57 protein-coding genes, 2 pseudogenes and 1 other annotated feature (1 of these 60 only partly in view) are annotated in these 56,436 nt (G+C 57.0%); of the genes and pseudogenes, 21 read left to right on the forward strand and 38 right to left on the reverse strand.

Annotated features, from left to right (window positions below; translation table 11 throughout):
• Together EV102420_RS15540 and EV102420_RS15545 are read left to right on the forward strand one after the other, a co-directional pair.
• A partial coding sequence (locus tag EV102420_RS15540; protein WP_042393420.1) for a cytochrome ubiquinol oxidase subunit I occupies nt 1-684 on the forward strand: 684 nt, incomplete at its 5' end.
• A complete protein-coding gene (locus EV102420_RS15545) occupies nt 677-1,708 on the forward strand; it encodes a cytochrome d ubiquinol oxidase subunit II (protein WP_042393422.1) in 1,032 nt (343 codons plus the stop codon). The genes EV102420_RS15540 and EV102420_RS15545, both read left to right, overlap by 8 nt.
• On the opposite strand, the gene EV102420_RS15550 is transcribed toward EV102420_RS15545, so the two are convergent.
• Together EV102420_RS15550 and EV102420_RS15555 are read right to left on the reverse strand one after the other, a co-directional pair.
• The gene (locus tag EV102420_RS15550) at nt 1,676-2,587 is read right to left on the reverse strand and encodes a LysR family transcriptional regulator (protein WP_042393425.1); all 912 of its coding nucleotides are present in this window, start codon (nt 2,585-2,587) and stop codon (nt 1,676-1,678) included. The two genes, EV102420_RS15545 and EV102420_RS15550, sit on opposite strands and share 33 nt — an antisense overlap.
• A gap of 99 nt (nt 2,588-2,686) precedes the next feature.
• Complete coding sequence (locus tag EV102420_RS15555; RefSeq protein WP_042393426.1) at nt 2,687-3,643, reverse strand: LacI family DNA-binding transcriptional regulator; 957 nt, start codon at nt 3,641-3,643, stop codon at nt 2,687-2,689.
• A 292-nt stretch (nt 3,644-3,935) separates the two neighbouring features.
• On the opposite strand from EV102420_RS15555, the gene EV102420_RS15560 reads away from it, so the two are divergent.
• The 5 genes from EV102420_RS15560 to EV102420_RS15580 all read left to right on the forward strand — a co-directional run bounded on the left by EV102420_RS15560 (nt 3,936) and on the right by EV102420_RS15580 (nt 8,815).
• On the forward strand, nt 3,936-4,250 hold the full coding sequence (locus EV102420_RS15560; RefSeq protein ID WP_042393560.1) for a PTS sugar transporter subunit IIB: 315 nt from the start codon (nt 3,936-3,938) through the stop codon (nt 4,248-4,250).
• Nucleotides 4,251-4,262: 12 nt separating this feature from the next.
• Complete coding sequence (locus EV102420_RS15565) at nt 4,263-5,588, forward strand: PTS sugar transporter subunit IIC (protein ID WP_042393428.1); 1,326 nt, start codon at nt 4,263-4,265, stop codon at nt 5,586-5,588.
• Between the two features lie 19 nt (nt 5,589-5,607).
• Entirely contained in the window at nt 5,608-6,999 is a 1,392-nt protein-coding gene (gene gmuD / locus EV102420_RS15570) for a 6-phospho-beta-glucosidase GmuD (protein ID WP_042393430.1), read from the forward strand.
• 1 nt (nt 7,000) lies between these two features.
• On the forward strand, nt 7,001-7,303 hold the full coding sequence (locus EV102420_RS15575) for a PTS lactose/cellobiose transporter subunit IIA (protein ID WP_042393431.1): 303 nt from the start codon (nt 7,001-7,003) through the stop codon (nt 7,301-7,303).
• Between the two features lie 132 nt (nt 7,304-7,435).
• A complete protein-coding gene (locus tag EV102420_RS15580) occupies nt 7,436-8,815 on the forward strand; it encodes a carbohydrate porin (RefSeq protein ID WP_042393433.1) in 1,380 nt (459 codons plus the stop codon).
• Nucleotides 8,816-8,867: 52 nt separating this feature from the next.
• Here EV102420_RS15580 and nepI read toward each other — a convergent pair whose 3' ends face one another.
• The 3 genes and pseudogenes from nepI to tnpA form a co-directional block, all read right to left on the reverse strand.
• Nucleotides 8,868-10,052 carry a purine ribonucleoside efflux pump NepI gene (nepI, locus tag EV102420_RS15585; RefSeq protein WP_042393435.1) on the reverse strand — a complete coding sequence of 395 codons (1,185 nt, stop codon included), beginning with the start codon at nt 10,050-10,052 and terminating at the stop codon, nt 8,868-8,870.
• 149 nt (nt 10,053-10,201) lie between these two features.
• A pseudogene (locus tag EV102420_RS15590) lies at nt 10,202-10,663 on the reverse strand (DUF1198 domain-containing protein); the annotation flags it as partial.
• A gap of 108 nt (nt 10,664-10,771) precedes the next feature.
• Nucleotides 10,772-11,197, reverse strand: coding sequence for an IS200/IS605 family transposase (gene tnpA / locus EV102420_RS15595; RefSeq protein ID WP_042393440.1), 426 nt, complete (start codon nt 11,195-11,197; stop codon nt 10,772-10,774).
• 57 nt (nt 11,198-11,254) lie between these two features.
• On the opposite strand from tnpA, the gene EV102420_RS15600 reads away from it, so the two are divergent.
• Both EV102420_RS15600 and EV102420_RS21540 read left to right on the forward strand, forming a co-directional pair.
• Nucleotides 11,255-12,421 carry an RNA-guided endonuclease TnpB family protein gene (locus EV102420_RS15600; protein WP_042393442.1) on the forward strand — a complete coding sequence of 389 codons (1,167 nt, stop codon included), beginning with the start codon at nt 11,255-11,257 and terminating at the stop codon, nt 12,419-12,421.
• Between the two features lie 90 nt (nt 12,422-12,511).
• Nucleotides 12,512-12,625, forward strand: a pseudogene (locus EV102420_RS21540) (DeoR family transcriptional regulator); the annotation flags it as partial.
• 1 nt (nt 12,626) lies between these two features.
• Here EV102420_RS21540 and ilvN read toward each other — a convergent pair.
• The 3 genes from ilvN to ivbL all read right to left on the reverse strand — a co-directional run bounded on the left by ilvN (nt 12,627) and on the right by ivbL (nt 14,808).
• Nucleotides 12,627-12,917 (reverse strand): acetolactate synthase small subunit, encoded by a 291-nt coding sequence (gene ilvN, locus EV102420_RS15605; protein ID WP_042393444.1) that lies wholly within the window; start codon nt 12,915-12,917, stop codon nt 12,627-12,629.
• A gap of 3 nt (nt 12,918-12,920) precedes the next feature.
• Nucleotides 12,921-14,609: an acetolactate synthase large subunit gene (gene ilvB, locus EV102420_RS15610; RefSeq protein WP_042393446.1), complete on the reverse strand. Its 1,689-nt coding sequence runs from the start codon at nt 14,607-14,609 to the stop codon at nt 12,921-12,923.
• Between the two features lie 100 nt (nt 14,610-14,709).
• Nucleotides 14,710-14,808: an ilvB operon leader peptide IvbL gene (gene ivbL, locus EV102420_RS21545; RefSeq protein WP_072015280.1), complete on the reverse strand. Its 99-nt coding sequence runs from the start codon at nt 14,806-14,808 to the stop codon at nt 14,710-14,712.
• A 195-nt stretch (nt 14,809-15,003) separates the two neighbouring features.
• On the opposite strand from ivbL, the gene EV102420_RS15615 reads away from it, so the two are divergent.
• Both EV102420_RS15615 and emrD read left to right on the forward strand, forming a co-directional pair.
• The gene (locus tag EV102420_RS15615) at nt 15,004-15,837 is read left to right on the forward strand and encodes an EamA family transporter (protein ID WP_042393448.1); all 834 of its coding nucleotides are present in this window, start codon (nt 15,004-15,006) and stop codon (nt 15,835-15,837) included.
• 174 nt (nt 15,838-16,011) lie between these two features.
• Entirely contained in the window at nt 16,012-17,196 is a 1,185-nt protein-coding gene (emrD, locus tag EV102420_RS15620) for a multidrug efflux MFS transporter EmrD (RefSeq protein ID WP_042393563.1), read from the forward strand.
• On the opposite strand, the gene EV102420_RS15625 is transcribed toward emrD, so the two are convergent.
• The 5 genes from EV102420_RS15625 to ibpA all read right to left on the reverse strand — a co-directional run bounded on the left by EV102420_RS15625 (nt 17,099) and on the right by ibpA (nt 20,055).
• Nucleotides 17,099-18,184: a cellulase family glycosylhydrolase gene (locus tag EV102420_RS15625; protein WP_042393449.1), complete on the reverse strand. Its 1,086-nt coding sequence runs from the start codon at nt 18,182-18,184 to the stop codon at nt 17,099-17,101. The genes emrD and EV102420_RS15625 overlap by 98 nt on opposite strands.
• Before the next feature lie 51 nt (nt 18,185-18,235).
• Entirely contained in the window at nt 18,236-18,607 is a 372-nt protein-coding gene (locus tag EV102420_RS15630; RefSeq protein WP_042393450.1) for a DUF202 domain-containing protein, read from the reverse strand.
• Complete coding sequence (locus EV102420_RS15635) at nt 18,597-18,944, reverse strand: YidH family protein (protein WP_042393566.1); 348 nt, start codon at nt 18,942-18,944, stop codon at nt 18,597-18,599. The genes EV102420_RS15630 and EV102420_RS15635 overlap by 11 nt, the downstream gene beginning before the upstream one ends.
• Nucleotides 18,945-19,103: 159 nt before the next feature.
• On the reverse strand, nt 19,104-19,532 hold the full coding sequence (ibpB, locus tag EV102420_RS15640) for a small heat shock chaperone IbpB (RefSeq protein ID WP_042393451.1): 429 nt from the start codon (nt 19,530-19,532) through the stop codon (nt 19,104-19,106).
• A gap of 109 nt (nt 19,533-19,641) precedes the next feature.
• Nucleotides 19,642-20,055, reverse strand: a complete 414-nt coding sequence (ibpA, locus tag EV102420_RS15645; RefSeq protein WP_042393452.1) for a small heat shock chaperone IbpA — start codon at nt 20,053-20,055, stop codon at nt 19,642-19,644.
• Nucleotides 20,049-20,123, reverse strand: a sequence feature (ROSE (Repression Of Heat Shock gene Expression) occurs in the 5'-region of heat shock genes and acts as an RNA thermometer to modulate expression.). It overlaps the preceding gene by 7 nt.
• A 231-nt stretch (nt 20,124-20,354) precedes the next feature.
• Here ibpA and EV102420_RS15650 point away from each other — a divergent pair.
• Entirely contained in the window at nt 20,355-20,684 is a 330-nt protein-coding gene (locus EV102420_RS15650; RefSeq protein WP_042393568.1) for a YceK/YidQ family lipoprotein, read from the forward strand.
• 15 nt (nt 20,685-20,699) lie between these two features.
• On the opposite strand, the gene EV102420_RS15655 is transcribed toward EV102420_RS15650, so the two are convergent.
• The 12 genes from EV102420_RS15655 to dnaA all read right to left on the reverse strand — a co-directional run bounded on the left by EV102420_RS15655 (nt 20,700) and on the right by dnaA (nt 34,881).
• Nucleotides 20,700-21,929, reverse strand: coding sequence for a YidR family protein (locus EV102420_RS15655; protein WP_042393453.1), 1,230 nt, complete (start codon nt 21,927-21,929; stop codon nt 20,700-20,702).
• A gap of 59 nt (nt 21,930-21,988) precedes the next feature.
• Complete coding sequence (locus EV102420_RS15660; protein WP_042393454.1) at nt 21,989-22,921, reverse strand: 2-hydroxyacid dehydrogenase; 933 nt, start codon at nt 22,919-22,921, stop codon at nt 21,989-21,991.
• Nucleotides 22,922-22,933: 12 nt separating this feature from the next.
• A complete protein-coding gene (locus tag EV102420_RS15665; RefSeq protein ID WP_042393455.1) occupies nt 22,934-24,244 on the reverse strand; it encodes an MFS transporter in 1,311 nt (436 codons plus the stop codon).
• A gap of 91 nt (nt 24,245-24,335) precedes the next feature.
• The gene (dgoD, locus tag EV102420_RS15670; RefSeq protein ID WP_042393456.1) at nt 24,336-25,484 is read right to left on the reverse strand and encodes a galactonate dehydratase; all 1,149 of its coding nucleotides are present in this window, start codon (nt 25,482-25,484) and stop codon (nt 24,336-24,338) included.
• On the reverse strand, nt 25,481-26,098 hold the full coding sequence (locus tag EV102420_RS15675; RefSeq protein WP_042393457.1) for a 2-dehydro-3-deoxy-6-phosphogalactonate aldolase: 618 nt from the start codon (nt 26,096-26,098) through the stop codon (nt 25,481-25,483). Before EV102420_RS15675 ends, dgoD begins: the two co-directional genes overlap by 4 nt.
• Nucleotides 26,082-26,960, reverse strand: coding sequence for a 2-dehydro-3-deoxygalactonokinase (locus EV102420_RS15680; protein ID WP_042393458.1), 879 nt, complete (start codon nt 26,958-26,960; stop codon nt 26,082-26,084). The genes EV102420_RS15675 and EV102420_RS15680 overlap by 17 nt, the downstream gene beginning before the upstream one ends.
• Complete coding sequence (gene dgoR, locus EV102420_RS15685; RefSeq protein WP_042393459.1) at nt 26,957-27,646, reverse strand: D-galactonate utilization transcriptional regulator DgoR; 690 nt, start codon at nt 27,644-27,646, stop codon at nt 26,957-26,959. The genes EV102420_RS15680 and dgoR overlap by 4 nt, the downstream gene beginning before the upstream one ends.
• A gap of 243 nt (nt 27,647-27,889) precedes the next feature.
• On the reverse strand, nt 27,890-28,702 hold the full coding sequence (gene yidA, locus EV102420_RS15690; RefSeq protein ID WP_042393461.1) for a sugar-phosphatase: 813 nt from the start codon (nt 28,700-28,702) through the stop codon (nt 27,890-27,892).
• A gap of 160 nt (nt 28,703-28,862) precedes the next feature.
• On the reverse strand, nt 28,863-31,277 hold the full coding sequence (gyrB, locus tag EV102420_RS15695) for a DNA topoisomerase (ATP-hydrolyzing) subunit B (RefSeq protein WP_042393462.1): 2,415 nt from the start codon (nt 31,275-31,277) through the stop codon (nt 28,863-28,865).
• A gap of 28 nt (nt 31,278-31,305) precedes the next feature.
• Nucleotides 31,306-32,379: a DNA replication/repair protein RecF gene (recF, locus tag EV102420_RS15700; protein ID WP_042393463.1), complete on the reverse strand. Its 1,074-nt coding sequence runs from the start codon at nt 32,377-32,379 to the stop codon at nt 31,306-31,308.
• The gene (gene dnaN, locus EV102420_RS15705) at nt 32,379-33,479 is read right to left on the reverse strand and encodes a DNA polymerase III subunit beta (protein WP_042393465.1); all 1,101 of its coding nucleotides are present in this window, start codon (nt 33,477-33,479) and stop codon (nt 32,379-32,381) included. The genes recF and dnaN overlap by 1 nt, the downstream gene beginning before the upstream one ends.
• Before the next feature lie 4 nt (nt 33,480-33,483).
• The gene (gene dnaA / locus EV102420_RS15710; RefSeq protein ID WP_042393469.1) at nt 33,484-34,881 is read right to left on the reverse strand and encodes a chromosomal replication initiator protein DnaA; all 1,398 of its coding nucleotides are present in this window, start codon (nt 34,879-34,881) and stop codon (nt 33,484-33,486) included.
• 298 nt (nt 34,882-35,179) lie between these two features.
• Between dnaA and EV102420_RS22980 the strand changes: the two genes are divergently transcribed.
• The 6 genes from EV102420_RS22980 (at nt 35,180) to mnmE (ending at nt 39,308) form a co-directional block, all read left to right on the forward strand.
• Complete coding sequence (locus EV102420_RS22980; RefSeq protein WP_419721326.1) at nt 35,180-35,260, forward strand: hypothetical protein; 81 nt, start codon at nt 35,180-35,182, stop codon at nt 35,258-35,260.
• A 228-nt stretch (nt 35,261-35,488) separates the two neighbouring features.
• Nucleotides 35,489-35,629 (forward strand): 50S ribosomal protein L34, encoded by a 141-nt coding sequence (gene rpmH, locus EV102420_RS21550; RefSeq protein WP_003849659.1) that lies wholly within the window; start codon nt 35,489-35,491, stop codon nt 35,627-35,629.
• A 15-nt stretch (nt 35,630-35,644) separates the two neighbouring features.
• Nucleotides 35,645-36,004, forward strand: coding sequence for a ribonuclease P protein component (gene rnpA, locus EV102420_RS15715; protein WP_042393473.1), 360 nt, complete (start codon nt 35,645-35,647; stop codon nt 36,002-36,004).
• A complete protein-coding gene (gene yidD, locus EV102420_RS21555; protein ID WP_015966614.1) occupies nt 35,968-36,225 on the forward strand; it encodes a membrane protein insertion efficiency factor YidD in 258 nt (85 codons plus the stop codon). Before rnpA ends, yidD begins: the two co-directional genes overlap by 37 nt.
• A 2-nt stretch (nt 36,226-36,227) precedes the next feature.
• On the forward strand, nt 36,228-37,874 hold the full coding sequence (gene yidC, locus EV102420_RS15720; protein ID WP_042393475.1) for a membrane protein insertase YidC: 1,647 nt from the start codon (nt 36,228-36,230) through the stop codon (nt 37,872-37,874).
• Between the two features lie 69 nt (nt 37,875-37,943).
• A complete protein-coding gene (gene mnmE, locus EV102420_RS15725) occupies nt 37,944-39,308 on the forward strand; it encodes a tRNA uridine-5-carboxymethylaminomethyl(34) synthesis GTPase MnmE (protein ID WP_042393570.1) in 1,365 nt (454 codons plus the stop codon).
• A 107-nt stretch (nt 39,309-39,415) separates the two neighbouring features.
• Here the strand turns inward: mnmE and EV102420_RS15730 are convergent, their stop codons facing one another.
• A complete protein-coding gene (locus EV102420_RS15730; protein WP_042393478.1) occupies nt 39,416-39,838 on the reverse strand; it encodes a hypothetical protein in 423 nt (140 codons plus the stop codon).
• A gap of 271 nt (nt 39,839-40,109) precedes the next feature.
• On the opposite strand from EV102420_RS15730, the gene EV102420_RS15735 reads away from it, so the two are divergent.
• Complete coding sequence (locus EV102420_RS15735) at nt 40,110-40,835, forward strand: 4'-phosphopantetheinyl transferase family protein (protein WP_042393480.1); 726 nt, start codon at nt 40,110-40,112, stop codon at nt 40,833-40,835.
• Between the two features lie 34 nt (nt 40,836-40,869).
• Nucleotides 40,870-41,436 (forward strand): NADPH-dependent FMN reductase, encoded by a 567-nt coding sequence (locus EV102420_RS15740; RefSeq protein ID WP_042393482.1) that lies wholly within the window; start codon nt 40,870-40,872, stop codon nt 41,434-41,436.
• A 44-nt stretch (nt 41,437-41,480) separates the two neighbouring features.
• On the opposite strand, the gene EV102420_RS15745 is transcribed toward EV102420_RS15740, so the two are convergent.
• A complete protein-coding gene (locus tag EV102420_RS15745) occupies nt 41,481-42,818 on the reverse strand; it encodes an NCS2 family permease (RefSeq protein ID WP_042393484.1) in 1,338 nt (445 codons plus the stop codon).
• Nucleotides 42,819-42,987: 169 nt separating this feature from the next.
• Between EV102420_RS15745 and yieH the strand changes: the two genes are divergently transcribed.
• A complete protein-coding gene (gene yieH / locus EV102420_RS15750; protein ID WP_042393486.1) occupies nt 42,988-43,656 on the forward strand; it encodes a 6-phosphogluconate phosphatase in 669 nt (222 codons plus the stop codon).
• Between the two features lie 92 nt (nt 43,657-43,748).
• Here the strand turns inward: yieH and phoU are convergent, their stop codons facing one another.
• The 11 genes from phoU to atpA all read right to left on the reverse strand — a co-directional run.
• Nucleotides 43,749-44,474 carry a phosphate signaling complex protein PhoU gene (phoU, locus tag EV102420_RS15755; RefSeq protein ID WP_042393573.1) on the reverse strand — a complete coding sequence of 242 codons (726 nt, stop codon included), beginning with the start codon at nt 44,472-44,474 and terminating at the stop codon, nt 43,749-43,751.
• A 13-nt stretch (nt 44,475-44,487) separates the two neighbouring features.
• Nucleotides 44,488-45,261 (reverse strand): phosphate ABC transporter ATP-binding protein PstB, encoded by a 774-nt coding sequence (gene pstB, locus EV102420_RS15760; protein ID WP_042393488.1) that lies wholly within the window; start codon nt 45,259-45,261, stop codon nt 44,488-44,490.
• A gap of 47 nt (nt 45,262-45,308) precedes the next feature.
• Nucleotides 45,309-46,196 carry a phosphate ABC transporter permease PstA gene (gene pstA / locus EV102420_RS15765; protein ID WP_042393489.1) on the reverse strand — a complete coding sequence of 296 codons (888 nt, stop codon included), beginning with the start codon at nt 46,194-46,196 and terminating at the stop codon, nt 45,309-45,311.
• The gene (gene pstC / locus EV102420_RS15770; RefSeq protein WP_042393492.1) at nt 46,196-47,155 is read right to left on the reverse strand and encodes a phosphate ABC transporter permease PstC; all 960 of its coding nucleotides are present in this window, start codon (nt 47,153-47,155) and stop codon (nt 46,196-46,198) included. The genes pstA and pstC overlap by 1 nt, the downstream gene beginning before the upstream one ends.
• Before the next feature lie 126 nt (nt 47,156-47,281).
• Nucleotides 47,282-48,322 carry a phosphate ABC transporter substrate-binding protein PstS gene (pstS, locus tag EV102420_RS15775; RefSeq protein ID WP_042393495.1) on the reverse strand — a complete coding sequence of 347 codons (1,041 nt, stop codon included), beginning with the start codon at nt 48,320-48,322 and terminating at the stop codon, nt 47,282-47,284.
• 198 nt (nt 48,323-48,520) lie between these two features.
• Nucleotides 48,521-50,350, reverse strand: coding sequence for a glutamine--fructose-6-phosphate transaminase (isomerizing) (gene glmS, locus EV102420_RS15780; protein ID WP_042393498.1), 1,830 nt, complete (start codon nt 50,348-50,350; stop codon nt 48,521-48,523).
• Nucleotides 50,351-50,542: 192 nt separating this feature from the next.
• Nucleotides 50,543-51,913: a bifunctional UDP-N-acetylglucosamine diphosphorylase/glucosamine-1-phosphate N-acetyltransferase GlmU gene (gene glmU / locus EV102420_RS15785; protein WP_042393500.1), complete on the reverse strand. Its 1,371-nt coding sequence runs from the start codon at nt 51,911-51,913 to the stop codon at nt 50,543-50,545.
• A gap of 703 nt (nt 51,914-52,616) precedes the next feature.
• Nucleotides 52,617-53,036, reverse strand: coding sequence for a F0F1 ATP synthase subunit epsilon (locus EV102420_RS15790; RefSeq protein ID WP_042393503.1), 420 nt, complete (start codon nt 53,034-53,036; stop codon nt 52,617-52,619).
• Between the two features lie 20 nt (nt 53,037-53,056).
• Nucleotides 53,057-54,439 carry a F0F1 ATP synthase subunit beta gene (gene atpD / locus EV102420_RS15795; protein ID WP_042393505.1) on the reverse strand — a complete coding sequence of 461 codons (1,383 nt, stop codon included), beginning with the start codon at nt 54,437-54,439 and terminating at the stop codon, nt 53,057-53,059.
• Between the two features lie 31 nt (nt 54,440-54,470).
• Complete coding sequence (atpG, locus tag EV102420_RS15800) at nt 54,471-55,334, reverse strand: F0F1 ATP synthase subunit gamma (RefSeq protein WP_042393507.1); 864 nt, start codon at nt 55,332-55,334, stop codon at nt 54,471-54,473.
• A 50-nt stretch (nt 55,335-55,384) separates the two neighbouring features.
• Nucleotides 55,385-56,436: the 3' portion of a F0F1 ATP synthase subunit alpha gene (atpA, locus tag EV102420_RS15805; protein ID WP_042393509.1), read on the reverse strand. It continues 490 nt past the right edge of the window; only the last 1,052 of its 1,542 coding nucleotides appear in the window; its start codon lies off the right edge, out of view; it ends in the stop codon at nt 55,385-55,387.

Here is a 56,436-nt window from a genome sequence, read left to right on the forward strand (position 1 = left end):
GGGGAAAACACACGCGACCATCAGCCGGTGAAGCTGGCGGCGATGGAAGGCAGCTGGAACCCGCCGCCGCCCGGTGAAGGCGAGCCGCTGCGGCTTTTCGCCATTCCGGATATGCAGGCACAGCGTAACCATTTTGAACTGGCCATTCCGAATATTGGCTCGCTCTATCTGCGCCATAACCTCACCGGCACCATTCACAGCCTGAACCAGTATCCGCGTGATGAACTCCCTTGGGTGCCCGGCGTGTTCTTCGCGTTTCGCGCCATGGTGGGGCTTGGGCTGCTGATGCTCTTTTTCGGCGCCGCCGGGCTGGTTGTACGCCTGCGCGGCAGGCTATGGACGTCCCGCAGGCTGCAGCGCGGCATGGTATGGATGGCACCCGCGGGCTTTTTCGCCATGCTCGCCGGGTGGTTTGTGACCGAGACCGGACGCCAGCCCTGGACGGTTTACGGCGTGCTGCGCACCGCGCACAGCGTTTCTCCCGTGGCCCCCTCGCTGGTGCTGACCTCGTTTTTTGCCATCCTGATCGTGTATCTGCTTATCTTCGCCATCGGGCTGTGGTTTTTGCTGCGCCTGCTTGGCAGGCCGCCGTCACACAATGAAAGAGAGCCGAATGCGGAAGTGGCGGAGCAGACCGGACGCGGCATTACGCCGCAGAGCATAAGGGGGCGCTACGATGCTTGAGGCTATCCTTTCTATGCCCCCGTTAACGCTGCTTAGCGCCATCGCCCTCGCCTTCGGCGTGCTGGTTTACGTGGTGCTGGACGGGACCGATCTCGGCATCGGCCTCCTCGCGCCGTTTCAGCCGCCGCAGGCGCGCCAGCAGATGAACATCTCTCTTCTGCCGGTATGGGACGGGAACGAAACCTGGCTGGTGCTGACCGCAGGGGCGATGCTGGCGCTTTTTCCGGTCGCCTTCAGCATCCTTTACAGCGCCCTCTATCTGCCGGTCTATATCATGCTGCTGGCGCTGATCGTGCGCGGCATGGCGATAGAGTTTCGTCATCAGCATCCGGCGCTGTTTGACGCGCTGTTTATCGGCGGATCCTGGATGGTATCGCTAAGCCAGGGTGCGACGATGGGCGCATGGATTGAGGGAATAGCGCATAACGGCGAACAGTTTACCGGCGGCCCTCTGGGTTGGCTTTCACCGTTTTCACTCTACTGCGCGGTTTCACTTACCGTGGGGTATGCGCTGCTCGGTGCCTGCTGGCTGGTGTGGCGCTGCGAAGGGGATCTGGCCGTTTGGGGCCGACGCCAGGCGCTACGGCTTGCGCTGATTACCGCCGCGCTGCTGGCTGGGCTGGTTATCTGGACCATGCAGCTGCATGAGAATTATCGTCTGCATTTGCTGGCGTGGCGCTACAGCGGGCCGCTGGCGCTCATCGCACTGCTGGCGCTGGCGGGGCTTATCGTCACGCTGCGCCGCAAAAGCCAATTCTTGCCGCTGGCCATGGCGCTGACGCTCTTTTGCGCCGCGTTTGGCGGCATGCTGCTGGCAGTGTTTCCGTTCATTCTGCCGCCCGGCCTGCTGCTGACCCAGGCCGCCGCCCCGCCCGCTACGCAAAAGCTGATGCTTATCGCCTTCGGCACATTTGTACCGATTACGCTTCTCTATAACAGCTGGGGTTTCTGGATCTTCCGCGGCAAAATTCACGCAGCGTCTGCGTCATTATCAACAGGGAAGCAGGTCGACGATCGCCGTTAAATGCTCTCGCAGCGTGCTATGCAGCTGACGAATAGCCGGAGAGAACTGCTTGCGGTGCGGGCAGATGAGATTGAGCGGTGCGGCTTCCCCTGGGTGCTCAGGGAGCAGCATCTCTAGTCGTCCGGCCTGCACGTCGGCGCTGATGTCGATCCACGACTTATAGACGATGCCCATGCCCTCGACGGCCCAGCGTCGCGCCACGTCAGCATCGTCACAGAGCAGGCGGCTTTTGACCGTCAGCTGGCGGCGGGTGCCGTTCTCAGGGAAACTCCACTTGTCGTAGACGTGGCTATTCATGGTAAACAGCAGGCAGTGGTGCTGTGTCACCTCGTCAAGACTGGTGGGTCGACCGTGCTTTTCAAAGTAGGCCGGGGAGGCGGCCAGCACGCGGCGGTTGTTTTCCGCCAGCGGCAGCGCCACGTAGCTGCTGTTATCCAGCACGCCGTAGCGAATGGCAACGTCTATCGGATCGCGAAAGACGTCGCTGACCTGATCGGAGAGCGAGAGCCGCAGCGTGATTTTTGGGTGCTGGTCGCAGAAGCGGGTAATCAGCGGCAGCAGAACGTTGCGCCCGATATCCGACGGCATCGCGACCTTCAGCTCGCCCTGTAGCTCGTCATTGCCGCTGTGCAGACTCTCCTCACCGGCCTGCACCACGGCCAGCAGCTCCTGGGCAAACGGCAGATACTTCTCCCCCTCCGCCGTCAGCCGCAGGCTGCGGGTCGAGCGCGCGAAGAGACGCTTATCGAGATCGCGCTCCAGCCGGTGAACGGCAGCGCTCACCTGACCCGGGAGCAGATCGGCCTCCCGTGCGGCGTTAGAGAAGCTTCCCAGCGCCGCGGCGCGCACAAACAGCGTCACATCTTCAAGGCGAATCATGCTCTTATTCTCTTTCGCCACAGCATGACTATGCTGAGGCTGTCATGCCGGGCGGCACTGCGTTTGCCCGGCCTACGGTGAGCTACAGACGTAATCAAATCAGCGCTGGCGCATATCCGGGATAATGAGATCCCCGCGCAGTACGCATGCGCCCAGCACGTCCTGAGTTTTTTCGCTCAGCCAGCTGACGATGCGGGCCGCCATCGCGTCCATGGAGTATTCAATAGCCGGGATGGTTGGGATCCCCGGCAGGTGCACGGAGCCAGCGAGGCTGAAGACCATGATGTCACCCGGCACCGATTTATTAAACGCCTGTAGCTGGGTGATCACCCGCTGCGCCTCCTGCTCGTCGGCGACCAGCAGGGCATTAAAGTTCAGCGTGCTGGCGTTGTTAAGCAGCACCTGGAGCGCAACCGATGCCGAGGTGGCATCCATAAACACCAGGTTACGGTTAAAGGGCAGGAAGTTGTTTTCCAGCGCGTGCTTGTAGCCCAGCAGCACTCGCTCAGCGGAGCCGCTCACGTCCGGGTGGATCAGCGCTATCTGGCGTCGACCCTGACTAATCAAATAGTTGCAGGCCGTTTCCGCCGCGAAGGCGTGATCGAACTGAATGCTGTTCGGCGTATCGGCTTCCACACAGTCCACCAGAATCACATCATCATAGCCAAGGTTATTCAGCGGAAAACGCGCGCCGATAATCAGCACATCATCGCAGAGACCGCAGGTTAACTCGTCGAGGGCGCTAATCACCTCTGACCGGCTATTGGCAAAGCGCAAAAGCAGGTGCTTCTGATGTTGGCTGAGATGCTTCTCCAGCGCGTAGAGGTAGCCGGTGGTCTGGTTGATATTATCCTGGGCGCAGATGACGCCAATGCAGCCGGTGGTCTGGCTAAGCAGAGACTGCGCGATGACGTTGGGCCGGTAGTTTAGCTCTTCAACGGCTTTTAACACCGCCAGTCGGCTGGCCTCTTTGACGCCGCGCGACCCACTCAACACCCGTGAGACGGTTGCTTTTGACACTCCCGCCAGACGTGATACATCGTTGATTGTAGACATCTTTTTCCCCTGTCAGGCCGAATATACAGCCCGAAAAACAAGTAAAGCATGGTGCATAATATCGCCAGCAGCAGTATAGCTGCATTCTATTTCGCATGGAAACCGATTTTCCGTTTATCCCTTATTGCGGGGAGTGAGCCATAAAAACCTGTGATGTAAATCCAGGAAAATAACCATATGGCCAATGGATTTTGATGGGTATCACACTTCGATGCCTGAGTGATGGAAACCGGTTTCCATATGATATCCAATCACCATTGTAATAACTTTTAACATTTAGAGGATGGGGATGATGAACAAGATCATGCTGTGCTGCTCTGCAGGGATGTCCACTAGCCTGCTGGTGAGGAAAATGGTCGAAGCGGCAGAAGAGAGAGGTTTACCGGTAGAGATTGATGCTTACGGCGTAGCGGAGTTTGATACTCAGTTTCCACGCTATCAGGTGGTGCTGCTGGGGCCGCAGGTAAAATACATGCTTAACTCGCTGTCAGAAAAGGCTGCCGCCCACGGCATTCCCGTTCAGCCCATTAACCCAATGGACTACGGTATGCAGCGCGGCGATAAGGTGCTGGACTTTGCTCTGTCGCTCATCGAAGCGGCACACTAAAAGGGTGTTCCTATGAGTTCGTTATATCAATCCATGGTTGCCGTTATCGAGCAGTCCATTACGCCGCTGGCGGGACGTCTGGGGCAACAGAAGTATGTCATCGCCATCCGCGACGGCTTTACCGCCGCGCTGCCGTTTATGATCATCGGCTCCTTTATGCTGGTGTTTATCTTCCCGCCCTTCTCCGCCGACACCACCAACAGCTTCGCGCGCGGCTGGCTCGACTTCTCCCAGACCTATCGCGAACAGCTGATGCTGCCGTTTAACCTGAGCATGGGCGTGATGACCTTTTTTATCTCGGTCGGGATCGGTGCCAGCCTTGGTCGGCAGTTTAATCTCGATCCGGTGATGTCCGGGCTGCTGGCGTTTATGGCCTTCCTGCTGGTAGCCGCACCCTATGCCGACGGCAAAATCTCCACCCAGTACCTGTCGGGCCAGGGGATCTTTACCGCGCTGATCACCGCCATCTACTCCACTCGCGTCTATGCGTGGCTGAAGCAGAACAACATCACTATTCGTCTGCCGAAAGAGGTGCCGACTGGCGTGGCGCGCTCCTTTGAGATCCTGATCCCGGTGGTGGTGATTATCGGTACGCTGCACCCGCTGAACCTGTTCATTGAGGCGCAAACCGGCATGATCCTGCCCCAGGCGATTATGCACCTGCTGGAGCCGCTGGTTTCGGCGTCGGATTCACTGCCTGCGATCCTGCTCTCCGTGCTGCTGTGCCAGATCTTCTGGTTTGCCGGTATCCACGGGTCGCTGATCGTTACTGGCATTATGAACCCGTTCTGGATGGCGAACCTCTCTGCTAACCAGGCCGCGCTGGCGGCGGGCACGGTGCTGCCCCACATCTATCTGCAAGGCTTCTGGGATCACTATCTGCTGATTGGCGGCGTCGGCTCTACCCTGCCGCTGGCCTTCCTGCTGCTGCGTAGCCGCGCTACCCATCTGCGCACCATCGGCAAAATGGGCATCGTCCCGAGCTTCTTTAATATCAACGAGCCGATTCTGTTCGGTGCGCCGATCATCATGAACCCGATGCTGTTTATCCCCTTCGTCTTCGTGCCGATGATTAACGCCTGTCTCGCCTACGCCGCAACGAAACTGGGCTGGCTGGCACAGGTGGTTTCGCTGACGCCGTGGACAACGCCTGCCCCTATCGGCGCCTCCTGGGCCGCTAACTGGGCGCTGAGTCCGGTCATCATGTGCGGGATCTGCATGGTGCTGTCCGCCCTGATGTACCTGCCGTTCCTGCGGGCCTACGAGCGTTCGCTGATGAAAACCGAAGAGCAGAAAGCGCAGGACGTGACGCCGCTGGCTGGCACCGTGCGTCAGTAATTAACCGGAGAGAATAGAGATGAAATACGCATTTCCAGAGCATTTCTGGTGGGGCAGTGCCAGTTCCGCGCTGCAAACCGAAGGGCAGAGCCAGCAGGGCGGCAAAAGCGCCACGACGTGGGACCACTGGTATGCGAGCCAGCCGTACCGTTTTCACCAGCAGGTCGGCCCGCAGGATACCTCAACGTTTTACCAGAACTGGCGGCAGGATATCGCCCTGCTTAAGCAGCTCAACCACAACAGCTTCCGTACCTCGCTGAGCTGGTCGCGGCTGATCCCAGACGGCGTGGGTGAGGTCAATCCTGAGGCGGTGACGTTCTATAACAACGTTATTGATGAGCTGCTGGCCCAGGGGATCGTCCCGTTTATCACCCTGTTCCACTTTGATATGCCGATGGTGATGCAGGAGAAAGGCGGCTGGGAGAACCGTGAAGTCGTGGAGGCCTTTAGCCGCTACGCGCAGATCTGTTTCGACCTGTTTGGCGACCGGGTACTGCACTGGTTTACCTTTAACGAGCCGATTGTGCCGGTGGAAGGCGGCTACCTGTATGACTTCCACTACCCTAACGTGGTGGATTTTAAACGCGCGGCGACGGTGGCTTACCATACGGTGCTGGCGCACGCCTCGGCGGTTCGCGCCTATCGCGCCGGACATTACCTAGGAGAGATCGGCATTGTTCTTAACCTGACGCCGTCCTATCCACGCTCAAACAACCCGGCGGATCTCACTGCCGCGCACCATGCCGATCTTCTGTTTAACCGCAGCTTCCTCGACCCGGTGCTGGTTGGCGAGTATCCGGCAGACTTAGTCGCGCTGCTGAAAGAGTACGATCAGCTGCCAGCCTGCCTCCCGGAGGACAGCGCCCTGATTGCCGACGGCAAAATCGACCTGCTGGGGATCAACTACTACCAGCCGCGCCGCGTGAAGTGTCGCGACAGCGCGGTCAACCCGGCCTCGCCGTTTATGCCGGAGTGGCTGTTTGATTATTACGAGATGCCGGGCCGGAAAATGAACCCCTACCGCGGCTGGGAAATATACGAGCCGGGTATTTACGACATCCTCACTAATTTACGCGTTAATTACGGCAACCCGCGCTGCTTTATTTCAGAGAACGGCATGGGCGTCGAAAACGAGCAGCGTTTTATTGAGAATGGCCAAATTAACGATCAATACCGGATTGAGTTTGTTTCCGGCCACCTGAAGTGGCTGCATAAGGGTATTCAGGAGGGCTGTCACTGCCTCGGTTACCATATGTGGACGTTTATTGATAACTGGTCATGGTGTAACGGCTATAAAAACCGCTACGGTTTTGTGCAGCTCGATTTAGCTACCCAGACGCGGACAATAAAACGCAGCGGAGAGTGGTTTGCCGCTACCGCCGCTCAGAACGGATTTAACGAGGAGCAATAAGATGATTGAACTGGAAGAGGCCGTCATGGAGATTATCGTCAACGCTGGCCAGTCGCGCAGCCTCTGCTTCGAGGCGCTGCACGCCGCACGCGAGGGCAACTTTGACGAGGCAAACAGCCTGCTGCGTGAGGCAGACGGCTACGCCCGCCAGGCGCACCATATGCAGACCAAACTGATCGAGCAGGACGCTGGGGAAGCCCGCCAGCCGATGACCTTAATTATGGTTCACGCCCAGGATCATTTAATGACCTCGCTGCTGGCCCGTGAACTGTCGGAAGAGATTATTCGTCTTTATCAACGCTAATTAATTATGGAGAAATAGTCAGTCAGTTTTAAGTAATCTGTACCTCACAATTAATGGTGATAGCGCAACTATTCCGCATCAAGCGGCGGGATAGTTATTGTCTAAAAATAATATATTAGATTGAGACAAAAAATGAATATCAATAAAAAACTTCCAGTCGCGCTGGCGGTTATGGCTGCCCTTTGCTCTGGTTCAGTCAGCGCCCAGGAGTTTACTCAAGAACAGATCGACGCGATTGTGGCAAAAGCAGTTGATAAAGCCCTCGCGGAGCGGCAAAAGAAAATGGATGCGGCGATCGATAAGAAAGCCGATATAATTACGGAGCCACAAACCGCGGCCCAGTCGCCGGATATGGCGATCCCCTTTGGCGTGAAATTTACAGGCTATGCCCGCTACGGGGCGCAGTTCCAGGGCGGCGATCAGAAGTTCGTTGGCGTTGACGGATCCTATAACGGCTCCTCTGCCATCGGTCGCCTGGGCAACGAGGGCAACGGCGGTGAATTCCAGCTCTCGAAAGCCTTTAAAGGCGATAACGGCGCTATCTGGGACATCAACGTGATGTTCGATCACTGGGGCGACGAGGTGAACCTGAAAAAAGCCTACGCCGGGGTGACCAATATTCTGGCATCCAACCCGAACGCCTATCTGTGGGCAGGCCGTGACTTCCACCAGCGTCCGCAGCAGGGTATCAACGACTACTTCTGGATGAACCACGACGGCCAGGGCGCAGGGGTGAAAAACTTCGACATCGGCGGCGTGCAGTTTGACGTGGCGGCGGTGGCGGCGGTCGAGTCCTGTAGTCCGGAAGTGATGAACGATGAGGGCAACCCGTCGCGTATCACCTGTACCGGCGGCTCCGGCACCGGCGATAAAGGCAACTACGCCATTACCTCCAAAGTGCACGGTATGAAGGTCGGCCCGCTGGATCTGGAGCTGTATGCCAACTACGGCTTCGACTCGAAGGCGGTGGATACCGACGAGCGTAAGAATGCCTGGCAGGGCGGCGTGGTGCTGAGCCATACCAGTGAGAAAGGGGTAAACAAGGTGATTGCCCGTTACTCGGATAACTCAGACAACAGCGTATACAACAAAACCGACGATCTGACAGCGATCTACGCCAGCTTTGAGGGGAACTACAAGTTCACCCAGCAGGCACAGATTGAGTACCTGCTCGCCTTCCACGACTACGATAACGATGCCAACAGCGTGGATAACCGCCGCAACTACGGCGCGATCGTTCGTCCAATGTACTGGTGGAACGACGTGCACTCTACCTGGCTGGAAGCGGGCTATCAGCGGGTTGATTTCGACCAGGGCGGGGATAACCACGGCTGGAAGCTGACGCTGTCACAGAACATTTCGATTGCAATGGGGCCGGAGTTCCGTCCGATGCTGCGCTTCTACGTCACCGGCGGCCAGGTGGATAACGACCGCACCGCGCGGGTAAACGGTACGGAAGAGAGCAATCTGGATTCGTTCAACGTCGGCGCGATGTGGGAAGCGTGGTTCTGATGTAGTTCGAGCGTCATGCCCGGCGGCGCAGCGCCAGCCGGGCAGAGAGCAATTACCCTTTTACGCGTACTTTCGCAGCCACTAACAGCGCCGTCAGCAGCATCAAGCTGCCGGAGAGCACCAGCGGCGAGAGCAGGCCGAGGTTATCGAGTGCGTAGCCGCCGACCGCCGCGCCGCAGGTATTGGCAAGCTGGATCACCGCAACCTGGATCGATCCAGCCTTTTCCGCCTGATCCGCCAGCGAGCGGGTGATCCACGTCGACCAACCTACCGGCACCAGCGCAAAGGCTAATCCCCATACCACTGCCACCACAGAGGCGACGATTTTATCGCTGCCCCAGAGGATCAGGGTCAGGGCGCTAAGGGCCAGCACCAGGGGGGCAACGGCCAGCGCCGTTTTCAGCGATTTCTTGAGGAACGCGGACGACATGGAGGTGCCGATAAAGCTGGCAATACCAAAGCTGAGCAGCACCAGCGTCAGGCCATCGACGTCAAAGCCTGCCATGCTGGTATAAACCGGGCGGATATAGGTAAAGAAGGCAAACTGACCGGCAAAGGCCATAAAGATGGCGATCATTCCCGCCAGTACGCCTGGGCGCTTCAGGATGCCAAACATATTCTGCTTATGCTGCATCGGTTCGCCCGGCAGGGACGGCAGCGCTTTCCAGACCCACAGCGTACAGACGATCCCCATCACCGCCGCCGCGTTAAAGACGTTACGCCAGCCAATGATGCCGCCGAGGAAGCTGCCCAGCGGAGCGGCGATCACCAGCGCAATCGACACCGCGCCAAAAATCACCGACAGCGCCTTGGGAACCACGCGCGTCGGCACCAGACGCATAGTCAGCGAGGCGGACATTGCCCAGAAGCCGCCGAGCGCGAGGCCTAAGCAGGCGCGCCCGACCAGCAGCAGGGCAAAGCTGTTGGCAAACGACACCAGCAGACAGGAGAGGGTTAACAGCACCGAGAAGATCAGCACCACGTAGCGGCGGTCGGTGGTGCGAATGGTTTGGGTGATAAACAGGCTGGCAAACATGGCCACAAAGGCGGTCATGGTGACCGACTGCCCGGCGGTGCCTTCAGAGATGCCTAAGTCCAGCGCCATCGGCGTCAGCAGGCTGACCGGCAGAAACTCCACGGTGATAAGGCAGGCCACGCAAAAGGCGACGGCGAAGACGGCTGACCAGTTGGGCCGAGCCAGTTCCGGGTGGGGTTTTCCCTGTAAATGCTCACTCATTTTGCCTCCAGGCAACGTCACATTGCGGTAAAGTCGCGCAGTGTAACATTCTGAGTGTGACGTATTTAACGTTTTAGCAACTATTCAGCCAATGAGCGCGGAATATATCGTAGGCCGGATAAGCGTAGCGCCATCCGGCGTTACGGGACTTAGTGCAACCAGTGCACGCCCTCTTCAGGCATAAAGAAGGCGTTGTAGCGCACCTGGAAGTTATTGATTTCGGCCATATCCGGCTCCAGCTCGCGCAGGAAACCCAGCGCCAGACGCACCTGGGCATCGGTCAGCGGCGCGGCAAGGCGGGCCTTTTGCAGCGTACGGTGCCAGTAGTGGAGGTTCTGCTCGCTGCTATCGACAATGCACGCCTGCCAGATCAGCAGCGTCTGGGCGGCATTCTGGAGATGCGCCTCGTCCGGACGGGAGAGGTACTGAATGTACTCCGCACCCGCCGCTTTTCCCAGCTGGTCAATCATCGATTCAACCGGCATCGGCGTGGTGCCCAGCCGCTCGCTCAGACGGCGTACCGCCCGCCGGGAGTCAGAGGTCAACACCCGAAAACCCACTACAAAAACAATAACCAGCGTCGCCAGCGTTAACCAAATCATGAAAGCTCCTGCCCAATCCCAGAATGCTTATCATACGGGTAAACGCGGCGACGCATACAGTCTCTTTAGCAAATGCTCCATAACCCCTTGCCCAATCGTGCAGGAATATAAGGGGAGTTAATCAGGGGTTTTCTGCGATGCAATGTAAGCTTTCAATATTTCGGTTGTTGCAGTGCCAGCACTACATGCGAAATAAGAGCGTGACCAGAGCACCCCGCTATTACTCGCTTTACGTAAATTCGTATTCAGGATGCGCGCACGGCGGCTACTGATCGACTTCAAATTATTAACCAGCACACTAATAGACAGTTTTGGCGGGTAAGCAATTAATAAGTGGACGTGATCCGCTTCCCCATCCATTTCCAGAATCTCAATCTCCAGTTTTTCCGCAGCGCTTTGAAAGGCTTCGCGTATCTGCTGAATCATCATGTCGTCAAAAATCTTGCGGCGGTACTTCGTGGTAAAAATCAGGTGAACAACCAGTTTACTGACGCTATGGCGGCGTAAGAGATAACCCTCAAATGCCTTATCGTGTACACTCACTTGAAAAACCCCAGTTATACCCTTAAAGTAAGCGCATTCTATGCGTGAGCACTGAAAATGAAAAGAGCTACTAAAGTACGCATTTACCCAACTGACGAGCAAGCCGCATTCTTAAATGCGCAGTTTGGCGCGGTGCGTTTTGCGTACAATAAAGCCCTCTATATCAGCCGCCACATGTACAAGCGCCACGGCGTTTCACTCAGACCAATACGCGACATAAAGCCGTTGCTGGCAGTAGCGAAAAAATCCCGCCGTTATAGCTGGCTCAAAGAATTTGATTCGCTGGCGCTACAGCAAGCCGTCATTAATCTGGACAAGGCATTTGCTAACTTCTTTAACAAGAAGCTCAAAGCCAGGTTCCCTGTTTTCAAAAGCAAGCATGGCAAGCAATCCAGCTACCATCCCAACGGGAAGATATTAACTGACGCTATCCAGTTGCCAAAAATCCCGCCTGTCCGGGCGAACATTCATCGGGAAATTGTCGGCAAGGTTTCCAGCATAACAATCAGCCGCAACGCTACGGGCAAATACTACGCCTCAATACTCGCAGACGACGGGCAGGAAGCGGCAGCAAAGCCGGCCTGCATTACCGCTGTGACGGGTTATGACTTGGGGCTTTCCCATTACCTGATCGGCAATGACGGCGGTAAGGTGGCTAATACTCGTCACCTGGTCAGCGCATACCGCCGTTTACGCCGTGACAGCAAGGCGCTATCCCGTAAGAAGCTGGGAAGCGCAAATCGCCGTAAGGCTCGCTTACGCCTTGCCGCACAACACGAACGGGTAGCTAATGCCCGCGCTGACTTCCAGCACAAACTTTCCAGACGAATTATCGACGAAAACCAAGCGGTGATTGTGGAAACGCTAAAACTGGCAAATATGATGAAAAATCGTCGTCTTGCCCGTTATATCGGCGATGCGGCATGGTCCGGATTTGTGGCAAAACTTGCATACAAAGCGGAGTCGGCAGGGGTTCACCTGGTCAAGCTGGATCAGTGGTTCGCCAGCTCGAAAACCTGCCATTGTTGCGGTTACAGGATGCCGGAAATGCCGCTGAAGGTGCGCGAATGGAGATGCCCCGGCTGTAGTGCCAATCATGATCGCGATATCAACGCGGCGATCAACATACAGCACCAGGGCGTAATAGAGTTAATGGCGGCGGGTCACGTCGTAAAAGCCCATCGAGGCTTGCGTAAGTCTGGCTCTGTGCCAGTTGCAGCCTAAGAAGTGGGAAGCCCCGCCGTTTAAGGCGGGGAGCAGTCATGAACATAAGAAGATGATTATGTTGGCAAAGCGGAGAGAGATGAGCCGCTACCACTCGCGCAGTTTGACGTGCTGATCAGCGACCGCCCGCTACCGGCAGAGTATGCCCTCCACTGCCGGAACGGCTCGGTCAAGGCGATCACCCCTGACGCGGAAAGTGAGTAACCTACTCGAAAAACACGGCAATTTTGTTGAACATGGTGGGATCGGACTGGTTACGCACCACTTTAACCACATCTTCTAGCTTGTCGATCTGACTCATCATCTGCTCCAGACGCTGATCGTCCGCCACCAGCAGCCAGATACGGCTCTGCTCGCCGCCCGGTAGCGGCAGGCAGAGAATGCCCTCTACGTTAAAGGCGCGTCGGGCAAAAAGGCCGCAGACGTGGGTCATCACCCCTGGGTGGTTGCGCACGGTGAGTTCCAGAATAACGTTGTCGTGTGTTGATTGTGGCATGGCTTATTCCCCCACCATTTCAGTATTGGCCGCGCCTGGCGGAACCATTGGATAGACTTTTTGCTCGGCGTCGGTACGAACGTGGATCAGCGCCGGACCCGGACGGGAGATGATCTCCTGCAGGGCCGCGTGCGGATCGGCCGCCGCGTTTAAATCACAGGTGTGCAGGCCAAACCCGGCGGCGATCTGCATAAAGTTGATCATCCCCGGATAGGTGGCGGCAAACACGCCCTGCTTGTAGAACAGACTCTGCTGCTGGTGTACCAGCCCCAGCGCTTCGTTGTTCATCAGAATGATTTTGATATCGAGCTGGTTTTCAGCGGCGGTTGCCATCTCCTGAATGTTCATCATCAGGCTGCCGTCGCCGGAGAAGCACAGCACCTTGCGATCGGGATTGGCCAGCGCTGCGCCAATGGCCGCTGGCAGGCCGAAGCCCATGGTGCCTAATCCGCCGGAGGTGAGCCACTGGCGCGGGCGGTTGAGCGGGTAGGCCTGAGCGGTCCACATCTGGTGTTGCCCGACGTCGGTGGTGATAATCGCGCTGTCGTCAACGCAGGCGGCAACGGCGTTAATTAACCCGTAGTGGCTCAGCGGATCGTCCGCGCCCGGCATGTTAGCTGGAAACTCCTGCTGCAGCTGCGCCACGGTATCGCGCCAGGCGTCACGAGTGTCCTCTGCAATCAGCGGGATCAGCTGAGCCAGCACCTCGCTAACGTCACCCTGAATAGCACAGTGCGGCTGCTTGATCTTACCCAGCTCGGCGCGGTCGATATCCACATGGATAATTTTGGCGTTCGGGCAGAAGGTTTCGGTCTTGCCAATCGCCCGGTCATCAAAACGTGCTCCCAGCACCACCAGCAGATCGGCTTCGTGCAGGATAAAGTTGGTGCTGCGCGCACCGTGCATGCCTAACATGCCCAGCGACAGCGGATGCTGTTTCGGCAGCATGCCAAGGGCCATCAGCGTCATGGTGGTGGGCAGGCTGGCCTTCTCCGCCAGGATCCGCACCTGCTCGGGCGCGTTAATCACCCCGCCGCCCAGGTAGAGCACCGGGCGCTGGGCCTGATTAATCATTGCCGCCGCCTCTTGCACGCTCTCGATGCTAAATGCGGGGGCTGGCGCAGCATCACCCGGCTCCGGCAGGGTGTCTAATTCGATCTCTGCGGTCTGAATATCCTTAGGAATATCTATCCACACCGGGCCGGGACGGCCTGACTGGGCAATGCGAAACGCGTCGCTGATCACCTGCGGCAACTCGCGGATGTCGCGCACCAGATAGTTGTGCTTGGTGATGGGGATAGAGATGCCGTAGGTATCTACTTCCTGGAAGGCGTCGGTACCGATCATCGACGAGGGGACCTGACCCGTGATGCAGACCAGCGGAATGGAGTCGAGGCGCGCGTCGGCGATGGCGGTCACCAGGTTGGTGGCTCCCGGCCCGCTACAGGCCATACAGACGGCGGGTTTCCCTTGGGTGCGCGCCATGCCCTGGGCGATAAAGCCCGCGCCCTGCTCGTGGCGAGCCAGTACATGGCGGATCTGCGTGCTTTGACTCAGGGCGTCGTACAGCGGCAGCACCGTGCCGCCTGGGATCCCGGTGACGATAGTGATGCCCTGGCGCTCCAGTAAATGAACGATTAACTGTGCGCCGGTAAAGCGCCTTGCCTGCGAGGTGGTGCCCAAACTTGCCATGCTCCAGTCCTTTAATTCTGGGCCGACTTTCCGGGCGGTCTAAACGAAAAACCCCGCCCGGTTTGCGCCGGCGGGGTTTTGGAATCGTGTGTTCCGGACCCTACGGCGCTATGCCGACGACCACCACCACACGCACGACGACGACCGCGGCAGATGGCGCGGTGCGTAGTAGAGTCGATGTCAGCATGGTTGGGTTCATTAGGGGCCTGTTGTGTATGTTGTGTTGTTTATTTATTAGCTGAATTTATACAAACACAGCTGGTGCAGCATGACAATCGTTTTATCGCAGCGGCGGTGAAAATGTGTGACCGATCACGCTTCAACGCCAAACAAAAACGCGGCTAAAACAGGGTTAAGTGTTACAGTTGTATGACAATTCATCATCCGATTCGCTATGACGCTCTCTGTTTTCTGCATTCTCTTATTCGCTGCCCTGCTGCATGCCAGCTGGAACGCCATCGTAAAAGCCGGAACGGATAAACTCTACGCCGCCATTAGCGTTAGCGGCTCTGCGACGCTTATCGCCCTGATCCTGCTGCCCTTCTCACCGCAGCCCTCCGCCGCCAGCTGGCCTTTTTTAGTGATCTCTTGCGCGTTACAGGTGGTGTACACGGTGCTGGTGGCAAAGACCTATCAGGTTTCCGATATGAGCCAAACCTATCCCCTGATGCGCGGCACGGCCCCGCTGCTGGTCGCGCTGATTAGCGTCCTGGCATTAGGGGATACGCTTTCGTGGCTCGCCTGGGCTGGGATCGGCGTCATCTGCCTGTCGATACTGGCCATGGCGCTGAATGGCCGCATGCAGTCACGCAAAGGTATCTGGCTGGCGCTGCTGAATGCCTGCTTTATCGCGGGGTATACGCTGGTGGACGGCACCGGCGTGCGTCTGTCTGACACCGCGCTGGGCTATACGCTGTGGACCTTCTTTATGAACGGTTTCTGTCTGCTCTGCTGGGCGATGGTGGCGCGCCGCCGCGAAGCGTCCAGCTATCTGCGCCTGCACTGGAAAAAAGGGCTGTTTGGCGGGGCGGGCACCATGGGATCTTACGGCCTGGCGCTGTGGGCCATGACCCAAGCTCCGCTGGCCGTGGTCGCGGCCCTGCGTGAAACGTCGATACTCTTTGGCGCGCTTATCGCTTTTCTACTGTTAAAAGAGCGGGTTGCCGGGGTACGCATCGCTGCTGCGCTGGGCATTGCCGGTGGGGCTATTCTGCTGCGTCTGGCGTAAAACCCAGGCAATATTTGTTGCCAACATTGTTCATAAATCCTGCCTTTTCACTCTTGCCCATTCATCACCCTGATACTTAACTTATCGCCGTACTGTGGTAGATTTCTCGCGCATTTATGGAATGCGTAGTGACTTATTCTTTATTTCTCTTATTTGGCAAAAGTATTCAGCGACATGAAAAGACAAAGGAACGTTAACTTATTGTTGATGCTGGTGTTACTGGTGGCGGTCGGTCAGATGGCGCAAACCATCTATATTCCGGCCATCGCCGACATGGCAAAGGAATTTCACGTCCGTGACGGCGCCGTGCAGAGCGTAATGGCTGCCTATCTGCTGACCTATGGCCTCTCGCAGCTCGTCTATGGCCCCTTGTCCGATCGCGTGGGGCGTCGCCCGGTTATTTTAGTGGGCATGAGCATTTTCATGGTAGCGACGCTGATTGCCCTGACTACCCATAGCCTGACCGTATTAATTGCGGCCAGTGCGTTGCAGGGTGTCGGGACCGGCGTCGGCGGCGTGATGGCGCGAACCTTACCGCGCGATATGTATCAGGGTACCCAGCTTCGTCATGCCAACAGCCTGTTAAACATGGGGATTCTGGTGAGTCCGCTGCTGGCCCCGCTGATTGGCGGCCTGCTGAATACCCTCTGGTCATGGCGCGCCTGCTTCGCCTTCCTGCTGGTGCTGTGCGTGCTGGTTACCTTCAGCATGGCACGCTGGATGCCCGAGACCCGGCCCACAGGCGCACCGCGCACGAAACTGCTCACCAGCTACAAAGTGCTTTTTGGCAGCGGGTCATTCAACTGCTATCTGCTGATGCTGATCGGTGGCCTGGCGGGTATTGCCGTATTTGAAGCCTGCTCCGGCGTGCTGTTAGGGGCAGGGCTTGGGCTAAGCAGTATGGTGGTCAGCATTCTGTTTATTCTGCCGATCCCGGCCGCCTTCTTTGGCGCGTGGTTTGCCGGACGCCAGAATAAACGTTTCTCCACCCTGATGTGGCAATCGGTGATGAGCTGCCTGCTGGCAGGCGTGATGATGTGGATCCCGGGCCTGTTTGGCGTGATGAGCGTCTGGACGCTGCTGATCCCGGCGGCGCTGTTCTTCTTCGGCGCGGGGATGCTTTTCCCGCTCGCCACCAGTGGCGCAATGGAGCCGTTTCCGTTCCTCGCCGGAACGGCGGGCGCGCTGGTGGGTGGTCTACAGAATATCGGCTCCGGCGCGCTGGCATGGCTCTCTGCCATGATGCCGCAGACCGGCCAGGCTAGCCTCGGTTTATTGATGACCCTGATGGGACTGCTGATTTTACTGTGCTGGCTGCCGCTGGCGTCGCGTGCCCCGCATCACGAGCAGCCTGTTTAACATTGTGATGGCCCGGCTTCTCGCCGGGCTTTTCACATGTCGGGGCAATCATGGTCTTCAGCAGCGGTTCGGCTATGGGACGCCACGCCCCCTCTTCACCATCGTAAAACTGCGCATCGGCATTAATGGCGTAAGGAATTTTTGCCTGCTGTAGCTCACAGGCCATAAAGGTGGCAAAAGCCATTTGCGACGCGGTGGGGGTAAAATGGCTGGATTCACCGACGCCCCAGCCGCCTATCCAGCTGACGTGACCGGTTTTTTGCTGCCAGCGCAGCGCGACATTGATGCGATTTCGAATTGCTGCCTTCTCTGCCGCCGTCCCCGATGTCCACGGATACCTGCCGTTACTCTTGAGCGGCCCCCACGGGAAGATATGCCACTCCGCCAGCAGATAATTTTGGCTGTGCGCGGGCAGCTTCAGGTTAGCGAGATCTTCCGGGGCCGCACGCAGGCGCGGCGCGATAAAGATCATGCGCTGAGCGTCAATATCATGAATGGCTTTAATGGTTTTTTCGTAGACGCGATTGAGCGACGCGAGATTATGGTTCAGCTTGTCGGCGGGTTCATAAATGAGATCGAAGCCTAACTGCGGCGAGCTGCTACCAAAGTAGTGCGCAACGGCGATCCACCAGTTCACCACCTCTTTTTCATTCTCGGCTTTCGGATCGTTTTTATACTCGTCGGCCTGCCAGGCGATAATCGGGATCACGCCGTACTGCTCGCAGGCCTGCACCAGCTTACGCAGGTGAATAAGTCGCGCCTCGGTCGGTTCGCCTGCAACGCGAATACGCACATGCCCTATCCCCTGCGCGGCAAAATCCCGCACCACTAACGGATCGAACTCGCGGATGCCGCGCTCGGTGCGCGCCCAGTCAACGTCCATCCCGACGCCGAGCTGAGCCGCATAGCGTGCGGCCGTCAGCGGCGGCTCAGCATAAACGGCAGAGGTAGCAAGCAGTAACGCAGCAGCAATTGGAAGCTTATACACGGGTAGCCTGAAAAGATGAGTTAACGCACCGCTATTTTTTAGCACGCTTTTTTAACTGGCGTGTAGCGCAGCGAGAAGAAAAAGTGCGATCTGCTGGAAATGGGTAGCGGCAAACAGCAGCGCCAGCGAGAACACCCCTAGCGCAACCAGAAGCTTGTCCCGCACCGCTGACGGGCGCAGAAAGTCGCTGCGGTTGACGTCCATCAGGTTACGCTTCAGGGTGTAGCGCCAGAGGATCAGCGCCACCACCGCCAGCAGGGCAATCGCTATCCAGAAAACCGATCCCGCCTGCTGCCCGTTGTGCTTTACCGCCAGCATCAGCAACGCGCCGTAGCCCAGCAGAGTGCGCAGCCAGGCAAGCGAGGTGCGCTCGGGTTGCAGGCCGGGATCCTGCTCACGGCGGGCTTTGCGGCTATCCGGCATAGAAGACCAGCGCCATCACTACCGCGGCCACCACGAGCAGCATGATGCTGATAACCAGCAGGCTGTAGGTATAGGGTAGATCCTGCTTCAGGCGCATCGCCTGCTCATTGCGCAGCCACCGCAGGTAGCCAAAAACGGCCAGCCCGCCGGAGGTGAGACAGAGCAGTAGCGCCAGCAGCTCGCGAATAAGCGGCGTGGCGAAATCCGGGGCGAGCTGATCGAGGCCAACCCCCGCCGCCAGAAAGCCCAGCGCGGTGCGGATCCAGGCGAGAAAGGTGCGCTCGTTTGCCAGCGAGAAGCGGTAGTCCGGCGCTTCACCGAGGCGAGAAATTTTCATGCGGTGTCCTTGTGGTTGATCGCGCTCAAACAGCACCATCAGCATGCCATACCGCGTCATCTTTGCGAAGATGTATACCGCCGGGTGGCGCTACGCTTACCCGGCCTACAGAGTAGATACAAAAAAGGCCCCGTACGGGGCCTTTTTACATCGTGCAGATTAGCTATTCAACGCCGGGCGCTCGCTGATGGCGATGCGCTGAGGAGCAATGGCTTCCGGCACGTTGCGGCTGATGTCGATATGCAGCAGCCCGTTATTGAAGGTAGCACCGGTGACCTCCATATGGTCGGCCAGGGTGAAGCTCAGGCTGAACGGCTGGATCACCAGCCCCTGATGCAGCCACTTCGGCTCGTTGGCCGGTTTTTCCGGGGTGCCTTTAACGCTGAGGCGTGTACCCTCCAGCTGGATCTCCAGATCGTCCTGACGGAAACCGGCTAGCGCAAGGGTAATGCGGTAGTGGTTATCGTCGCTCTTCTCGATGTTATAGGGCGGGAAGGTCTGGCCTTCGCTGGCGTTTTGCAGGGCGTTGGCCAGTTTGTCAAAACCGATCCATTGACGCAGCAGCGGGGATAAATCGTAGTTACGCATGGTGTTTCTCCTTCTTTGAAGCAAGAAATGGTCTACGCATCGTGTGACGCGTATCTGCTCCCTGACGGCGAGCAAGGGTTAATCTGGGCCGCGGCGGCGACCCGTAAAATTAGTTAATTTCGATACGGCGCGGTTTTTTCTCTTCTGGAATGACGCGCTCCAGTTCGATAAACAGCAGGCCGTTGACCAGGTTCGCACCGCGAACGTGAATGTTCTCAGCGATCTGGAATTTACGTTCGAAGTTACGTTCGGCGATGCCCTGATAGAGATAGCTACGCTCTTTTTGCTCGGTTGCACGAGCGCCTTTCACCACCAGCAGGTTGTCCTGAGCGGTGATCTCCAGTTCGCTTTCAGCAAAGCCAGCCACGGCAATCGCAATGCGATAGTGGTTTTCGTCAACGAGTTCAACGTTATACGGAGGATAGCCGCCGTTACTCTGGCTCTGGTTGTTTTCTAACAGGTTAAACAGGCGGTCAAAACCAATGGCAGAACGATAAAGCGGAGAGAGATCGAAGTTACGCATACAATAAGCTCCTGAAATCAGCGAGAAATTTTTGAACCTTCCACCATGGACAGGCTCTTAAAACCAGAACACCCCGCAGGCATGTTCTTTCGACTACGTTGTAAAAATGGGTGCAACGGGAAAATTTTCAAGGGCAGAAGTCTGACTTTTTTTTGCACTTTCTCACTCAGGGCATAGACTGGGTTACGACACTTAACGCTAAATTGCGATTGCCGCCACAGAGCGGCACACGAAAGCTATTCATTTTCCTTAAGGGTCGCTATAAGCAAGGAGTGCGCGATGATAAGAAAAAAACCATCATGAAAAATGTTCTGTTAAAAGTGGCGATTGTCAGCGGAATAGTGACGCTGGGCGGCTGCTCCAGCGTCATGTCACACACCGGCGGCAAAGAGGGGCTGTACCCCGGCACGCGCGCCAGTTCAAAAATGCTAATGGATGACGACGCGAACCTGGCGGTGAAATCCTTTGTCGTGCTGGACATGCCGTTTACCGCCGTAGCCGATACGCTGCTGCTGCCCTGGGATATGTTCCGTAAAGACAACTCGGTAAAATCACGCGTTGAGAAAGCGGAGGAGGCCAATCTGGCCACCAACTCCGTTATTCCCCCTGCGGCTATGCCCGCCCCGTAAATTCGCGCTGAACGATTACAGGCCGGTATCGGCCATCCAGAGCTGGCGGAAGCCTACGGCGGGTGCCATCCACGCAATCGTCTTACCATTCGGCGAGAAGACCACCGCATCGGCCGAGGGCTGATGCTCAGGGTCACTGTCGGTTAAAAAGACGGTCGTTCCGGTCACGCTATCGCACAGGGCTATGCGGTTCTCCAGTACAAAGCCGAGCGCCGTGCCGGAGGGGTGCCAGTTAAACGCCGACTGGATGTCCGTGGCGTTATGCGTCAGCTGGCGTGGCTCGCCGCCCTCTGCGGCAATCAGCCAGAGCTGCACCACGCCCGCCTCATCGCGCATCAAAAAAGCGATCTTGCTACCCTGCGGGTTACTGCGCACCCAGTGGCGCGGCGCGTTGACCAGCCCCGGATAACGACGCTGATGGGTAAAGGTAAGCCGCCGCTGCTCTATCCCCATGGGCGGCGACGGCATCGTGGTTGATGTGCCAGCCAGCGGGGTCTCTCCCGCCCGCTTCCAGCCCTGCTCGTCAGCGGGCAGATCGACGATAAACAGCTCAGGCACCTTTTCTCCACTCAGCGCCAGCGTATCGCCAATAAAAGCCAGCCTGCCGTTGCCCACCCAGCCCTCTTCATAGGCGCGATTGATCTCATCGCTGCCGGGCGCAGGTGTTGGCGTGGTGCGGCTGACCAGCACGCACCAGTGGCTGCCAGCATACTCTCGCGGATGGTTGCCCCCAGGCATGACCGGCCCAAAGGGAGCGGCGACACCAACGTTACGCAGATCGAGCCCGGGATCGCGCTCGTGCAGCACATGGTCGTTATAGGTAAAGCTCACCTTGTCGCCGTCCGGACTGAACACATGCACGTGGCTGCCGCCGCGCAGCGCGCCGGGCGTATAGGGTTCGGTGATATCCAGCGCATCGAGGTTGCTCGCCCTGCCGTTTTGCACCATCACGCCCTGACGATGGTGAAAATCGTACTGCCAGCTCTCGTCCGGATCTTGCGGCCCGTGAATAAACACGTACTTCTCTTCGCTGGGATGAACGGTCACCACGCCAACGTGCGCGCCCTGGTTTGCGGTGTAGATTATCTCTACCTCACCGGTCTCTACGTTGACGCGCTCAATGGTTTTGCCGGTAAAGGAGGCACCGGAAGGACGCACGTCAAACACCAGCCACCGGCTGTCGGGCGTCCAGGTATTGATATTGGTAAGCTGATGATGGCGGGGAGCAAAGGTGATTTGTTTCATGAAGAGACCCTGATGCGCTGATATCGCATCAGGGTAAGAGATCTACAGCAAAAAAACTATCAGGGAACGGGCGTTACCAGCGGTGTGCCCTCAAACCAGGCCTGAACGTTCTCTAACACCAGGCGTGACATCTCCCGACGCGTTTCCCAGGTTGCGCTTGCCATATGGGGAGTGATGACCACGTTATCGCGCTGTTGCAGCGCGGCAGGCACGTTGGGCTCATCGGCAAAAACGTCCAGTCCGGCACCGGCGATCGCGCCGCTTTCCAGGGCAGCGATCAGTGCGGCCTCATCCACCACGCTGCCGCGTGAGATGTTGATCAGCACGCCCTGCGGGCCAAGGGCCTCCAGTACCGACGGGTTTATCAGCGCTTTTGTCTCTGCGCCACCCGGCGCGCAGACCATCAGAAAATCGCTCTGCTCTGCCAGCTCGCGCAGATCGGCAACGTAATCCCACGCCAGTGCGCTGTGTGCCTTGCGGTCAGTGTAGGCAATATGCATATCAAACCCGCTGGCACGCCGCGCGATGGCCTGGCCAATACGGCCCATGCCGAGAATGCCCAGACGTGCGCCAGAGACCTTGCGCGTCCACTGAAAGCCACCCGCCGACCAATCGCCCTGCTCAATAAACTTCTGCGCAGCCACGATGCGGCGCGAGGTTGCGAGCATCAGGCCAATAGCCAGATCGGCCACGTCGTCAGTCAGCACCCCCGGTGTATGGGTCACCGCCACGCCGTGATCCCGTGCCGCCGCCACGTCGACACCATCGTAACCGACGCCAAATACGGCGATCAGCTTCAGGGCAGGCAGCGAGGCGATAAAGTCACGCGTCACCACCGCCTCGCCGTTGGTGATCACCACCGTGACTTCATCAGCGATAGCGGCCAGCTTATCGGCATCCATCTCAGCCAGATCGTATAAGTCGTAGCGCGCTTGCAGTTCAGCGGTGAGCGCATCCGGCAGACCCGCCTGTTTCAGTACTTTCTGTTTCATATCGTTTCCCTATTAGGAGAGGCGTGTAGCGGTTCGTTTCGCGGCTTTTGGCTGCGTTGGACGCGAGACCAGGATGCCGATAATGCCGCCGAGGATCAGCGCGACCGCCACAATCAGCAGCCCATAGTGGTAGCTGTTGGTGGCATCTTTGATTTTGCCCAGCAGCGGCGGAAGGCCAAGACCCACAAAGTTAGCCACCGTGTTAATGAAGGCGATAGAGGCCGCGGCGGCAACGCCAGCCAGCTTCTCGGTGGTCACGGCCCAAAAGATCGGCGTCAGCGCAAAGTTAAAGCCAACGGTGAGGATCAGCAGGAAGTAAGCCACTAGCAGATTGCTGGAGTAGATAGCGATAGCGAGCGACAGTCCGGAGATAATCAGCGGCAGCCCGAGGTGCAGCGAACGTTCATTGGTGGTATCGGAGTGGCGGCCATTGAAGTACATAAACAAGCAGGCCGCGATAAACGGTACGGCAGAGAGCAGGCTGATAACGATATTGCTCTGGTCGCTGGCCATACTTTTGATGATCAGCGGCAGGAACAGGGTAATGCCAATAGAGCCAAAGGCTTGCAGGAACCAGACCAGACTCAGCAGCAGCACGGTCTTGTTTTTCAACGCGCTCATCCAGCTGTGGTTTGTCCCGACCTCGACCCCGGCGTTATCGCGTTCAAGCTGTGCTTTCAACCACCCTTTCTGCTCCGGCGTCAGCCAGGCGGCATGATCCGGCGTCTGCGGCAAGCGCCATAGCACCATGATCCCCAGAGCGATGGCCGGAATACCTTCCAGGGCAAACAGCCAACGCCAGCCTGCAATATCAGCAATACCGTGCATGTTCAGGATCGAGCCAGAGATCGGCAGGCCGATAATCGACGCCATCACCGAGCCCATGTAGAAGAACGACATGGCCCGCGCACGGTTGCTTTTAGGGAACCAGCAGGAGATGTAGTAAATAATGCCCGGCGTAAAGCCCGCTTCCGCCATACCGAGTAAAAAGCGCATGACGTAAAGCTGCGTTGGGGTTTGCACCAGCGACATCCCGGCGCTGACGATGCCCCAGGTAATCATAATCCTGGCGATCCATATCCGGGCCCCCACCCGCGTCATAATAATGTTGCTGGGGATTTCAAAAATAATATACGAGATATAGAACATCCCGACGCCAAGCCCATACATACTGGCGCTTAGGCCGAGATCGGCATTCATTTGCAGTGCTGCAATTGAAATATTTGTTTTATCGAGGTTAGCCACAAAATAACAGATAATAATAAACGGAATTATCTTGGCATTAAGCTGCCGTAAGGTTGTAGAGTACAGATCGGTATTCATAGTAAAAACCTCACCCAGCCGTATATGCGCGAGGAGATCCCTCTGTTCATATACAGGCGGTTAGTTATCGTTATTTTTTTGAATCAGGAAATTACCACTCGGCTACGGAACCGTCTTTATGTCGCCATAATGGATTGCGCCAGTCGGTCACATCTTTGCTGCGGGCAATAACCTGCTCTTCATCAATCTCTACGCCCAGGCCTGGCTTCATCAGCGGTTTGAAGAAGCCGCCTTCCATGTTGAAGTCCTCTTTGTTTTTCACAAAGTCGAGCAGCTCCGCGCCCTGGTTATAGTGAATGCCCATGCTCTGCTCCTGGAACACCGCGTTGTGGGAGACAAAGTCCACGTGCAGACAGGCCGCCAGCGCAATCGGGCCAAGCGGACAGTGCGGGGCCAGCGCCACGTCGTACGCCTCTGCCATGCCGGCAATTTTGTAGCACTCGGTGATGCCCCCGGCGTGGGAGAGATCCGGCTGGAGAATGGCCAGGCCGCCCGCTTCCAGCACGCGCTTAAACTCGAAGCGTGAGAACATACGCTCCCCGGCGGCAATCGGAATATGGGTTTGCGCAGCCAGCTTCGGATAATATTCCGCCTGCTCGGCCAGCACCGGCTCTTCAATAAACAGCGGACGGTACGGCTCCAGCTCTTTAATTAATATTTTCGCCATCGGCGCGCTAACGCGACCGTGGAAATCGAGGCCAAATTCAATTTCATTACCAAAGGCTTCGCGGATCTGCGCGGCGGTATTCACAGCGGCTTCCACTTTGCGGAAATCATCAATAATCGATAACTCTTCGCAGCCGTTTAATTTAAAGGTATCGAAGCCAATTTCGCGCAGTTTAGTAATACCCGCGATGGCTTCCGCCGGACGATCGCCGCCTACCCAACTGTAGGCCTTAATTTTATCGCGTACCAGCCCGCCCATCAGCTGCCAGACCGGCGCGTTCAATACTTTACCTTTGATGTCCCAGAGCGCCTGGTCAATACCGGCGATGGCGCTCATCAGGATCGGGCCGCCACGGTAAAAGCCCGCGCGGTACATTACCTGCCACAGGTCGTTGATGCGGGAGGGATCCTGACCAATCAGGTATTCACCCAGCTCGTGAACGGCCGCCTCAACGGTACGCGCCCGGCCTTCGATCACCGGCTCGCCCCAGCCCACTACGCCTTCGTCGGTTTCGATTTTCAGGAACATCCAGCGCGGGGGTAAACGGTAGGTGGTTAGTTTAGTAATTTTCATTGCACTGCCTCTCGATACGCTTTTACAAATGCGGCTGCCTGCTGTGCGGTGTGCTCCACGGATTGCCCGGCACGATAGAGATCGCTACCCAGTCCGGCACCGGCACAGCCAGCCTTAAGCCACTGGGTCAGGTTTTCCGGCGTGACGCCGCCAACGGCGAACACGGGGATTTCCGGCGGAAGCACGGCCTTCAGCGCTTTAATGTAGTCCGGACCAAACGCGGAAGAAGGGAATATTTTCAGCGACTGGGCACCGGCCTCAATCGCCGTAAAGGCTTCGGTCGCCGTGGCACAGCCAGGACAGACCGTCATGCCATACGCCACCGCCCGGCGAATAATTTCTGGATTGATATTTGGCGTGACCAGCAGGGTGCAGCCCATTTCGGCAAGCGTATCGACCTGCTCAGGCTTTAGTACCGTGCCCGCACCAATTAACGCTTTATCACCAAAGGCTTTCACCATTGCGGGAATGCTCTCTTCCCAGCGGGGGGAGTTGAGCGGAATTTCGACCGCCTCAAATCCGGCCTCAATCACCGCCGCCACGTGGGCGTAGGCCTCTTCGGGCGTGATGCCGCGCAGAATTGCGATCAGCGGGAGTTTATTTTGCCACTGCATGAGCGATGCTCCTTATACCTGCCTGAAATGCGTCGTCACCGCGTAGGGCCTGCGTCCCGTAGCCCAACAGGTCAAAAGCCTGCTGGTAGCGCGCGGTCAGCGAAGGGTTGGCGACGAGCGTGATGGTCTGCTGCGGCGCGATCCAGGCTTTCATACTCGCCACTTCGCTGCCTATCAGCAGGCCGGAAAGAAATTCGCTCACCTGTTCACGCGCAAGCCGGCCGAGCACGTGGGATGCCCGCACTTCAAACAGGCGAGGCAGCAGATCGGGAGAGTCGAGGCCGCGGGTTAAACCGGCGGTAAAGGCATCCGGGGAGGTTTCCTGCTCAGGCAGGCCCGCCCCCAACAGCGTATGGTTAAGCAGCACGTGGTGCAGCTCGCCGGTCATCACGGTATGAAAGTCGCTGACCTGCTCGCTATCGGCCAGCACCCATTTGCAGTGGGTGCCGGGCATGACATACACCTGTGCAGGCTGAAGATCGCGCGCGCCGAGCAGCTGGGTCTCTTCGCCGCGCATTACGTTGTGGTTATCTTCCCGGTTGACGCACAGGCCGGGAACGATCCAGATATTGTCGGCAACGGCGGTAATCTGCTGGCCAATGTCATCAAAGCGGGCCGGGCAAGGCAGATAGGGGACGTTAACCCATCCGGCATTGCTGCCGACCATGCCCGCCATCACTACCCGGGTATTTTCCCGCGCCCAGCCCTCGGTGATCTGCGCTAATACCGCCTCAAAGGTGCGCCCGTTCAGGCGGGTTACGCCTGCTTCGGACTGCCTGCTTTCAAGGCATTGATCGCCCTGATAGTGCCAGGCGCGAAGATTGGTGGAGCCCCAGTCGATGGCGATATAGCGTGATGTCATGTTATTTCCTTGAGCCTTTGGGTTGAGCTGGCGATCATAGTCAGCGCCGCCTGCTCTGCTGCATCGCCGTCCTGATGCCGGATCGCATCAAACAGCGCCTTATGTTCCTGAAGCGTCTTCGGCATGTTGGCCTCGTCACCGCGCCAGGTCTGTTCAAATACCGCCCGCTGCAGAGAGCCAATCGCTACCGTCAGCTGCTGGAGAACCGGGTTATGCACCGACTGCAGCACGGCGTCGTGATAGCGGATATCCGCCTCGTTGAACGCATCCCGGTTCTGGTTATTGGCGATCATGTCGTTGAGCGCCGCCTCAATCTGCGCCAGATCGCTGGAGGTGGCTCGCTCGGCCGCCCAGCGGGCAATGGCCGGTTCCACCAGGTTACGCACCTCACTCATCGCGCTGATAAGCCGGGGGTCGTAGTCGTTCTCCAGCACCCACTGCAACACCTCGGTATCGAGGTAGTTCCACTGGTTACGAGCTGCGACAAACGCGCCGCGATAGCGCTTCATCTCAATGAGCCGCTTCGCCATCAGGGAGCGAAAGACCTCCCGGATAATATTGCGCGAAGTTTCAAACTCTTCGCACAGGTCGGTCTCTGAAGGCAGCCCTGCGCCAGGGACGTATTTGCCGCTGACAATCTGCCGCCCGAGGGTGGCAATGATGCGGTCCGTTTTTGTAATGGTCATGTCGGATCCTTTAAGAAGATGCTTTACCATTACTTTATCCTTACCGGCGTAAAAGTCCGCACTATTGAAGTACAAATATGCGAGTCGTTCGCCGTACTGTGAGTGGATAGTAGTACAATCAATTAAGGTTGTACTACAATGCAGATCACAAAAACGACACCCGGTAAATAAAATGTGAAAAAACGCGGGCAATAAAAAACCCGCAGCGGTGGGCGGGTTTTTAGCGGACGGGAAGAGCGGAGTTTAGTTCAGGACAAACTTCTCGATAGCGTAAGCCACGCCGTCTTCAAGGTTGGTTTTGGTCACGAAGTTAGCGACCTCTTTCACCGACGGAATCGCATTGTCCATGGCAACGCCCATACCGGCATACTCCAGCATCGCGATGTCATTTTCCTGATCGCCAATCGCCATCACCTCTTCCGGCTTGATGTTCAGCGCATCGGCCAGCGATTTCACGCCGGTGCCCTTGGTGACGCTTTTATCAAGGATTTCCAGGAAGTAAGGCGCGCTTTTCAGCACGGTGTACTTCTCATTTACCTCTGCCGGAATGCGCGCTATCGCCTGGTCGAGGATCGCCGGCTCGTCAATCATCATGACTTTCAGCAGTTGGATACCCGGATCCATCTTCTCGGCTTCGCAGAACACCAGCGGAATGGTCGCGACGTAGGACTCGTGCACCGTGTAGTAGCTGATGTCGCGGTTAGCGGTATAGAGGGTGTTACGGTCGAGCGCGTGGAAGTGGGAGCCTACCTCGCGGGAGAGCTGCTCGAGGTAGCGGTAGTCGTCATAGCTGAGCGGGGTCTGCGCCACAGTGCTGCCGTCACTGGCTTTCTGCACCAGCGCGCCGTTATAGGTGATGCAGTAATCGCCTGGCCTGTCCATATGCAGCTCTTTCAGGTAGTTGTGCACGCCTGCATACGGACGCCCGGTGGTGAGCACAACGTTGACCCCACGCTCACGCGCGGCGGCAATCGCATTTTTAACGGCAGGTGAAATGGTATGGTCCGGCAGCAGCAAGGTGCCGTCCATGTCGATTGCAATGAGTTTGATAGCCATGGGTTCCCCAGCGTAAAAGAGTTAACTCTTATGCTAGCGTGATTCTGCTCAAAAGACAGTAAGCGCGAGGAGGGAAAAGGGGGACAAAAGCGGGGCGGTATATTCCCCATTTATGAGAAGGGTAGCCCCGGCAGCGATGCGCCGCCGGGGAACAAACCGATTAGATATCGATATTCGCCGCTTTCAGGGCGTTCTCTTCGATAAACGCACGACGCGGTTCAACGGCATCGCCCATCAGCGTGGTGAAGAGCTGGTCGGCAGCGATCGCATCCTTGACGGTCACGCGCAGCATGCGGCGGCTCTCCGGATCCATAGTGGTTTCCCACAGCTGCTCCGGGTTCATCTCGCCCAGCCCTTTATAGCGCTGAATCGCCAGGCCACGACGGGACTCTTTCACCAGCCACTCCAGCGCCTGCTCGAAGCTGGCAATCGGCTGACGACGTTCGCCACGTTCGATAAAGGCATCCTCTTCGATCAGGCCGCGAAGCTTCTCACCCAGCGTACACAGACGACGATACTCACCACCGATAATGAACTCATGATCCAGCGGATAGTCGGTATCCACACCGTGAGTACGCACGCGGATAATCGGCTCGAACTGTTTCAGCTCGGCGTCTTCACGCACGTCATACTTCCAGGTGCTGCCGTGCACGTCGTTTTCGTTCAGCGTAGCGATCAGCGCAGAGACCCAGCGGGTCACTTTTGCTTCGTCTGTGAGATCGGCCTCTTCCAGCGTCGGCTGGTAGACAAGCTCTTTCAGCAGAGCACGCGGGAAACGACGCTCCATGCGGTTAATCATTTTCTGCGTGGCGTTGTACTCGGAAACCATTTTCTCCAGCGCTTCACCGGCCAGCGCAGGTGCGCCTTCGGTGGTGTGCAGGGTGGCCCCATCCAGCGCGATAGAGATCTGATACTGATCCATCGCCTCGTCATCCTTGATGTACTGCTCCTGCTTGCCCTTTTTCACCTTGTAAAGCGGCGGCTGAGCAATGTACACGTGACCACGCTCAATGATCTCCGGCATCTGGCGATAGAAGAAGGTCAGCAGCAGCGTACGGATGTGCGAGCCATCGACGTCCGCATCGGTCATGATGATGATGCTGTGATAGCGCAGCTTGTCCGGGTTGTACTCGTCACGGCCAATGCCGCAGCCCAGGGCAGTGATCAGCGTCGCCACTTCCTGAGAGGCCAGCATCTTGTCGAAACGGGCCTTCTCGACGTTGAGGATCTTACCCTTCAGCGGCAGGATAGCCTGATTCTTACGGTTACGGCCCTGCTTCGCTGAGCCGCCCGCCGAGTCCCCTTCCACCAGGTAGAGTTCAGAGTGGGCCGGGTCGCGTTCCTGACAGTCCGCCAGCTTGCCCGGCAGGCCTGCGAGATCCAGCGCGCCTTTACGGCGGGTCATCTCACGGGCACGACGTGCCGCTTCACGGGCGCGGGCCGCGTCGATAATTTTACCGACGACGATTTTGGCGTCGGACGGGTTTTCCAGCAGGTATTCGGACAGCAGCTCGTTCATCTGCTGTTCAACCGCCGATTTCACTTCAGAAGAGACCAGCTTGTCTTTGGTCTGAGAGGAGAATTTCGGATCCGGCACTTTTACCGACACGACGGCGATCAGGCCTTCACGGGCGTCATCACCGGTCGCGCTGACCTTGGCTTTCTTGCTGTAGCCCTCTTTGTCCATGTAGGCGTTCAGGGTACGGGTCATCGCCGCACGGAAGCCCGCAAGGTGGGTACCCCCGTCGCGCTGCGGAATGTTGTTGGTAAAGCAGTAGATGTTTTCCTGGAAGCCATCGTTCCACTGGAGCGCAACTTCAACGCCGATACCGTCTTTCTCGGTGGAGAAATAGAACACATTCGGGTGAATCGGCGTTTTGTTCTTGTTGAGGTACTCAACAAACGCCTTGATGCCGCCTTCGTAGTGGAAGTGATCTTCTTTACCGTCGCGCTTGTCTTGCAGGCGAATGGAAACGCCAGAGTTCAGGAATGACAGCTCGCGCAGGCGCTTGGCCAGGATCTCATACTCAAATTCGGTGACGTTGGTGAAGGTCTCCAGGCTAGGCCAGAAACGCACCACCGTACCGGTGACGTCAGTATCGCCGGTCACTGCCAGCGGGGCCTGCGGCACACCGTGCACGTAGGTCTGCTGGTGCACTTTGCCTTCGCGGCGGATCAGCAGCTCAAGCTTTTGCGACAGGGCGTTAACCACGGAGACCCCCACGCCGTGCAGGCCGCCGGACACTTTATAGGAGTTATCATCGAATTTACCGCCTGCGTGCAGCACGGTCATGATAACTTCAGCGGCGGAGACGCCCTCTTCCGGGTGAATACCGGTAGGGATCCCACGGCCATCATCCGAGACCGACACGGAGTCATCGGCGTGGATCGTCACGACGATATCTTTACAGTGACCCGCGAGCGCCTCGTCGATAGCGTTATCTACCACCTCAAATACCATATGGTGCAGGCCGGTACCGTCATCCGTGTCGCCGATATACATACCCGGGCGCTTACGCACCGCATCCAGCCCTTTCAGGACTTTGATACTGGAGGAGTCATAAGAATTCGACATCAACGTTTCTCGCTCAATTTGTCTTGGATTAGTCTGCTATTTTACCCTTTTCCACGGTGAACATCTTCGAATTTTTGTCCGACATGTCCATTACGTGTTCAGCGCTAATGGCGCTGACAAAGACCTGTGACTGGGTGGCTTTTAAGCGGCTGGCCAGCAGCGCGCGCCGTGTGTCATCAAGCTCTGAGGCAAAATCATCTATGAGGTACAAACAGCGCCGCCCGCTCTCGCGGGTCAGGAACTCCCCCTGCGCCAGCCGCAGGGCGCACATCAGCAGCTTAAGCTGCCCACGGGAGAGGGTATCCTCCACCGGCGCGCCGTCGGCACGAATGCGAAAATCCGCCTTGTGTGGGCCGTGGGCGGTATAGGTTAGCGCCCTGTCGCGCTCAAAGCTGCGCGCCAGCACCTCGCCGTAGTCGGCTTCTTTCTCCCAGCCGCGCTGGAAAGAGAAGCTCAGGGAGAACTCCGGCAGAAACTGCTTACAGGTGTCCGCCATGTCCTGGGCGATAGCGGTGCTGTACTCGGCTCGCCAGCGGCTGATCTGCTCCGCCAGCGGGATCAGCTCCTTGTCCCACGCACGAAGCTGGGCATATTGCGTCACCTGGCGTAGAGCGGCGTTGCGCTGCTTCAGGAGCCGCTTCAGGTTGCTCCAGGCAGTAAAGAACCCGGCTTCGTTATGGAAGCATCCCCAGTCGAGGAAGGCTCTTCTGTATTTGGGGCCGCCGTTGAGTAAAGTAAACCCCTCGGGCGTAATCAGCTGCATTGGCATCAGCAGCGCCAGTTCAGCCACCTTGTGGCCGTCGGTGCCGTCGATGCGAACGGTGCTGTCCCCGTGCTTATCTTTGGTCAGGCCGATGGAGGTTTCACGCTCTTCGCCCTGTAAACGGCCATGCAGGATAAACGCCTCCTGCTCGTGGCGAATGACGCGACCAATCTGCAAACTGCGAAACGCCCGGCCGTGGCCGAGCGTATAGATCGCTTCCAGCACGCTGGTCTTGCCGCTGCCGTTAGCGCCAACCAGGAAGTTAAAGCCGGGGGAGAGAGCAAGATCCGCGCTTTCGATATTGCGAAAGTCGCGGATCAACAGGCGGGAGAGCGACATTACAGTCTCATTGGCATAACGACATAAGCCGCACTTTGGCTGGCCGCATCTTCAATCTGCACGCTCGACACGGAATCGGTCAGCAGAATACGCACGTTTTCGCATTTCAGGGCGTTGAGTACGTCCAGCACGTAGCTAACGTTGAAGCCGATCTCCATCTCTGTCCCGGCGTAGGTGACATCGAGGATCTCTTCGGCCTCTTCCTGCTCCGGGTTGTTCGCGGTGATCTTGAGCTGGTTTTCGCTGACGTAGAGACGCACGCCGCGGAACTTCTCGTTAGAGAGAATGGCGGCACGAGCGAAGGCCTGCTTGAGGATATCGCAGCCGGCGTCAAGGTGCTTATCCGGATTCTTCGGCAGCACGCGACGGTAGTCCGGGAAGCGACCATCCACCAGCTTGGAGGTAAAGATAAAGTCGCCCACGTGCGCACGGATGTTATTGCTGCCAATCTGCACGCGCAGCGGTGTTTCGCCGCCGTCGAGCATACGCATCAGCTCAATCACGCCTTTACGCGGCACGATCACCGAATGGTTCGGCAGCGACTGCCCAACCGGCATAGAACAGACCGCCAGACGGTGGCCGTCGGTCGCCACGGTGCGCAGCTCTTCGCCTTCGGTTTCAAACAGCATGCCGTTCAGGTAGTAGCGCACGTCCTGATGGGCCATCGAGAATTGAGTCGCCTCGATCAGGCGCTTCATGGTCGCCTGCGGCAGGGTGAACTCTACTTCGCTCTGCCAGTCGTCGAGGTTCGGGAAATCCGCTGCTGGCAAGGTCGACAGCGAGAAACGGCTGCGCCCGGAGCGCACCAGCATCCGGTCGCCCTCCAGCTGCACGGCGATCTCTGCGCCTTCCGGCAGGCCACGGCAAATATCAAAGAATTTGCGCGCCGGGACGGTGGTAGCGCCGGGTTCGTGCGGCTGAGCCAGCACGACGCGGGCGACCATCTCCATCTCCAGATCGGTGCCGGTGAGGGACAGCGCGCCGTCAGCGACCTGCAGCAGCAGGTTGCCCAGGATCGGCAGCGTAGGACGGCCACCCAGCGGGCCACTGACCTGCTGAAGCGGTTTTAATAGGTGTTCACGTTCAACGGTAAATTTCATAGCATCACGACGATAGAGTTCGGATTAAATTGGAGAAATCTTCTTTGATATCATGGCTCTCTTCACGCAACTGCTCAATCTTACGGCAGGCGTGGAGCACGGTCGTATGGTCGCGGCCGCCAAACGCATCGCCGATCTCCGGCAGGCTGTGGTTGGTCAGCTCTTTGGCCAGCGCCATTGCCATCTGGCGCGGACGCGCTACCGAGCGAGATCGGCGCTTGGAGAGCAGATCCGCCACTTTAATTTTGTAATACTCCGCCACCGTCTTTTGAATATTGTCGATGGTGACCAGCTTTTCCTGGAGCGCCAGCAGATCGCGCAGCGCTTCACGAACGAAATCGATGGTGATGGCACGGCCGGTGAAGTTGGCGTTGGCGATCACGCGGTTCAGCGCCCCCTCCAGCTCACGCACGTTAGAGCGCAGACGCTTGGCAATAAAGAACGCCACCTCACCCGGCAGACGAATGTCGTTTTCGTCAGCCTTTTTCATCAGGATCGCCACGCGGGTTTCGAGCTCAGGCGGCTCGATCGCCACGGTCAATCCCCAGCCAAAGCGCGACTTCAGACGATCCTCGACGCCGTTGATCTCTTTTGGATAACGATCCGAGGTGAGGATGATCTGTTGGTTGCCTTCCAGCAGGGCGTTAAAGGTGTGGAAGAACTCCTCCTGGGAGCGCTCCTTATTGGCAAAGAACTGGATGTCATCGATCAGCAGGGCGTCTACGGAGCGGTAGTAGCGTTTGAACTCTTCGATGGCGTTGTTCTGCAGGGCTTTTACCATGTCCTGAACAAAGCGCTCGGAGTGCATATAGACCACTTTGGCATTGGGCTTGCGCGCCACGATGCCGTTACCCACCGCGTGCAGCAGGTGCGTCTTACCGAGGCCCGTGCCGCCGTAGAGAAACAGCGGGTTATACGCCCCGCCGGGGTTATCGGCCACCTGGCGAGCCGCTGCGCGGGCCAGCTGGTTCGATTTACCTTCAACGAAGTTATCAAACGTATGCTTAACGTTGACGTTAGAGCGGTAGGTAGGCTCTGCCGGAGCGGGAACGTTGTCCCAGCTTGAGCGCGACGCAGGGGCGACGCGAGGCATCTGCACCGCTGCGACCTGGGCAGGCGCGGCGACGCTTGCTGGCTCCTTTAGGGTATGGGCAACCGGCCGGGTACCCACTTCAAAGCGCAGCTGCGGCGTATCCGAGCCGCAGAACTCGTTCAGCAGTCCGTTGATATTATTAAGGTACTTGTCCCTGACCCAATCGAGTACAAAACGGTTTGGCGCATACAAAGCCAGCGTGTTGTCACTCAGTTCCGCCTGCAATGGGCGGATCCACATACTGAATTCTGTGGCTGGTAACTCATCCTGCAGTCGGGCAAGACACTGCTGCCAAAGCGAAAGTGACACGGCGGACTCCACTCGAACAAAAGTCGATAATAAAAGACGAAAGCTGAAATTAATGATTGTAGACACACGTCGAAAAGACCCCTGAAGGGTGACGTGCGAACCGCTATTTGCGGTTTTTTGCCCCGATCCGGATCCGTGATGCAGGATCGGGACCGCGGATCATAACGTAAACCGCCGAAGAGATCTTCTGTTTCTCACAGATTCTTCACGATTTATCCACAGGACGATCCGAATCGGCTAAGTGTAAACGATCCTGGTGCCGGTGCGGCACGATTTAGGCCGCATATTGGAAAAATTAATGAGGATCGATAAAAATTTAGCGAAACGATCTATTGAAGATCCTGGAGGATCCTTGCGCTTTGGCCCTCAGGTCGTATAATCCTCCACCCGGCGCGCGCTGCTCGATTTCTTGCGTCGGCCCCGGCTACTTTTCAGGCAAAAACTGCGGAATTTAGGCGGTATATAAGGAAAGAGAATTGACTCCGGAGTGTACAATTATTACAATCCGGCCTCTTTAATCATCAACACTGAGGCGTAAGACGTTGGCACTGCCCAGCGGACCGACGCGAAATTCAGTGAATTCATTCAAGTTTAGGTAGAAATCGCCATGAAACGCACTTTTCAACCGTCTGTACTGAAGCGCAACCGTTCTCACGGCTTCCGTGCTCGTATGGCTACTAAAAATGGTCGTCAGGTTCTGGCACGTCGTCGTGCTAAAGGCCGCTCTCGTCTGACCGTTTCCAAGTAATAAAGCTAACCCTGCGTGGTTAAGCTCGCATTTCCCAGGGAGTTACGCTTGTTAACTCCCAATCATTTCACATTCGTCTTCCAGCAGCCACAACGGGCTGGCACGCCGCAAATCACCATCCTCGGCCGCCTGAATTCGCTGGGGCATCCCCGCATCGGTCTTACCGTCGCCAAGAAAAATGTTAAGCGTGCGCATGAACGCAACCGGATCAAACGTCTGACGCGTGAAAGCTTCCGCTTACGCCAGCATGAACTGCCAGCAATGGATTTCGTGGTGGTGGCGAAGAAGGGGGTTGCTGACCTCGATAACCGTGCTCTCACGGAAGCGTTGGAAAAACTATGGCGCCGCCACTGTCGCCTGGCTCACGGCTCCTGATAGCCCTCATTCGGGTATATCAGCGCCTGATCAGTCCGCTGCTTGGGCCGCACTGTCGTTTCACACCGACCTGTTCGCAATATGGAATTGAGGCATTGCGCAGGTTCGGGGTGATAAAAGGCAGTTGGTTGACGGTGAAACGCGTATTAAAATGCCACCCTTTACACCCGGGTGGCGACGACCCCGTCCCGCCAGGACCTTTTAATACCAGAGAACACTAACGATGGATTCGCAACGCAATCTTTTTGTCATCGCTTTGTTGTTCGTGTCTTTCATGATCTGGCAAGCCTGGGAGCAGGATAAAAATCCTCAGCCTCAGACGCAGCAGACCACGCAGACTACGACCACCGCAGCGGGTAGTGCCGCAGACCAGGGCGTACCGGCCAGTGGCCAGGGGAAACTCATTACCGTTAAGACCGACGTGCTGGAGCTTGTCATCAACACCCGTGGTGGTGATGTTGAGCAGGCGCTGCTGTTGGGCTACCCGAAAGAGCTGAAGTCTACCGAGCCGTTCCAGCTGCTGGAAACCACGCCTGAGTTCATCTATCAGGCACAGAGCGGCCTGACTGGTCGTGACGGCCCGGATAACCCGGCAAACGGCGCGCGTCCGCTGTATAACGTTAACAGCGATACCTTTGTGATGGCCGAGGGTCAGAACGAACTGGCGATCCCGCTGACCTACACCGACGCTGCAGGCAACACCTTCACCAAAACCTTTACCCTGAAACGCGGTGAGTATGCGGTGAACGTGGGCTACAACGTGGCGAACAGCAGCGCGAAGCCGCTGGAGATCGCGACCTTCGGCCAGCTGAAGCAATCCATCAATCTGCCAGCCCATCGCGACACCGGCAGCAGCAACTTTGCGCTGCATACCTTCCGCGGTGCGGCCTACTCTACGCCGGACGAGAAGTACGAAAAATACAAATTCGATACGATCGCCGACAACGAGAACCTGAACGTGACCTCTAACGGCGGCTGGGTCGCCATGCTGCAGCAGTACTTTGCCACCGCATGGATCCCGCGCAGCGACGTTGCGAACAACTTCTACACCAGCAACCTGGGCAACGGCGTGGCCGCTATCGGCTACAAATCTGCACCGGTACTGGTACAGCCTGGCCAGACCGCCGCGCTGACCAGCACCCTGTGGGTCGGCCCGGAAATTCAGGACAAGATGGCTGCCGTTGCGCCGCATCTGGACCTGACCGTGGACTACGGCTGGCTGTGGTTTATCTCTCAGCCGCTGTTCAAGCTGCTGAAGTGGATCCACAGCTTCCTGGGTAACTGGGGCTTCTCAATCATCATCATCACCTTTATCGTTCGTGGCATCATGTACCCGCTGACCAAAGCGCAGTACACCTCCATGGCGAAGATGCGTATGCTGCAGCCGAAGATTGCGGCGATGCGTGAGCGTCTGGGCGATGATAAACAGCGTCAGAGCCAGGAGATGATGGCCCTGTATAAAGCTGAGAAGGTTAACCCGCTGGGCGGCTGCTTACCGCTGGTTATCCAGATGCCTATCTTCCTTGCGCTGTACTACATGCTGATGGGCTCCATTGAGCTGCGCCATGCGCCGTTCGCCCTGTGGATCCATGACCTGTCTGCACAGGACCCGTACTACATCCTGCCGATCCTGATGGGCGTGACGATGTTCTTCATCCAGAAGATGTCGCCGACCACCGTGACCGACCCGATGCAGCAGAAGATCATGACCTTTATGCCGGTCATCTTTACGGTCTTCTTCCTGTGGTTCCCGTCTGGTCTGGTGCTGTACTATATCGTCAGCAACCTGGTGACCATTCTGCAGCAGCAGCTGATCTACCGCGGTCTGGAGAAGCGTGGCCTGCATAGCCGCGAGAAGAAAAGCTCCTAATACGCTTCATTCTTTAGACAAGGCGGTCAAATGACCGCCTTTTTTATTTTGAGATTTCGGAAAACTATCATGAGCCATAACGACACTATCGTCGCCCAGGCAACCCCACCGGGACGCGGTGGTGTGGGCATTCTGCGTATCTCTGGTCACAAGGCCCGCGAAGTCGCACAGGCCGTGCTGGGCAAGCTGCCGAAACCGCGCTACGCCGACTACCTGCCGTTTAACGACGCGGACGGCACGGCGCTGGATCAGGGCATCGCCCTGTGGTTCCCCGGCCCGAACTCCTTTACCGGTGAAGACGTGCTGGAGCTGCAGGGGCACGGCGGGCCGGTGATCCTCGACCTGCTGTTAAAGCGCATCCTGACCCTGCCCGGCCTGCGCATCGCTCGGCCCGGCGAGTTTTCCGAGCGCGCGTTTCTTAACGACAAGCTGGACCTGGCCCAAGCCGAAGCGATTGCCGACCTGATCGACGCCAGCTCGGAACAGGCTGCACGCTCGGCGCTGAACTCGCTTCAGGGGGCCTTCTCCGCCCGCGTTAACCATCTGGTGGAAGCACTTACTCACCTGCGTATCTACGTAGAGGCTGCGATTGATTTTCCTGATGAGGAGATCGACTTCCTCTCCGACGGTAAAATCGAAGCGCAGCTTAATGGCGTGATGGCCGATCTCGATGCCGTACGGGCGGAAGCGCGCCAGGGTAGCCTGCTGCGTGAAGGGATGAAGGTGGTCATCGCCGGTCGCCCGAACGCCGGGAAATCGAGCCTGCTGAACGCCCTGGCCGGGCGCGAGGCGGCTATCGTGACCGATATTGCCGGCACCACCCGTGACGTGCTGCGCGAGCATATCCATATCGACGGTATGCCGCTGCATATCATCGATACCGCCGGGCTGCGCGATGCCAGCGACGAGGTCGAGCGCATCGGGATTGAGCGCGCCTGGCAGGAGATCGAGCAGGCCGACCGGGTGCTGTTTATGGTCGATGGTACCACCACCGACGCTGTCGACCCGGCAGATATCTGGCCGGACTTTATCGCCCGCCTGCCCGCGAAGCTGCCGATTACCGTGGTGCGCAATAAAGCCGATCTGACGGGCGAGACGCTGGGCATCAGCGAGGTGAATGGTCACTCACTTGTTCGCCTCTCCGCCTATACTGGCGAAGGCATTGACGTGCTGCGTAACCATCTCAAGCAGAGCATGGGCTTTGATACGCAAATGGAGGGTGGCTTCCTGGCCCGCCGTCGCCATCTGCAGGCGCTGGAGCTGGCCGCAGAGCATCTACAACAGGGCAAAGCGCAACTGCTCGGCGCGTGGGCAGGCGAGCTGTTAGCGGAAGAGCTACGCCTGGCTCAGCAGAGCCTGAGCGAGATCACCGGCGAGTTTACCTCCGACGACCTGCTGGGACGGATCTTCTCAAGCTTCTGTATTGGGAAGTAAGCCTGAAACGCCGGGCGGCGCTCCGCTTGCCCGGCCTACCAAACCTGTCAGACCGTAGGCCCGGCAAGCGTAGCGCCGCCGGGCAACAAAAGGGCGGGGTAAATAGATTAGTAGTTATAGATAACCGAGACTAATAGCGCCTTAGGGCTGTCCAGCGTGCTTACGGTCACTGTCTCTTGCGGATCCGCGCTTCGCCAGCACACTGCCTCAATATGGCAGCTCCTCTGCTTTTGGTAGCCCATGGCGTTCAGATAAGTTTCGATCTGCTTCGAATCGTCAGTACCGTAGTATCTGACAGCATATACATGTGATGCCGGACCGGTGATATTGACAAAGTCGAAGTCATAACGGGGCGAAATCCGTGGCATTTTTTTTAAAAGATCGGGTGTGTAAAATTCATACTCCCGTTTATTCTGCTCGGTATAGTGTGCGCTCCCGGCGAACTCCATTGCCATATAAGGCCAAGCATAGGTCAGTGCTGCGGCAGCAACAATAATTACACTACCAAGCACTTTAAATGATTTACGCATACGGTAATGTTCCCCCTTCATCCCTGAATACGAAGGTTTTCATGAGCCTCGGATCATAGATAGATAAACACAGTATCGGCAAGTTAGCGCCAGACCGTAGGCCCGTGCAAGCGGAGCGCCGCCGGGCAACAAACCGCCAAGAATTCCCCCGAATTGTAAAAGTCCCGCAGAGTGCTTTTTACCCCCTTTTATCCGTGTTAAAACCTGCACACAATACGACATACTGCTTCTACCGTTGCGAGCAGGCTTAACCATTATCATGGAGTGAAAAATGGCGACACATTTTGCAAGAGGGATCCTTACCGATGGACAGCTGGTTTCCGTCCGCCTGCCCTCGTCCTGTCACGATCGGGCTCGGACGCTGCCGGAACACCACCGCAACCGCTACCTAGCCTCCCGCGCCCTGCTCGCCGAGCTGGTATTTATGCTCTACGGGTTAAGCGAGCTGCCTGAAATCATCATCCAGTCCAATGGCCGCCCGGTCTTTGCCGATCGCAGCCTGCCCCATTTTTCATTGGCCTATGTCGGAAACATGGTCGGCGTTGCCATCGCCACTAACGGCCTGTGCGGTCTGAATATGGCGTTGCAGCGAGCGACGCGCGGCTTTCACAGCCCTCACGCCCAAGAGCAGCCGGTTTTCTCCAGCAACGAAAGGCTGTGGATCAATAACCAGAGCGATCCCAACGAGGCCCAGTCGCAGATCGTGACCCTGCGGCAGAGCGTGCTGAAGATGGCCGGGCAGACTCAGGACACGCCAGGCTTTCTGCAGCTGCTGCCAGGCTCCGGCAAGCTGCGGGCAGCGCAGCCTGCACCGATTGAGGTGCTCTGCGACGCGGAGGACGTGCTAATCTGGTCCGTGGCGGTTTCGCCCGCCATTGAAAGCCTGAAGATTTGGGAGTTTGATACTAAGCGGGGGTGGCGCGGCCTGTCAGATATTCAAACCCGAGCGAACAATCCCGCCACCCGCCTGATGCGTTTTACCAGCCTGCCTGCGTAACTCGCTTCACTACACTTACCGGTAAGGAGTAAAGATGTCTGACTCACTGCACGTCGTTACGTTACTTGGCAGCCTGCGTAAAGGCTCATTCAATGCGATGGTGGCCCGTACGCTGCCGAAAATCGCGCCGGAGGGCATGACGGTTGCGCCCCTGCCAACCATCGCCGATATCCCGCTGTACGATGCCGATATCCAGCAGGAAGAGGGTTTCCCGCAGAGCGTTGAGGCCATTGCCGAGCAGATCCGCAATGCCGATGGCGTGGTGATTGTCACGCCGGAATACAACTACTCCGTACCGGGCGGCCTGAAGAACGCCATCGACTGGCTGTCACGTCTGCCTGCGCAGCCGCTGGCCGGTAAGCCGGTGCTGATCCAGACCAGCTCAATGGGTGCTATCGGCGGCGCGCGCTGCCAGTATCATCTGCGACAGATCCTGGTGTTTCTCGACGCGATGGTGATGAACAAGCCGGAGTTTATGGGCGGGGTGATCCAGAACAAGGTGGATCCGCAGACGGGCGAGGTTATCGATCAGAGCACGCTGGACCATCTGACCGGCCAGCTGACGGCGTTTGGTGATTACATCAAGAAAGTCAGGGCATAAAAAAAGCCCGGCAGCGCGAAAGCTGCCGGGCCAGTTTTTAGCGGTTAATGCGCGTCGATAAATACAATCTTCAGCACAAACAGCAGCGCAACAATGATCACGCACGAGCTAAGGTCGCGGAAGCGTCCGGTCCCGATCTTCATGATGCAGTAGGAGATAAAGCCCAGCGCAATGCCTTCGGTAATCGAGAAGCTGAACGGCATCATGACAGCAGTAATAAACGCCGGCACGGCTTCGGTCAGATCGTCCCACTTCACGCGGGAGAGGCTGGACGTCATCAGAACGCCAACGTAGATCAGCGCACCCGCTGCGGCATACGGCGGAACCATCCCGGCCAGCGGCGACAGGAAAATCACCAGCAGGAACAGCACGCCTACCACTACAGCGGTGAGGCCAGTGCGCCCGCCGACGGAGACGCCGGAAGAGGACTCGATATAAGCGGTGACCGAAGAGGTGCCGATAAAGGAGCCAGCTACGGAGGAGACGCTGTCAACAAACAGGGCCTGCTTCATTCGCGGGAACTTACCCTTCTCATCGGCCAGACCGGCCTTATCAGTGACGCCAATCAGCGTCCCGGAAGAGTCGAACAGGTTAACCAGCATAAACGAGAAGATCACGCCTGCGAGGCCAAGGTTAAACGAGCCTGCGAGATCAACGTGGCCGACAACGCTGGTTACGCTCGGCGGCTTAGAGACAATCCCGCTGTAGTGCACATCGCCCAGCCACCAGCCCAGCAGGGTGGTCACCACGATAGAAACCAGCACCGCCGCATGGACGTTACGCGAGGCCAGAATGGCGATGATAAAGAAGCCCAGCACGCCCAGCAGCACGCTGTGGGAGGTGAGATTGCCGATAGTCACCAGCGTCTCCGGGTTCGCCACGATCACGCCAGCGTTTTTCAGACCCATCATGCCGATGAACAGGCCGATACCGCTGGTGATGCCGACGCGCAGGCTCATCGGGATGTTAGCAATCATCCAGTAGCGGACGCGGAAGATAGTCAGCAGCAGCAGGCCGATAGCGCCCCAGAATATAGCGCCCATACCCACCTGCCACGGCAGGCCCATTGCGCCAACGACCACAAAGGCGAAGAAGGCGTTCAAACCCATCGCGGGCGCAAGCGCTACCGGCAGGTTAGCGAATAGCCCCATCAGGATACTGCCAAAGGCGGCAATCAGACAGGTGGTAACGAATACCGCGCTGGTATCCATGCCAGCAACACCCAGAATCTGTGGGTTAACAAAGACGATATACACCATCGTCAGGAAAGTGGTAAAACCGGCGATCACCTCGGTGCGTGCCGTGGTGCCATGCTCGCGCAGTTTAAACACGCGGTCGAGCAACCCCTGGCCCGCGGCCTGGGTAGTGTGTTGTTGGCTCATTATCTATTTCCGAACAGGGAAGGAAAATTCGTCGCTATCCTATACCAAAATGCGACAATATTGACGGTTATCACACACTTTTTTTCATTGCGTTTGCTTATACGGCATCGATTGCGCGGAGGAATCTGCCGCAAGTAAACGTTAAACTTGTAATAAAACAGGAAACGGCATGTCCCAAATAGAAGCGATTTTTTTCGACTGTGATGGCACGCTGGTCGACAGCGAGGTGATCTGTTCCCGCGCTTACGTGCATATGTTCGCGCAGTTTGGTATTACGCTCGATCTGGCGGAGATTTTTAAGCGCTTTAAAGGCGTTAAGCTCTACGAAATTATTGACATTATTAACGCCGAGCACGGCGTGAACCTGGAAAAAGCAGAGCTGGAGCCGATCTACCGCGCCGAGGTCGCACGCCTGTTCGATGCCGAGCTGGAGATGATTGCCGGGGCAGATGCGCTGCTGGCATCCGTCAGCGTGCCGATGTGCGTGGTGTCAAACGGTCCGGTGAGCAAAATGCACCACTCGCTTGGCAAGCTCGGGATGCTGCACTATTTCCCCGATCTGCTGTTCAGCGGCTACGATATTCAGCGCTGGAAGCCGGATCCGGCCCTGATGTTCCATGCCGCCAGCGCGCTGGACGTGGATCCAAGAAAATGCATTCTGGTGGATGACTCTGCGGCAGGCGCGCAGTCGGGGATTGATGCCGGAATGGAGGTGTTCTATTTCTGCGCCGATCCGCACAACAAGCCGATCGATCACCCGAAAGTGACCACCTTCACCGAGTTATCGCAGCTGCCGGAATTGTGGAAAGCGCGTGGGTGGGAAGTGACTCGGAAATAACGTAGGCCGGATAAGCGTTAGCGCCATCCGGCGAATTGCCCGGTAGCGCAGGCTTACCGGGCCTACAAAAGCTACAGAGGCGACAAAGCAGGTTACTCTTTCGGATCTTTTCCGGCGAGCAGTTTGTCCAGCTCGTCGCCGCCCACGTGGCGGAAATCCTGACCCTTCACGAAGTAGAAGATGTATTCGCAGATGTTCTGGCAGCGGTCGCCGATACGCTCGATAGAGCGGGCGCAGAACAGCGCGGTCAGCACGCTTGGGATGGTACGTGAATCTTCCATCATGTAAGTCATCAGCTGGCGCACGATACCTTCGTACTCCTGATCTACCTTCTTGTCTTCACGGTAGATACGCACCGCTTCATCAAGATCCATGCGCGCAAAGGCATCCAGTACGTCGTGCAGCATCTGCACGGTATGGCGGCCCAGCGACTCCAGGCTCACCAGCAGCGGCTGGTGCTGCTGGGAGAACTTCTCCAGCGCGGTGCGGCAGATTTTGTCCGCCACGTCACCGATGCGCTCCAGCTCGGCGATGGTTTTGATGATCGCCATTACCAGACGCAGGTCGCTTGCCGTCGGCTGGCGCTTGGCGATAATACGCACGCAGGCCTCGTCGATCGCCACTTCCATCATGTTGACCTGATGGTCACCGGCAACAACGCGCTTGGCCAGCTCGCTGTCCTGGTTATGCATGGCGGTGATCGCGTCAGAGAGCTGCTGCTCTACCATCCCACCCATGGTCATCACTTGGGTGCGAATGCTCTCTAGCTCAGCGTTAAACTGGCCGGAGATATGTTTATTAAGGTTTAAGTTATCCACGGTGCTCTCCCGATCAACCATAACGGCCGGTGATATAGTCTTCTGTTTGTTTCTTCGCGGGCTTGGTGAACAGATCGTCCGTGTTGCTGAATTCAATCAACTCGCCCAGGTACATAAAGGCCGTATGGTCGGAGCAACGTGCAGCCTGCTGCATGTTGTGGGTCACGATCACGACGGTGTAATCCTGCTTCAGCTCGGTGATCAGCTCTTCAATACGCCCGGTAGAGATAGGGTCGAGGGCTGAACAGGGCTCATCCAGCAGCAGCACTTCCGGGCGAATGGCAATACCACGCGCAATGCATAGACGCTGCTGCTGACCACCGGAGAGAGAGTACCCGCTCTGGTGCAGTTTATCTTTGGTTTCATTCCACAATGCGGCCTTGGTCAACGCCCACTGCACGCGCTCGTCCATATCGGTGCGGGAGAGTTTCTCAAACAGGCGCACGCCGAAAGCGATGTTGTCATAGATAGACATCGGGAACGGCGTCGGCTTCTGGAAGACCATCCCGACTTTAGCACGCAGCAGGGCGATATCCTGGCTGTGGGTGAGAATGTTCTCGCCATCCAGCAGAATTTCACCTTCGGCGCGCTGCTCCGGGTAGAGAGAGTACATTTTGTTAAAGGTGCGCAGCAGGGTGGATTTACCGCAGCCTGACGGGCCGATAAACGCCGTTACCTGATTCTTGGCGATATCCAGGTTGATGTTTTTCAGCGCGTGGAACTTCCCGTAGTAGAAGTTCAAATCACGAACATGAATCTTGCCGGAGGTGGTGTCAGCCATACTCATTTACTCTTTTCCTCAATCGGGCGCGGCCGGGGCCACGCCGCAAAATTTTAACCGTTCTTCTTGGCGAAGATGACGCGCGCCAGGATGTTCAGCAGCAGCACGCACAGGGTAATGATCAATACGCCAGCCCAGGCTAGCTGTTGCCACTCGGCAAACGGGCTCATGGCAAATTTAAAGATGGTGACCGGCAGGTTGGCGATAGGCTGCATCATGTCCGTGCTCCAGAACTGATTGGAGAGGGAGGTGAAGAGCAGCGGCGCAGTTTCGCCAGCAATACGGGCAACCGCCAGCAGGATGCCGGTCAGGATGCCGGAGATAGAGGCCTTCAGCGTAATCGCGGAGATCATCTTCCATTTCGGCGTGCCCAGCGCGTAGGCAGCTTCACGCAGGCTGTCCGGAACCAGCTTCAGCATGTTCTCAGTGGTGCGGATAACAATCGGCACCTGCAGCAGCGCCAGCGCAATCACGCCTGCCCAGCCGGAGAAGTGCTCCATCTGCGCCACCACGATGGTGTAGACAAACAGGCCCACCACGATAGACGGGGCGGAGAGCAGAATATCGTTAATGAAGCGGATCACCTCTGCCAGCCAGGATTTACGCCCGTACTCTGCAAGGTAAATACCCGCCATAATGCCGAGCGGCGTACCAAACACCGTCGCCCAGAGGATCAGCAGGCCGCTGCCCGCCAGGGCGTTTGCTAGCCCACCGCCTGCAGTGTTCGGCGGCGGCGTCATCTCGGTGAACAGCGCTAGCGACATCCCATCGATACCGCGCGTTACGGTAGAGAAGAGGATCCAGATCAGCCAGAAGAGGCCGAATGCCATGGTTGCCATCGACAGCGTTAGCGCAAGACGGTTTTTCATGCGGCGACGCGCCTGCATCTTACGGCGCGACTCGGCCAGCTCCGTCGTGGTTTGCATTTCGAGCGTAGCCATTAGCGTGCCCCCTCGTTTTTCGCCAGACGCAGGATCATCACTTTCGAGATCGCCAGTACGATGAAGGTGATCACAAACAGGATCAGGCCCAGCTCCATCAGCGCGGCGACGTGCAGCCCGGATTCCGCTTCAGCAAATTCGTTAGCCAGCGCGGAGGTGATGCTGTTGCCCGGCATATAGAGCGAGGCGCTGTCGAGCTGGTAGGTGTTACCGATGATAAAGGTCACCGCCATGGTTTCACCCAGCGCGCGGCCCAAGCCAAGCATGACCCCGCCGATGACGCCGTTTTTGGTGAACGGCAGGACGATGCGCCAGATCACCTCCCAGGTGGTGCAGCCGATGCCGTAGGCCGACTCTTTCATCATCACTGGGGTTTGTTCAAACACGTCGCGCATCACCGAGGCGATGTACGGAATGATCATAATGGCGAGGATAATACCCGCCGCGAGGATACCGATACCAAACGCCGGGCCGGAGAAGAGCGCGCCCACAAACGGAATGGCAGAGAGCACGTTGCCCACCGGCTCCTGGAAATAGGTGGCAAACAGCGGAGCGAAGATAAACAGCCCCCACATGCCGTAAACGATACTGGGGATAGCAGCGAGCAGCTCAATGGCGATACCCAGCGGACGCTTCAGCCAGCCGGGAGCCAACTCCGTCAGGAACAGCGCGATACCGAAACTCACCGGAACGGCGATCAGCAGCGCGATAAAGGAGGTCACCAGCGTACCGTAGATCGGCACCAGCGCGCCGTAGATATCGTTCGGGGCGTCCCACTCTTTGGTCCACAGGAAGGAGAAACCAAATTTCTGGATGCTTGGCCAGGAGGAAACAATCAGGGAGACGATAATGCCGCCGAGCAGCAATAGCACAATCAGCGCAGCCAGTTTGACCAGCGCGCCGAAGATCATGTCACCTTGTTTACCCGGTGGGTTAAAAGCAGGCTTGGTTGCAGCCATAAATTACTCTTCTGTTATGTACGTCTTACGAATTTGCCCGGTGGCGCGAACGCTTACCGGGCCTACAGTTTTTATCCGTAGGGCGGGAAGCCTACGCCACCCGCCATCTTCGTCAAAAAGATCCTGTTAGTACAGCGCTTTACCGCTGCTGTCTTTCACATTCGTTTTCCATGCAGCACGAACCTGCTCAACCACGCTGTCCGGCAGGGTGGCGTAATCCAGCTCGTTAGCCTGTTTCGCACCGTCTTTGTATGCCCAGTCAAAGAACTTCAGCACTTCGGCGCCCTGCTCTGGTTTCTTCTGCTCTTTGTGGATCAGGATGAAGGTGGTGGAGGTGATCGGCCACGCGTTGTCACCCTTCTGGTTAGTCAGGTCCTGAGCGAAGGTTTTGCTCCAGTCCACGCCTTTCGCGGCGTTAGAGAAGCTCTCTTCGGTCGGAGAAACCGGTTTGCCATCGGCAGAAACCAGCTTGGTATAGGCCAGGTTGTTCTGCTTAGCGTAAGCGTACTCTACGTAGCCGATAGAGCCCGGCAGACGCTGTACGAACGCGGCGATACCGTCGTTACCTTTACCGCCCAGACCGGTCGGCCAGTTCACGGTAGAGCCAGAACCAATTTTTGATTTCCACTCTTCGTTTACTTTCGCCAGGTAGCTGGTGAAGACGAAGGAGGTACCGGAGCCGTCAGCGCGACGTACTACGGCGATATTCTGTGAAGGCAGCTTCATGCCTGGGTTGAGCTTAGCGATCGCTTCGTCATCCCATTTTTTGATTTTGCCCAGGTAGATGTCACCCAGCGTTTTACCGTCCAGCACCAGCTCACCGGATTTCACGCCCGGCAGGTTAACCGCCAGCACCACGCCACCGATAACGGTCGGGAACTGGAACAGGCCTTCCTGATTCAGTTTCTCATCAGACAGCGGAGCGTCAGACGCGCCAAAATCCACGGTGTTCGCAGTGATCTGCTTCACGCCGCCGGAGGAGCCGATACCCTGGTAGTTTACTTTGCTACCGGTTGCTTTCTGATAGGTATCCGCCCATTTGGCATACACTGGCGCTGGGAAGGTTGCACCCGCGCCGGTCAGGCTTGCCGCTGCGTTAACAGCGAAAGCGCTCAGGGATAAGGTCGCGGCGACAACAGTAGCGACAGTGGTACGCATGACTTTCATAATGTCTCCTGGGGGATGGTAAATCATTGTTTGGTTTCTACGATATGCAAAATAGGACAACCAGGTGACAGTTAAATGTACGTATTATGACATTTTTATGACAGGCGCTTATTTGACCGAAAATGGTCTATGGATTGTTTAAAAATAGCACAACATGGGGAGACGTCCCGCCGCGAGCGACGGGACGTAAGAGGAAGATTACTCTACGGTGACAGACTTCGCGAGGTTACGCGGCTGGTCAACGTCGGTGCCTTTGATCAGCGCGACATGGTAGGCCAGCAGCTGCAGCGGCACGGTGTAGAAGATCGGCGCAATCACCTCTTCCACGTGCGGCAGCTCGATAATGTGCATGTTATCGCTGCTGGTGAAACCGGCGTCCTGACCGGCGAAGACATAGAGCACGCCGCTACGGGCGCGAACTTCTTCGATGTTGGACTTCAGTTTTTCTAGCAGCTCATTGTTAGGTGCCACAACGATAACCGGCATATCGGCATCAATCAGCGCCAGCGGGCCGTGTTTCAGCTCGCCTGCGGCGTAGGCTTCCGCATGAATGTAAGAGATCTCTTTCAGCTTCAGCGCGCCTTCCAGCGCGATAGGGTACTGATCGCCACGGCCAAGGAACAGGGCGTGGTGCTTCTCAGAGAAGTCCTCTGCCAGCGCTTCAATGCGTTTGTCCTGGGAGAGCATCTGCTCGATACGGTTCGGCAGTGCCTGCAGGCCATGCACGATATCCTGCTCGATAGAGGCGTCCAGACCCTTCAGGCGGCTCAGCTTCGCCACCAGCATCAACAGCACGGTGAGCTGGGTGGTGAAGGCTTTGGTAGACGCCACGCCGATCTCGGTGCCAGCGTTGGTCATCAGCGCCAGATCGGATTCACGCACCAGCGAGGAGCCAGGCACGTTACAGATCGCCAGCGAACCGAGGTAGCCCAGCTCTTTGGAGAGGCGCAGCGCGGCCAGGGTATCCGCCGTCTCACCGGATTGGGAGAGGGTGATCATCAGGCTGTTGCGACGCACGGCGGATTTGCGGTAGCGGAACTCAGAGGCGATTTCCACATCGCACGGGATACCGGCCAGCGATTCAAACCAGTAGCGTGACACCATGCCGGAGTTGTAGGAGGTGCCGCAGGCGATGATCTGGATATGCTCAACCTGAGAGAGCATCTCGTTGGCTTTCTCGCCCAGCTCGCTGAGATCGATCTCGCCGTGGCTGATACGCCCGGTCAGGGTGTTTTTAATGGCATTTGGCTGCTCGTAGATCTCTTTCTGCATGTAGTGGCGGTAGATACCTTTATCGCCAGCGTCATATTGCAGATTAGATTCGATGTCCGGGCGCTTCACTTCGTGGCCTGAACGATCGAATACCACGACGCTACGGCGGGTCACTTCCGCAATATCACCCTCTTCGAGGAAGATAAAGCGACGGGTGACCGGCAGCAGGGCCAGCTGGTCAGAGGCGATGAAGTTTTCGCCCATGCCAAGACCGATAACCAGCGGGCTACCGGAGCGAGCGGCCAGCAACGTGTCAGGGTCGCGGGTATCCATGATAACCGTACCGTATGCGCCACGCAGCTGCGGGATAGCGCGCAGAACGGCATCGCGCAGCGAACCGCCTTTTGCCAGCTCCCAGTGCACCAGGTGAGCGATCACTTCGGTATCGGTTTCGGAGACAAATTCATAGCCGCGCGATCTTAACTCTTCGCGCAGCGGCTCGTGGTTCTCAATAATGCCGTTATGCACCACCACGATATGTTCAGAAACATGCGGGTGAGCGTTGCCTTCAGACGGTTCCCCGTGCGTTGCCCAACGGGTATGGGCAATACCGGTTCCGCCATGCAGCGGATGCTCTTCGGCTGTCTGAGAGAGCATCTGGACTTTACCGAGACGACGCAGGCGGGTCATATGCCCTTCACTGTCGACTACTGCCAGACCGGCAGAGTCATAGCCACGGTATTCGAGACGACGTAAGCCTTCGAGAAGGATTTCAGCAATATCACGCTGCGCAACTGCGCCAACAATTCCACACATAGTTAGATTTCCTGATTATGGCGTAAGCCATGCGTTGTCGGTCAACCTGCGTTACCCGTTTTCCGGGCGCCCCGAGCCTTGTAGAGAGTGGGGTTATATTTATAGCTACTGCTGGTGGGCGGGAGATCTATATTGACCTCCTCATCCCTGTATGCCGGACGACGCTAGCGCCTGCCCGGCCTACAAAATGATTTACTTCTTCTTGACCGGACGCTTCCAGCCCTTGATATGGGTCTGTTTCACTCGGCTGATCACCAGTTCGTCCTCGGCAACGTCACGGGTCACCGTGGTACCCGCCGCAATGGTAACGCCGCTGGCCACGCTCACCGGAGCGATAAACTGCGAATCAGAGCCGACAAAGACGTCGTCGCCGATAATGGTTTTATGCTTGTTGGCACCGTCATAGTTACAGGTAATCGTCCCTGCACCGATGTTAACGTTGTCGCCAATCTCCGCGTCGCCCAGGTAGGTCAGATGTCCCGCCTTCGAGCCTTTGCCCAACCGCGCCTTTTTCATCTCGACGAAGTTACCGACGTGCGCGCCAGCCAGCAGCTCTGCGCCAGGGCGCAGACGGGCAAACGGACCGATGGTGCAGGCCGCTTCAAGAGTGGCATCTTCTACCACGCTGTAGGGACTGATTTCGCAGTCGTCACCGATAACGCTGTTTTTGATCACGCAGCCCGTGCCGATTTTGACCCGGCTGCCCAGCGTGACGTTGCCTTCCAGAATAACGTTGGTATCGATCTCGATATCTCGACCGTGGCTCAGCGTACCGCGCAGGTCAAAACGTGCCGGATCGCGCAGCATGACGCCTGCCAGTAGCAGTTTTTCTGCCTGCTCGGACTGATAGACGCGCTCCAGACGAGAAAGCTGCAGGCGATTGTTCACACCCTCAACTTCGCTCAGACGCTGCGGATGCACCGCGGCGATCTCACGCCCTTCGAGGTAGGCCAGCTCGATAATATCGGTAATGTAGTACTCGCCCTGCGCGTTGTCGTTGGTGAGCTTGCTCAGCCAGCGCTTCAGATCCGCACCGTTGGCAATCAGGATGCCCGTGTTGATCTCCTGAATTTTATGCTGTTCAGGGGTCGCATCTTTATGCTCAACGATGCCGGTTACCTTCCCGTCTTGACGGGTGATACGGCCATAGCCGGTGGGATCGTCAAGATTCACGGTGAGCAGCCCAATGCCGCCCTGCGGCTTGGCATCACGCAGGCGCTGCAGTGTCTCAACGGAGATCAGCGGTACGTCACCGTAGAGCATCAGGATATCTTCATCGTCGGCAAAACCAGGGGCAGCCTGCTGCATAGCATGGCCCGTACCCAGCTGTTCCGCCTGCAGCACCCAGTTCAGGTTGTCGTAACGCAGCGTCTGTTTAAGCAGATCGCCGCCGTGGCCGTAGACCAGGTGAACGTGACGTGCGCCGAGATTATTCGCGGCATCAATGACATGCTGTACCATCGCTTTCCCGGCGAGAGTATGAAGCACTTTAGGAAGATCCGAATACATACGGGTTCCCTTGCCAGCGGCAAGGATCACCACGCTCATGCTACTGTTCAACATACGCGTCCTGACTCTAGTTTGAAGAAGAATTTTTACCGTTTACTGTTGAAAATACTACATTTTTTTCAACGTGAAATGGGGTGCGTATAAAATGTGCATTTGGCATCTTTTACCCGCGCTGATCCCCCTATTTTGGCCCATCATAAAACGAATTGCTGCATAAAGCGTACATATTGCTGCGTATGAACTCGCTATGCTGATGTTTTTACGTTTCTTTCGTTGCCTGAATAAAGAGAGCGCAGTAGATCCGCTGCCGCTTCGGCGCAAATTGAAGGTGAGTATAAGGGGATCCCGAAGAGGAGAATCCAGGTCGATCGGGCGATATTTGTCGAGGAATATAAAACACAAAGGCCGCCCGGTAGGCAGCCCTTGTTATGTTCTGTTTATACCGTCAGCGATCGTAGTTTTAATCGGCGGTATTTTTAGTCATTACAGATTAAACGTACCAAAAGAAACGTTCATGTTATTGAAGAAAGCGATGATTTTGTTAATCAGTTTCATGATGTTTTCCCGGTCGATGGATTCATTAGCGTGACTTACTTCACAAAAATAAGTCTACGCCGTGTTGATTAATCGATCAACATTTTTGTGATGAAAATCACAAAAAAGATAAAACACCTTTTCAATAATCCTTAAAGCCAACGCGCAGGCATAAAAAAAGCCAGCCTGGAGACCAGACTGGCTTCGTACGTTCAAGCCGGTGTTACATCGCTTTTTTGGTCAACTCGATAACGCGCAGTTTCGCAATAGCTTTGGCCAGCTCCGCAGACGCCTGAGCGTAATCCACGTCGCCGTGCGAGCTCTTAATGTGCTCTTCTGCTTTACGCTTCGACTCCAGGGCTCGCGCTTCGTCGAGATCCTGGCCACGAATCGCGGTATCAGCCAGTACGGTCACGGTGCCCGGCTGTACTTCAAGTACGCCACCAGACAGATAGATAAACTCTTCATGACCGTGCTGTTTCACGATGCGGATCATACCAGGCTTAATGGCGGTGAGCAGCGGGGCGTGACCCGGGAAAATCCCCAGTTCACCTTCGCTACCCGTTACCTGGATTTTCTCGACCAGACCAGAGAACATCTGTTGCTCTGCGCTGACCACGTCCAGGTGGTAAGTCATTGCCATATCACCCTCCGATTAAGGCGTTAAAGTTTTTTGGCTTTTTCCACGGCTTCGTCGATGGAACCCACCATGTAGAACGCCTGCTCTGGCAGGTGATCGTACTCGCCTTCCATAATGCCTTTAAAGCCACGGATAGTGTCTTTCAGGGAGACGTATTTGCCCGGAGAACCGGTAAAGACTTCTGCCACGAAGAACGGCTGGGACAGGAAGCGCTGGATCTTACGAGCGCGTGCTACCACCAGTTTGTCTTCTTCAGACAGCTCATCCATACCCAGGATGGCGATGATGTCTTTCAGCTCCTGGTAACGCTGCAGGATAGACTGTACGCCACGCGCGGTGTCGTAGTGCTCCTGGCCAACCACCAGCGGATCCAGCTGACGGCTGGTAGAGTCCAGCGGGTCAACGGCCGGGTAGATACCCAGAGACGCGATCTGACGGCTCAGTACCACGGTTGCGTCAAGGTGCGCAAAGGTGGTGGCTGGAGATGGGTCAGTCAAGTCATCCGCAGGTACGTATACCGCCTGTACGGAGGTGATAGAACCGGTTTTGGTGGAGGTGATACGCTCCTGCAGAACGCCCATCTCTTCCGCCAGCGTCGGCTGGTAACCTACCGCTGAAGGCATACGGCCCAGCAGTGCAGATACTTCCGTACCGGCCAGGGTGTAACGATAGATGTTGTCAACGAACAGCAGAACGTCACGACCTTCGTCACGGAACTTCTCAGCCATGGTCAGGCCGGTCAGTGCCACGCGCAGACGGTTTCCCGGCGGCTCGTTCATCTGGCCGTACACCAGGGATACTTTGTCCAGAACGTTGGAGTCGGTCATCTCGTGGTAGAAGTCGTTACCCTCACGAGTACGCTCACCCACGCCTGCAAACACGGAGTAACCGGAGTGCTCGATCGCGATGTTACGGATCAGCTCCATCATGTTTACGGTTTTACCCACGCCCGCGCCGCCGAACAGGCCGACTTTACCGCCCTTGGCGAACGGACACATCAGGTCGATAACCTTGATGCCGGTTTCCAGCAGTTCCTGAGAGCTGGAGAGCTCTTCATAGGACGGTGCTGCACGGTGAATAGCCCAACGCTCTTCTTCACCGATGTCGCCTTTCATATCGATCGGCTGACCCAGTACGTTCATGATACGACCCAGGGTCGCTTTACCTACCGGCACTTCGATCGGGTGCTCGAGGTCCTGAACTTCCAGACCACGACGCAGACCGTCGGAAGAACCCATAGCGATGGTACGTACGATACCGCCGCCGAGCTGCTGCTGAACTTCCAGCACCAGACGCTCATTACCATTTGTCACTTCGAGGGCGTCGTACACGTTCGGTACGGCGTCCTGCGGGAACTCGACGTCCACCACGGCGCCGATTACCTGGACAACTTTTCCAGTAGCCATCTTGAATCCTCTACGAATTTCCTAAACCTGGTTAAACCGCAGACGCGCCACCGACGATTTCGGTGAGTTCCTGAGTTATGCTGGCCTGACGAGCTTTGTTGTAAACCAACTGCAACTCTTTAATCAGGCTACCGCCGTTATCGGTTGCGGCTTTCATCGCCACCATACGCGCGGCCTGCTCGCTGGCCAGGTTTTCTACAACACCCTGATACACCTGCGACTCGACGTAACGACGCAGCAGGGTATCCAGCAGCGCTTTCGGATCGGGCTCGTACAGGTAATCCCATGCTTTATGTTTCAGATCGTCATCCTCTGATGCCGGCAGCGGCAGCAGCTGGGTGATAGTCGGAGACTGGGACATGGTGTTGATAAATTTGTTGCTGACGATGTAAAGCTTGTCCAGACGACCTTCGTCGTAGGCCTGCAACATCACTTTTACCGGGCCGATCAGTTCGGACAGGGAGGGGTTATCCCCCATGCCGGTTACCTGAGCGACAACGTTGCCGCCTACGGAGTTGAAGAACGAGACGCCCTTCGAGCCGATCATCGCGAGTTCGCTCTGAACGCCCTTGTCGGACCACGCTTTCATATCCGCCAGCAGTTTTTTGAACAGGTTAATGTTCAAGCCACCGCACAGACCACGGTCGGTAGACACCACCAGGTAGCCCACGCGCTTAACGTCGCGTTCTTCCAGGTAAGGGTGCTTATATTCCAGATTACCGTGAGCAAGGTGACCAATCACTTTGCGCATGGTGTCTGCATAAGGACGGCTGGCTGCCATTCTGTCCTGCGATTTACGCATTTTGGAAGCGGCGACCATCTCCATCGCTTTAGTGATCTTCTGCGTGTTCTGGACGCTTGCGATCTTACTACGTATCTCTTTTGCGCCGGCCATGAGCTTCTCCTCAATGCCTTGCGGTCTGCCCTAGGACAGACCGCCAGACGTTACCAGGACTGGGTTGCTTTGAAGGAATCGAGGATGCCTTTCAGCTTGCCTTCGATTTCGTCGTTATAGCCACCGGACTGGTTGATCTCTTGCATCAGCGGAGCGTGGTCACGGTCAACGTAAGCCAGCAGAGCGGCTTCGAAGCTACCGATTTTCGCCAGTTCCACATCTTCGAGGTAACCGCGTTCAGCCGCGAACAGCACCAGACCCTGCTGCGCAACAGACATTGGAGCGTACTGTTTCTGCTTCAGCAGTTCGGTCACTTTCTGACCGTGGCTCAGCTGTTTACGGGTTGCTTCATCCAGATCGGATGCGAACTGGGAGAACGCAGCCAGTTCACGATACTGTGCCAGTGCGGTACGGATACCACCGGACAGTTTCTTGATGATCTTGGTCTGAGCAGCACCACCCACACGGGATACGGAGATACCCGGGTTAACCGCCGGACGAATACCGGAGTTAAACAGGTTGGTTTCCAGGAAGATCTGACCGTCGGTAATCGAGATTACGTTGGTCGGAACGAACGCAGAAACGTCACCCGCCTGGGTTTCGATGATCGGCAGCGCGGTCAGGGAGCCGGTTTTACCTTTTACTTCACCTTTGGTGAAGTTCTCAACGTACTCAGCGTTTACGCGGGATGCGCGCTCCAGCAGACGGGAGTGGAGGTAGAACACGTCGCCCGGGAATGCTTCACGTCCTGGCGGACGACGCAGCAGCAGGGAGACCTGACGGTAAGCAACGGCCTGTTTGGACAGGTCATCGTACACGATCAGTGCATCTTCACCGCGGTCACGGAAGTATTCGCCCATGGCGCAGCCAGCATACGGTGACAGGTACTGCAGCGCAGCGGATTCAGACGCGGTAGCCACCACAACGATAGTGTTGGAGAGAGCACCGTGCTCTTCCAGCTTACGCACTACGTTAGCGATGGTGGACGCTTTCTGGCCGATAGCCACGTACACACACTTGATGCCGGAGTCACGCTGGTTGATGATCGCATCGATTGCCATCGCGGTTTTACCGGTCTGACGGTCGCCGATGATCAGCTCAC

The organism is Pseudescherichia vulneris NBRC 102420 (assembly GCF_000759795.1).
GTDB classification, from domain to species: Bacteria; Pseudomonadota; Gammaproteobacteria; order Enterobacterales; family Enterobacteriaceae; genus Pseudescherichia; species Pseudescherichia vulneris.

Coding starts and splice junctions, on each gene's coding strand:
- EV102420_RS15545 (WP_042393422.1), top strand. CDS start 677: ATGCTTGAGGCTATCCTTTCTATGCCCCCGTTAACGCTGCTTAGCGCC.
- EV102420_RS15550 (WP_042393425.1), bottom strand. CDS start 2,587: ATGATTCGCCTTGAAGATGTGACGCTGTTTGTGCGCGCCGCGGCGCTG.
- EV102420_RS15555 (WP_042393426.1), bottom strand. CDS start 3,643: ATGTCTACAATCAACGATGTATCACGTCTGGCGGGAGTGTCAAAAGCA.
- EV102420_RS15560 (WP_042393560.1), top strand. CDS start 3,936: ATGAACAAGATCATGCTGTGCTGCTCTGCAGGGATGTCCACTAGCCTG.
- EV102420_RS15565 (WP_042393428.1), top strand. CDS start 4,263: ATGAGTTCGTTATATCAATCCATGGTTGCCGTTATCGAGCAGTCCATT.
- gmuD (WP_042393430.1), top strand. CDS start 5,608: ATGAAATACGCATTTCCAGAGCATTTCTGGTGGGGCAGTGCCAGTTCC.
- EV102420_RS15575 (WP_042393431.1), top strand. CDS start 7,001: ATGATTGAACTGGAAGAGGCCGTCATGGAGATTATCGTCAACGCTGGC.
- EV102420_RS15580 (WP_042393433.1), top strand. CDS start 7,436: ATGAATATCAATAAAAAACTTCCAGTCGCGCTGGCGGTTATGGCTGCC.
- nepI (WP_042393435.1), bottom strand. CDS start 10,052: ATGAGTGAGCATTTACAGGGAAAACCCCACCCGGAACTGGCTCGGCCC.
- EV102420_RS15600 (WP_042393442.1), top strand. CDS start 11,255: ATGAAAAGAGCTACTAAAGTACGCATTTACCCAACTGACGAGCAAGCC.
- ilvN (WP_042393444.1), bottom strand. CDS start 12,917: ATGCCACAATCAACACACGACAACGTTATTCTGGAACTCACCGTGCGC.
- ilvB (WP_042393446.1), bottom strand. CDS start 14,609: ATGGCAAGTTTGGGCACCACCTCGCAGGCAAGGCGCTTTACCGGCGCA.
- ivbL (WP_072015280.1), bottom strand. CDS start 14,808: ATGAACCCAACCATGCTGACATCGACTCTACTACGCACCGCGCCATCT.
- EV102420_RS15615 (WP_042393448.1), top strand. CDS start 15,004: ATGACGCTCTCTGTTTTCTGCATTCTCTTATTCGCTGCCCTGCTGCAT.
- emrD (WP_042393563.1), top strand. CDS start 16,012: ATGAAAAGACAAAGGAACGTTAACTTATTGTTGATGCTGGTGTTACTG.
- EV102420_RS15630 (WP_042393450.1), bottom strand. CDS start 18,607: ATGCCGGATAGCCGCAAAGCCCGCCGTGAGCAGGATCCCGGCCTGCAA.
- EV102420_RS15635 (WP_042393566.1), bottom strand. CDS start 18,944: ATGAAAATTTCTCGCCTCGGTGAAGCGCCGGACTACCGCTTCTCGCTG.
- ibpB (WP_042393451.1), bottom strand. CDS start 19,532: ATGCGTAACTACGATTTATCCCCGCTGCTGCGTCAATGGATCGGTTTT.
- ibpA (WP_042393452.1), bottom strand. CDS start 20,055: ATGCGTAACTTCGATCTCTCTCCGCTTTATCGTTCTGCCATTGGTTTT.
- EV102420_RS15650 (WP_042393568.1), top strand. CDS start 20,355: ATGAAAAATGTTCTGTTAAAAGTGGCGATTGTCAGCGGAATAGTGACG.
- EV102420_RS15655 (WP_042393453.1), bottom strand. CDS start 21,929: ATGAAACAAATCACCTTTGCTCCCCGCCATCATCAGCTTACCAATATC.
- EV102420_RS15660 (WP_042393454.1), bottom strand. CDS start 22,921: ATGAAACAGAAAGTACTGAAACAGGCGGGTCTGCCGGATGCGCTCACC.
- EV102420_RS15665 (WP_042393455.1), bottom strand. CDS start 24,244: ATGAATACCGATCTGTACTCTACAACCTTACGGCAGCTTAATGCCAAG.
- dgoD (WP_042393456.1), bottom strand. CDS start 25,484: ATGAAAATTACTAAACTAACCACCTACCGTTTACCCCCGCGCTGGATG.
- EV102420_RS15675 (WP_042393457.1), bottom strand. CDS start 26,098: ATGCAGTGGCAAAATAAACTCCCGCTGATCGCAATTCTGCGCGGCATC.
- EV102420_RS15680 (WP_042393458.1), bottom strand. CDS start 26,960: ATGACATCACGCTATATCGCCATCGACTGGGGCTCCACCAATCTTCGC.
- dgoR (WP_042393459.1), bottom strand. CDS start 27,646: ATGACCATTACAAAAACGGACCGCATCATTGCCACCCTCGGGCGGCAG.
- yidA (WP_042393461.1), bottom strand. CDS start 28,702: ATGGCTATCAAACTCATTGCAATCGACATGGACGGCACCTTGCTGCTG.
- gyrB (WP_042393462.1), bottom strand. CDS start 31,277: ATGTCGAATTCTTATGACTCCTCCAGTATCAAAGTCCTGAAAGGGCTG.
- recF (WP_042393463.1), bottom strand. CDS start 32,379: ATGTCGCTCTCCCGCCTGTTGATCCGCGACTTTCGCAATATCGAAAGC.
- dnaN (WP_042393465.1), bottom strand. CDS start 33,479: ATGAAATTTACCGTTGAACGTGAACACCTATTAAAACCGCTTCAGCAG.
- EV102420_RS22980 (WP_419721326.1), top strand. CDS start 35,180: ATGAGGATCGATAAAAATTTAGCGAAACGATCTATTGAAGATCCTGGA.
- rpmH (WP_003849659.1), top strand. CDS start 35,489: ATGAAACGCACTTTTCAACCGTCTGTACTGAAGCGCAACCGTTCTCAC.
- yidD (WP_015966614.1), top strand. CDS start 35,968: ATGGCGCCGCCACTGTCGCCTGGCTCACGGCTCCTGATAGCCCTCATT.
- yidC (WP_042393475.1), top strand. CDS start 36,228: ATGGATTCGCAACGCAATCTTTTTGTCATCGCTTTGTTGTTCGTGTCT.
- mnmE (WP_042393570.1), top strand. CDS start 37,944: ATGAGCCATAACGACACTATCGTCGCCCAGGCAACCCCACCGGGACGC.
- EV102420_RS15730 (WP_042393478.1), bottom strand. CDS start 39,838: ATGCGTAAATCATTTAAAGTGCTTGGTAGTGTAATTATTGTTGCTGCC.
- EV102420_RS15735 (WP_042393480.1), top strand. CDS start 40,110: ATGGCGACACATTTTGCAAGAGGGATCCTTACCGATGGACAGCTGGTT.
- EV102420_RS15740 (WP_042393482.1), top strand. CDS start 40,870: ATGTCTGACTCACTGCACGTCGTTACGTTACTTGGCAGCCTGCGTAAA.
- EV102420_RS15745 (WP_042393484.1), bottom strand. CDS start 42,818: ATGAGCCAACAACACACTACCCAGGCCGCGGGCCAGGGGTTGCTCGAC.
- yieH (WP_042393486.1), top strand. CDS start 42,988: ATGTCCCAAATAGAAGCGATTTTTTTCGACTGTGATGGCACGCTGGTC.
- pstB (WP_042393488.1), bottom strand. CDS start 45,261: ATGAGTATGGCTGACACCACCTCCGGCAAGATTCATGTTCGTGATTTG.
- pstA (WP_042393489.1), bottom strand. CDS start 46,196: ATGGCTACGCTCGAAATGCAAACCACGACGGAGCTGGCCGAGTCGCGC.
- pstC (WP_042393492.1), bottom strand. CDS start 47,155: ATGGCTGCAACCAAGCCTGCTTTTAACCCACCGGGTAAACAAGGTGAC.
- pstS (WP_042393495.1), bottom strand. CDS start 48,322: ATGAAAGTCATGCGTACCACTGTCGCTACTGTTGTCGCCGCGACCTTA.
- glmS (WP_042393498.1), bottom strand. CDS start 50,350: ATGTGTGGAATTGTTGGCGCAGTTGCGCAGCGTGATATTGCTGAAATC.
- glmU (WP_042393500.1), bottom strand. CDS start 51,913: ATGTTGAACAGTAGCATGAGCGTGGTGATCCTTGCCGCTGGCAAGGGA.
- EV102420_RS15790 (WP_042393503.1), bottom strand. CDS start 53,036: ATGGCAATGACTTACCACCTGGACGTGGTCAGCGCAGAGCAACAGATG.
- atpD (WP_042393505.1), bottom strand. CDS start 54,439: ATGGCTACTGGAAAAGTTGTCCAGGTAATCGGCGCCGTGGTGGACGTC.
- atpG (WP_042393507.1), bottom strand. CDS start 55,334: ATGGCCGGCGCAAAAGAGATACGTAGTAAGATCGCAAGCGTCCAGAAC.